49 protein-coding genes (1 of these 49 only partly in view) are annotated in these 57671 nt (G+C 68.8%); 19 read left to right on the top strand and 30 right to left on the bottom strand.

Annotation, left to right across the window (positions count from 1 at the left end; translation table 11 throughout):
• Positions 1-20 precede the first annotated feature (20 nt).
• On the bottom strand, positions 21-617 hold the full coding sequence (gene ruvA, locus AB0J95_RS07920) for a Holliday junction branch migration protein RuvA (RefSeq protein WP_364753994.1): 597 nt from the start codon (positions 615-617) through the stop codon (positions 21-23).
• Complete coding sequence (gene ruvC, locus AB0J95_RS07915) at positions 614-1186, bottom strand: crossover junction endodeoxyribonuclease RuvC (RefSeq protein WP_364753992.1); 573 nt, start codon at positions 1184-1186, stop codon at positions 614-616. Before ruvC ends, ruvA begins: the two co-directional genes overlap by 4 nt.
• 131 nt (positions 1187-1317) lie before the next feature.
• On the opposite strand from ruvC, the gene AB0J95_RS07910 reads away from it, so the two are divergent.
• Positions 1318-1761, top strand: a complete 444-nt coding sequence (locus tag AB0J95_RS07910; RefSeq protein ID WP_364753990.1) for a cupin domain-containing protein — start codon at positions 1318-1320, stop codon at positions 1759-1761.
• Positions 1762-1920: 159 nt separating this feature from the next.
• Here the strand turns inward: AB0J95_RS07910 and AB0J95_RS07905 are convergent, their stop codons facing one another.
• Genes AB0J95_RS07905 through AB0J95_RS07890 form a run of 4 tightly spaced genes read right to left on the bottom strand, consistent with a single transcriptional unit; the run spans position 1921 to position 7087 of the window.
• A complete protein-coding gene (locus AB0J95_RS07905; RefSeq protein WP_364753988.1) occupies positions 1921-3174 on the bottom strand; it encodes a cation:proton antiporter in 1254 nt (417 codons plus the stop codon).
• A gap of 3 nt (positions 3175-3177) precedes the next feature.
• Positions 3178-4479, bottom strand: coding sequence for a cytochrome P450 (locus AB0J95_RS07900; protein WP_364753986.1), 1302 nt, complete (start codon positions 4477-4479; stop codon positions 3178-3180).
• The gene (locus tag AB0J95_RS07895; protein ID WP_364753984.1) at positions 4473-5519 is read right to left on the bottom strand and encodes an alpha-hydroxy acid oxidase; all 1047 of its coding nucleotides are present in this window, start codon (positions 5517-5519) and stop codon (positions 4473-4475) included. The genes AB0J95_RS07900 and AB0J95_RS07895 overlap by 7 nt, the downstream gene beginning before the upstream one ends.
• A gap of 17 nt (positions 5520-5536) precedes the next feature.
• Entirely contained in the window at positions 5537-7087 is a 1551-nt protein-coding gene (locus tag AB0J95_RS07890) for an NAD(P)-binding domain-containing protein (RefSeq protein ID WP_364753983.1), read from the bottom strand.
• A 265-nt stretch (positions 7088-7352) separates the two neighbouring features.
• Here AB0J95_RS07890 and AB0J95_RS07885 point away from each other — a divergent pair, with 265 nt between their 5' ends.
• Complete coding sequence (locus AB0J95_RS07885; RefSeq protein ID WP_364753982.1) at positions 7353-8708, top strand: phosphatidylinositol-specific phospholipase C domain-containing protein; 1356 nt, start codon at positions 7353-7355, stop codon at positions 8706-8708.
• A gap of 4 nt (positions 8709-8712) precedes the next feature.
• Here AB0J95_RS07885 and AB0J95_RS07880 read toward each other — a convergent pair whose 3' ends face one another.
• From AB0J95_RS07880 to AB0J95_RS07865, 4 genes are all read right to left on the bottom strand, one after another.
• Entirely contained in the window at positions 8713-8847 is a 135-nt protein-coding gene (locus tag AB0J95_RS07880) for a hypothetical protein (RefSeq protein ID WP_364753980.1), read from the bottom strand.
• A 174-nt stretch (positions 8848-9021) separates the two neighbouring features.
• Positions 9022-9162 (bottom strand): hypothetical protein, encoded by a 141-nt coding sequence (locus AB0J95_RS07875; RefSeq protein ID WP_364753978.1) that lies wholly within the window; start codon positions 9160-9162, stop codon positions 9022-9024.
• Positions 9163-9166: 4 nt separating this feature from the next.
• The gene (locus tag AB0J95_RS07870) at positions 9167-9511 is read right to left on the bottom strand and encodes a nuclear transport factor 2 family protein (RefSeq protein WP_364753976.1); all 345 of its coding nucleotides are present in this window, start codon (positions 9509-9511) and stop codon (positions 9167-9169) included.
• 56 nt (positions 9512-9567) lie between these two features.
• Positions 9568-12723 carry a S8 family peptidase gene (locus AB0J95_RS07865; RefSeq protein WP_364753973.1) on the bottom strand — a complete coding sequence of 1052 codons (3156 nt, stop codon included), beginning with the start codon at positions 12721-12723 and terminating at the stop codon, positions 9568-9570.
• Between the two features lie 227 nt (positions 12724-12950).
• Here AB0J95_RS07865 and AB0J95_RS07860 point away from each other — a divergent pair, with 227 nt between their 5' ends.
• Entirely contained in the window at positions 12951-14678 is a 1728-nt protein-coding gene (locus AB0J95_RS07860) for a coagulation factor 5/8 type domain-containing protein (protein ID WP_364753971.1), read from the top strand.
• A 184-nt stretch (positions 14679-14862) separates the two neighbouring features.
• Here AB0J95_RS07860 and AB0J95_RS07855 read toward each other — a convergent pair whose 3' ends face one another.
• The 5 genes from AB0J95_RS07855 to pdxT form a co-directional block, all read right to left on the bottom strand.
• On the bottom strand, positions 14863-15168 hold the full coding sequence (locus AB0J95_RS07855; RefSeq protein WP_364753968.1) for a hypothetical protein: 306 nt from the start codon (positions 15166-15168) through the stop codon (positions 14863-14865).
• A 99-nt stretch (positions 15169-15267) separates the two neighbouring features.
• On the bottom strand, positions 15268-15789 hold the full coding sequence (locus AB0J95_RS07850) for a DUF4262 domain-containing protein (protein ID WP_364753966.1): 522 nt from the start codon (positions 15787-15789) through the stop codon (positions 15268-15270).
• Positions 15786-16340, bottom strand: a complete 555-nt coding sequence (locus AB0J95_RS07845; protein ID WP_364753963.1) for a hypothetical protein — start codon at positions 16338-16340, stop codon at positions 15786-15788. The genes AB0J95_RS07850 and AB0J95_RS07845 overlap by 4 nt, the downstream gene beginning before the upstream one ends.
• Before the next feature lie 50 nt (positions 16341-16390).
• Positions 16391-17140, bottom strand: a complete 750-nt coding sequence (locus tag AB0J95_RS07840; protein ID WP_364753960.1) for a YebC/PmpR family DNA-binding transcriptional regulator — start codon at positions 17138-17140, stop codon at positions 16391-16393.
• A 27-nt stretch (positions 17141-17167) separates the two neighbouring features.
• Positions 17168-17785: a pyridoxal 5'-phosphate synthase glutaminase subunit PdxT gene (gene pdxT / locus AB0J95_RS07835; protein ID WP_364753957.1), complete on the bottom strand. Its 618-nt coding sequence runs from the start codon at positions 17783-17785 to the stop codon at positions 17168-17170.
• A gap of 166 nt (positions 17786-17951) precedes the next feature.
• Here pdxT and AB0J95_RS07830 point away from each other — a divergent pair, with 166 nt between their 5' ends.
• The 3 genes from AB0J95_RS07830 to AB0J95_RS07820 are packed head-to-tail and all read left to right on the top strand — an operon-like array spanning position 17952 to position 20015.
• Complete coding sequence (locus AB0J95_RS07830; protein ID WP_364753954.1) at positions 17952-18506, top strand: dihydrofolate reductase family protein; 555 nt, start codon at positions 17952-17954, stop codon at positions 18504-18506.
• Between the two features lie 16 nt (positions 18507-18522).
• Positions 18523-18861: a YciI family protein gene (locus AB0J95_RS07825; protein ID WP_364753951.1), complete on the top strand. Its 339-nt coding sequence runs from the start codon at positions 18523-18525 to the stop codon at positions 18859-18861.
• On the top strand, positions 18861-20015 hold the full coding sequence (locus AB0J95_RS07820) for a DUF6596 domain-containing protein (protein ID WP_364753949.1): 1155 nt from the start codon (positions 18861-18863) through the stop codon (positions 20013-20015). The genes AB0J95_RS07825 and AB0J95_RS07820 overlap by 1 nt, the downstream gene beginning before the upstream one ends.
• On the opposite strand, the gene AB0J95_RS07815 is transcribed toward AB0J95_RS07820, so the two are convergent.
• Both AB0J95_RS07815 and pdxS read right to left on the bottom strand, forming a co-directional pair.
• Positions 20002-22629, bottom strand: a complete 2628-nt coding sequence (locus tag AB0J95_RS07815) for a BTAD domain-containing putative transcriptional regulator (RefSeq protein ID WP_364753946.1) — start codon at positions 22627-22629, stop codon at positions 20002-20004. The two genes, AB0J95_RS07820 and AB0J95_RS07815, sit on opposite strands and share 14 nt — an antisense overlap.
• Positions 22630-22793: 164 nt before the next feature.
• Positions 22794-23699 carry a pyridoxal 5'-phosphate synthase lyase subunit PdxS gene (gene pdxS, locus AB0J95_RS07810; protein WP_037269761.1) on the bottom strand — a complete coding sequence of 302 codons (906 nt, stop codon included), beginning with the start codon at positions 23697-23699 and terminating at the stop codon, positions 22794-22796.
• A gap of 287 nt (positions 23700-23986) precedes the next feature.
• On the opposite strand from pdxS, the gene AB0J95_RS07805 reads away from it, so the two are divergent.
• A complete protein-coding gene (locus tag AB0J95_RS07805) occupies positions 23987-26107 on the top strand; it encodes an elongation factor G-like protein EF-G2 (protein WP_364753942.1) in 2121 nt (706 codons plus the stop codon).
• Here AB0J95_RS07805 and AB0J95_RS07800 read toward each other — a convergent pair.
• Genes AB0J95_RS07800 through AB0J95_RS07780 form a run of 5 tightly spaced genes read right to left on the bottom strand, consistent with a single transcriptional unit; the run spans position 26104 to position 30284 of the window.
• Positions 26104-27057 carry an NUDIX domain-containing protein gene (locus AB0J95_RS07800; protein ID WP_364753940.1) on the bottom strand — a complete coding sequence of 318 codons (954 nt, stop codon included), beginning with the start codon at positions 27055-27057 and terminating at the stop codon, positions 26104-26106. The two genes, AB0J95_RS07805 and AB0J95_RS07800, sit on opposite strands and share 4 nt — an antisense overlap.
• Positions 27057-28187 carry a glycosyltransferase family 4 protein gene (locus AB0J95_RS07795; protein WP_364753937.1) on the bottom strand — a complete coding sequence of 377 codons (1131 nt, stop codon included), beginning with the start codon at positions 28185-28187 and terminating at the stop codon, positions 27057-27059. Before AB0J95_RS07795 ends, AB0J95_RS07800 begins: the two co-directional genes overlap by 1 nt.
• A gap of 13 nt (positions 28188-28200) precedes the next feature.
• Positions 28201-29109, bottom strand: a complete 909-nt coding sequence (locus tag AB0J95_RS07790) for a phosphatidylinositol mannoside acyltransferase (protein ID WP_364753934.1) — start codon at positions 29107-29109, stop codon at positions 28201-28203.
• Positions 29106-29720: a phosphatidylinositol phosphate synthase gene (gene pgsA, locus AB0J95_RS07785; protein ID WP_364753931.1), complete on the bottom strand. Its 615-nt coding sequence runs from the start codon at positions 29718-29720 to the stop codon at positions 29106-29108. The genes AB0J95_RS07790 and pgsA overlap by 4 nt, the downstream gene beginning before the upstream one ends.
• Positions 29721-29768: 48 nt before the next feature.
• Positions 29769-30284, bottom strand: coding sequence for a MarR family transcriptional regulator (locus tag AB0J95_RS07780; RefSeq protein ID WP_364753929.1), 516 nt, complete (start codon positions 30282-30284; stop codon positions 29769-29771).
• A gap of 98 nt (positions 30285-30382) precedes the next feature.
• Here AB0J95_RS07780 and AB0J95_RS07775 point away from each other — a divergent pair, with 98 nt between their 5' ends.
• A complete protein-coding gene (locus AB0J95_RS07775) occupies positions 30383-30928 on the top strand; it encodes a YceI family protein (RefSeq protein ID WP_364753926.1) in 546 nt (181 codons plus the stop codon).
• A gap of 564 nt (positions 30929-31492) precedes the next feature.
• Here AB0J95_RS07775 and AB0J95_RS07770 read toward each other — a convergent pair.
• Positions 31493-32044, bottom strand: a complete 552-nt coding sequence (locus tag AB0J95_RS07770) for an HIT domain-containing protein (RefSeq protein WP_364753923.1) — start codon at positions 32042-32044, stop codon at positions 31493-31495.
• Positions 32041-34056, bottom strand: coding sequence for a threonine--tRNA ligase (gene thrS / locus AB0J95_RS07765; protein WP_364754998.1), 2016 nt, complete (start codon positions 34054-34056; stop codon positions 32041-32043). Before thrS ends, AB0J95_RS07770 begins: the two co-directional genes overlap by 4 nt.
• Before the next feature lie 213 nt (positions 34057-34269).
• Between thrS and AB0J95_RS07760 the strand changes: the two genes are divergently transcribed.
• A complete protein-coding gene (locus AB0J95_RS07760) occupies positions 34270-35157 on the top strand; it encodes a hypothetical protein (protein WP_364753920.1) in 888 nt (295 codons plus the stop codon).
• A gap of 145 nt (positions 35158-35302) precedes the next feature.
• Here the strand turns inward: AB0J95_RS07760 and AB0J95_RS07755 are convergent, their stop codons facing one another.
• On the bottom strand, positions 35303-35815 hold the full coding sequence (locus AB0J95_RS07755) for a DUF305 domain-containing protein (RefSeq protein ID WP_364753917.1): 513 nt from the start codon (positions 35813-35815) through the stop codon (positions 35303-35305).
• Positions 35816-36026: 211 nt separating this feature from the next.
• On the opposite strand from AB0J95_RS07755, the gene AB0J95_RS07750 reads away from it, so the two are divergent.
• The 8 genes from AB0J95_RS07750 to AB0J95_RS07715 all read left to right on the top strand — a co-directional run bounded on the left by AB0J95_RS07750 (position 36027) and on the right by AB0J95_RS07715 (position 45573).
• The gene (locus AB0J95_RS07750) at positions 36027-37439 is read left to right on the top strand and encodes a hypothetical protein (RefSeq protein ID WP_364753914.1); all 1413 of its coding nucleotides are present in this window, start codon (positions 36027-36029) and stop codon (positions 37437-37439) included.
• A gap of 108 nt (positions 37440-37547) precedes the next feature.
• Positions 37548-38459, top strand: a complete 912-nt coding sequence (locus AB0J95_RS07745; RefSeq protein ID WP_364753911.1) for an ABC transporter ATP-binding protein — start codon at positions 37548-37550, stop codon at positions 38457-38459.
• The gene (locus AB0J95_RS07740; RefSeq protein WP_364753908.1) at positions 38452-39324 is read left to right on the top strand and encodes a hypothetical protein; all 873 of its coding nucleotides are present in this window, start codon (positions 38452-38454) and stop codon (positions 39322-39324) included. The genes AB0J95_RS07745 and AB0J95_RS07740 overlap by 8 nt, the downstream gene beginning before the upstream one ends.
• Complete coding sequence (locus AB0J95_RS07735) at positions 39321-40262, top strand: ABC transporter ATP-binding protein (RefSeq protein ID WP_364753905.1); 942 nt, start codon at positions 39321-39323, stop codon at positions 40260-40262. The genes AB0J95_RS07740 and AB0J95_RS07735 overlap by 4 nt, the downstream gene beginning before the upstream one ends.
• Positions 40259-40972, top strand: a complete 714-nt coding sequence (locus AB0J95_RS07730; RefSeq protein WP_364753903.1) for an ABC transporter permease subunit — start codon at positions 40259-40261, stop codon at positions 40970-40972. Before AB0J95_RS07735 ends, AB0J95_RS07730 begins: the two co-directional genes overlap by 4 nt.
• A gap of 33 nt (positions 40973-41005) precedes the next feature.
• The gene (locus AB0J95_RS07725; RefSeq protein ID WP_364753900.1) at positions 41006-41848 is read left to right on the top strand and encodes an AraC family transcriptional regulator; all 843 of its coding nucleotides are present in this window, start codon (positions 41006-41008) and stop codon (positions 41846-41848) included.
• 69 nt (positions 41849-41917) lie between these two features.
• Positions 41918-43819 carry a maleylacetate reductase and hydroxyquinol 1,2-dioxygenase domain-containing protein gene (locus tag AB0J95_RS07720; RefSeq protein ID WP_364753897.1) on the top strand — a complete coding sequence of 634 codons (1902 nt, stop codon included), beginning with the start codon at positions 41918-41920 and terminating at the stop codon, positions 43817-43819.
• 2 nt (positions 43820-43821) lie between these two features.
• The gene (locus tag AB0J95_RS07715; protein WP_364753894.1) at positions 43822-45573 is read left to right on the top strand and encodes an FAD-dependent monooxygenase; all 1752 of its coding nucleotides are present in this window, start codon (positions 43822-43824) and stop codon (positions 45571-45573) included.
• A 297-nt stretch (positions 45574-45870) separates the two neighbouring features.
• Here AB0J95_RS07715 and AB0J95_RS07710 read toward each other — a convergent pair whose 3' ends face one another.
• Positions 45871-46419: a helix-turn-helix domain-containing protein gene (locus AB0J95_RS07710; RefSeq protein ID WP_364753891.1), complete on the bottom strand. Its 549-nt coding sequence runs from the start codon at positions 46417-46419 to the stop codon at positions 45871-45873.
• Positions 46420-46503: 84 nt separating this feature from the next.
• Between AB0J95_RS07710 and AB0J95_RS07705 the strand changes: the two genes are divergently transcribed.
• Positions 46504-47592 carry a cytochrome P450 gene (locus AB0J95_RS07705; RefSeq protein ID WP_364753889.1) on the top strand — a complete coding sequence of 363 codons (1089 nt, stop codon included), beginning with the start codon at positions 46504-46506 and terminating at the stop codon, positions 47590-47592.
• 128 nt (positions 47593-47720) lie between these two features.
• On the opposite strand, the gene AB0J95_RS07700 is transcribed toward AB0J95_RS07705, so the two are convergent.
• The gene (locus tag AB0J95_RS07700; RefSeq protein WP_364753886.1) at positions 47721-52010 is read right to left on the bottom strand and encodes a GDSL-type esterase/lipase family protein; all 4290 of its coding nucleotides are present in this window, start codon (positions 52008-52010) and stop codon (positions 47721-47723) included.
• 234 nt (positions 52011-52244) lie between these two features.
• Between AB0J95_RS07700 and AB0J95_RS07695 the strand changes: the two genes are divergently transcribed.
• Positions 52245-52868, top strand: coding sequence for a GntR family transcriptional regulator (locus AB0J95_RS07695; RefSeq protein WP_364753884.1), 624 nt, complete (start codon positions 52245-52247; stop codon positions 52866-52868).
• 247 nt (positions 52869-53115) lie between these two features.
• On the opposite strand, the gene AB0J95_RS07690 is transcribed toward AB0J95_RS07695, so the two are convergent.
• The 3 genes from AB0J95_RS07690 to AB0J95_RS07680 form a co-directional block, all read right to left on the bottom strand.
• The gene (locus AB0J95_RS07690) at positions 53116-54351 is read right to left on the bottom strand and encodes a DUF222 domain-containing protein (protein ID WP_364753881.1); all 1236 of its coding nucleotides are present in this window, start codon (positions 54349-54351) and stop codon (positions 53116-53118) included.
• 243 nt (positions 54352-54594) lie between these two features.
• Entirely contained in the window at positions 54595-56277 is a 1683-nt protein-coding gene (locus AB0J95_RS07685; RefSeq protein WP_364753879.1) for an aldehyde ferredoxin oxidoreductase C-terminal domain-containing protein, read from the bottom strand.
• A protein-coding gene (locus AB0J95_RS07680) for a sugar ABC transporter ATP-binding protein (RefSeq protein ID WP_364753876.1) crosses the window boundary here: on the bottom strand, positions 56274-57671 show its 3' portion. 99 nt of this gene lie beyond the right edge of the window; 1398 of the gene's 1497 nt are visible here — the last part of the coding sequence; the start codon falls outside the window, past its right edge; the stop codon is at positions 56274-56276. The genes AB0J95_RS07685 and AB0J95_RS07680 overlap by 4 nt, the downstream gene beginning before the upstream one ends.

Genomic DNA, 57671 nt, shown 5'->3' with positions numbered 1-57671 from the left:
TCCTCGTGCACGCCCGGCCCCTACCGCTTGCGCCCGAGCACGGCCAGCGACTTGCGCAGCACGACCGCGGTGTCACCGGCGGAGTTCTCGGCGAGCACGCCGTCCACGGCCTGTTCGGCGTTGCGCAGCGCGAACCCGAGACCCACCAGGGCTTCGACCACCGACCCGCGGACCGCGCTCGCGGAGGCCGCGACCGGCGCGTCGCCGTTCGAGGGCAGCGAGCCGACCTTGTCGCGCAGCTCGATGATCAGGCGTTCCGCGCCCTTCTTGCCGATGCCCGGGACCTGGGTCAGCATGCTGACGTTGCCCTCGGACAACGCGGCGCGCAGCTTGTCGGGTTCGAGCACGGCGAGCATGGCCAGGCCGAGCCGCGGCCCGATCCCGGACACGGTGAGCAGCAGCCAGAACAAGTCGCGGGCGTCGGTGTCGGCGAACCCGAACAGGGTCAGCGAGTCCTCGCGGACGATCAGCGCGGTGGCCAGCTGGGCCTCCTCGCCGCGGCGGAGGGTGGCCAGCGTGGAGGGCGCGGCCTGCACGGCGAACCCGACGCCGCCCACCTCGATGACGGCGTGGTCGAGCCCGACCGACTGCACCTTCCCGCGTACCGACGAGATCACCGCGAACCTCCTGCTTTCCGTGCCTCGGCGAGCCTCGCCCTGTGCACCCGCGCCAGCTCGGCCGCCCGCTGCTCGGCCTCGGCGAGCCGGGAGCGCATCGGCGCGCGCCAAATGTGACAGATGGCCAACGCGAGCGCGTCGGCGGCATCCGCCGTGCCGGGCTTCTCGGTGAGCTTCAGCAGGCGCATGACCATCGCGGTGACCTGTGCCTTGTCCGCGCGGCCCGATCCGGTGACCGCGGCCTTCACCTCACTGGGCGTGTGGAACTCCACCTTGAGCCCCCGCCGCGCCGCCGCCACCGCGACGACCCCACCGGCCTGCGCCGTGCCCATCGCGGTCTGCACGTTGTACTGGCTGAACACCCGCTCCACGGCGACGACATCCGGCTTGTGCAGGTCGAGCCAGCCCTCGACGAAGTCCGAGACCGCGAGCAGCCGCCGCGCCAGGTCGTGGTCCACCGGGGTCCGCACGGTGTCCACCGCCACGCAGCTGACCTTGCGGCCGGTCCCGCCGTCGACCACGGCGATCCCGCACCTGGTCAAGCCCGGGTCGACACCGAGCACTCGCACCGCCACACATCCTGTTCTGTAAGCCGACCCCCTACGGGGGACGCCCACCCCCAACCGCGGGTGAACACTCGTTCGAGAGCTTATCGGGCCTTGTCGGACCACTCTCGCAGGACACGCGGAAGGATGGGCCCATGGGGCCGGACGAGATCATCGCTTCGCTGGGACTACTGCCACTGCCCACCGAAGGCGGTCTGTACGCGGAGAACCTGAAGGACCCGTACGCCTCCGCCATCTACTACATGTTGGTGGCGCCGCAGTTCTCCGCACTGCACAAGCTCACCCACCTCGAGGTGTTCTCGTATCACGCGGGTTCGCCCGCCAGGATGCTGCTGATCTCACCCGATGGTGCGGTCTCGCGGCCGGTGCTGGGCATGGATCTCGCTGCGGGACAACGGCCTCAGGTCGTCGTCCCGGCCGGAACCTGGCAGGCCACCGAGACCCTGGGGCCGTGGACGTTGCTGGGCACGTTCATGTCCCCGCCCTACACCGACGACTGCGTGACCTTCGCCGACCCCTCACTGGCCGCGGCCCACCCGAATTTCGGCGACGAGATCCACCGGTTGCTGCCACGGTGAATCATGCTCACGGGTGATCGGGTCAGGCTGCGTGCCATCGAGAGCCGGGCCGAGCGGAAGTTCATCGGCGACCCCGCCCACCGCGACGGCGGCTACGGCACCAGGGCGAACTCAGATAGCGGATCGAGCGTGGGGGCCGCGCCCGATCGGCGACGTGAGTCAGTTCGGCTCTGCCAAAGCGGTTTCGGTCCGGCGTTCGAGTCTGCGGTCCAGCCAGGACAGCCAGGGTGCGGTCATCACGGTCGTCACGATGGCCACGAGGACCAGGGCACTGAACAGCGCGGGGGTCGCGATTCCGGCCTGCAGACCCACGTTCAGCGCGATCAGCTGCATCAGCCCGCGCGCGTTCATCAGCACGCCGACCCGCATCGCGACGGTCCGCTCCTCCCCCGCGGCCCGCCCGGCGATGTAGCACGCGCCGAACTTCCCGATGATGGCGACGACGACGCACCCGAGGGTCAGCAGCATCAGCGGAGGCGTGAACAGCAGCCCGAACTGGGTGTTCAGCCCCGAGAAGGCGAAGAACAACGGCAGGAACACCGTCCGGGTCACCGGGCTGATCGCGGCGATGACGCGGTTGGCCACGGTGGTCTGCGGGAACACGAAGCCGACCAGGAACCCGCCGAACACCGAGTACAGGCCGATGGTGTCGGTGAACCAGGCCGCGGCGAACAAGGCGATCGCGGTGAACAGCACGAGCTGCTCGGTCGAGGCGCCTTCCCGGGACATCAGCCACGCCAGGGCGGGCCGGCCTACGGTGAACAGCAGCAGGATGAACAGCGCGGACCCGCCCGCGGTGATCAGGATCTTGGTGGGGTCGTTGGTGGCGATGCCGATGGTGACCGCGAGCAGGATCCAGGCCATGCCGTCGTCGATGGCGCCACACGCGAGCGACAGCGAGCCGTAGCGGGTGCCCGACAGGTTTCGTTCGCTGATGATCCGGGCCAGCATCGGGAACGCGGTGATCGCCAGGGTCACGCCGACGAACAGCGCCGACACGGTGACCGAGACGCCCGGGGCCAGCACGTCGATCCGCCCGTTGATCAACAGGACCAGCGCCACACCCATGACCAGCGGGGTCGTCACACCCGCGAGCGAGATCATCGACGCCGACCGCCCCAGGCCGCGGACCTTCTGCCCGGCGAACTCGTGGCCGACGCCGAACATGAACGCCACCAGCCCGATGTGGCTCACGACGTAGAGCATCGGGCGGACCGCCGCGGGGAACAGCCAGCCCTGCACGCCGGGCAGGACCAGGCCCAGCAGCGACGGGCCGAGCAGCACGCCGGCGATCATCTCGCCGACCACTGGGGGTTGACCGAGTCTGCGGGCGGCCATGACGACCAGCCGGCAGACGACCAGGACAATGACCGCGGCCAGGAAGAACCGCGCAGTGGTGGTTGCGATGTCCAAGACTCAGGCCCCTTCGAAGTAGCGGCTGCAGAGTTGTTGGCGGCGCGCGTCCCAGACCATGTACGTGCCGAGGACGAGCTGGAGAAGGCTGCGTGACACGTCCTCCCAGCGGTCACGCAGCCTCATCAGGGTCAGCCGTGCCCGTACGGGCACCGCTGACCGACGTGGGATGAGCAGGCACGGCCCGCGGTTCGGGATGGACCGGGTGTGCGAGGCGGAGGTGCGCAGCTCGAAACGCTCCAGGACGCGCGTGGCCACGGCCCGCATGGTGATCGGCATCAGGCCGCGCGCCGGGCAGGCCCGGTTCGCGGTCACCCCGTACGGGATCTGGTTGACGTCCTTGGCGTGCAATGACTTCCACCGGGCCGGATCGAACCTTTCCGGCTGCGCGAACCCGGCCTGGTGGAACTGCTGGTAGTTGAACAGCAGCACCGACCCGGCCGGGATCACTTGCCCGTCAACGGGAATGTCCGCCGAGGTGACCCGGTGCGCGATGCCGAACAAGGGGTAGAGCCGGAGCGTCTCCTCCATCACGTCACCGAGGTCGACCGTCCCGTCGGCCAGGCCGGCTTGCACGTCCTGGTGCTGGGCGATGGCCATCAGCAGGTGCGCCATGGCCTCGCTGGACTGGACGACCGCCGTGTTGAAGAACGTGCCCTGCAGGTACCAGGCCTGTTCCTGGACGGTCAGGGTCTCCGGCAGCCGGTGCGGCACCTCGCCGGCCCTGATCCGGTGCAGCAGGTACTCGGTCAGCCGTTCCCGCCGGTCCATGTGCCGCAGACCGGTGCATTTCAACGCCGTGACAACGTCGTTGGCGTTGCCCACGATCAGCGCACGCGCCTCCTCCGGGCACGGCTCCTCGAACACCACCGTGTAGTAGAACTCCGCCCAGATCGGCATCATCAAGTCCCGCAGCCGGACGAACGTCACCGGACCGTCCACTGTGTCCAGTGCGCGGCCGGTGCACGAGGCCGCGAGCTCCTCCGCACCACGGTGGGCCGACGCGAGGATGCGCCGGGTGGTCCGGGCGACGTCCGCGTACCGCTCCCCCGGTTCCAGATGTTCCTGGTGTACCTGGGGTCCGGGCGCGAGCCAGTACCAGAACAGGTCCGACAGGGCGGCCCCGCGGCTGCGCCCGTCGGCGGCCGGGTTCTCGTACAGCGCCCGGAACTGGGACACCGAGACCTGCACGCCCTCGGACCCGTTGACCAGCGCGAAGATCTTGACCCGCAACCGGACCACCACGACGGGCAGCCAGAACGGCAGGCTCACCAGGACGACCAGCACGACCGCGGCGATCACCATGGCGCCTCCCGGACCAGCAGGTCCCGCGTGACCTCCCGGACCGACGAGCACCCGCACAGCCCGAGGGCCCGGTCGATCTCGGTCCGCAGCAGCTCCAGCACTTGCGTGACCCCGTCCTGACCGGCCGCGGCCAGGCCCCACCAGATCGGGCGCCCGACGGCCACAGCCGTCGCACCCAACGCAAGGGCCTTGACCACGTCGGTTCCGCGCCGGATCCCGCCGTCGATGAACACCGGGATCCGCCCGTCCACGGCCTCCACCACACCCGGCAAGGCGTCGATGGTGGCCACGGCGGTGTCCAGCTGCCGGCCGCCGTGGTTGGACACCATGATCCCGCTGACCCCGTGGTCGAGTGCCAGCAACGCGTCCGCGGGATGCAGAAGCCCTTTGACGACAATGGGTAACGCCGTCAGCTCACGCAGCCGGACGATGTGCTCCCACGAGAGGTCCGCGGCCATCCGGATGGACCGGACCTCGCCGTCGCCGGTCAGGTTCCGCATGGTCTCGCAGGCGAAACCCGGTGGCAGGTCGAGGAACCCGTTGCGCAGGTCCCGTTCCCGCGACCCGTACACGGTCGAGTCGACGGTGACCACGAGCGCCTGGCAGCCCGCCCGTTCACCGCGTCGGACGAGTGCCTCGGTGACCGCCCAGTCCGGCTGCACGTACAGCTGGAACCACGGCACGAAGCCACGTCCGCCCGCCGCCGCGACCTCCTCGATCGCGACGGTCGAGCCCATGCTGACGATCATGACCGTGCCCGCCGCCGCGGCCGCCCGCGCGGTGAGCCGTTCGCCCTCCGGGTGCGCGAGCCGGTGGAACGCGGTCGGGGACAGCAGGACCGGCATCGTGATGTCCGTGCCCAGCACCGACACCGCCAGCTCCCGCCGCCCCGCGCCCCGCAGCACCCTGGGTAACAGGCGGAGGCGGGCGAACGCGGCTTCGTTCGCCCGCAAGGTCACCTCGTCCTCCGCGCCGCCCGCGACGAAGTCGTACACGTCCGGGGGCAGCCTGCTGCGCGCGAGCTCCTCGAACTCGCGCACCGAAAGGGGACCGGACATCAGCCCGCGGGCGCGGTGAGGATGGTCTGCAGCAGCCGCTCGGCGAGGAAGTCGTTGAGCGGCCGCCGGTGCGCCTCCTCGCCGGTCCAGTCGTTCTCCAGGTTCTCGGCGATGTGGTGCTCGGCCAGCACGTCCGCGCCGCGGTAGTGCCGGACGACGGGGTGCAGGTAGGCGGCCTCGTGCGCGCGGCCGGGGTCGTTCTGCCCGACCCGCCGGACGGTGATGTCGAACGGGTCGACCTTGTCGTGCTCCGGGCCGTACTCGAGGGTGATGGTGAAGTAGTCGCCGGACAGGGTGTCCCGCGCGTAGTCGACGGGCATCTCCTCGTAGTACTTCGCCTCCCGGCCGTCCGGCACGATCACGTCGCCGAGCATCTGGAACTGTTGCCACAGCGCGGAACTGCGGTTGACGCGGGCGATGATGGCGTCGGTCAGCGCCGGCGCGTCGGAGCGGTGAGTGGTGTGCGGCCACTCGATGTCGTGGTTCTTGTGGTCCAGGATCCGCGACAGCGCCCGGACGGTGTACCGGAAGCCGTGGATGAACCCGCTGGTCGACTTCTTGAAGTCGCGGACCTGCTGCAGGGTGCCGGCGAAGTAGAGGCCGGGGACGTTGGTGGACTCCCATTCACTGGTCTGCGCCGGGAACCGGTCGGAGATCACCCGGTCCGGCCGGGCGCTCGCGGCGAAGATCGAGTCGTCGAGCCGGAACCCGGTGCAGGCGATCACACGGTCGTAGCGGATGTCCTTGACCACCTCGTCGGCCCTGGAGAAGCTCACCGACACCAGGTAGCCCTCGCCGTCCTTGGCGATGTTGAGGATGTTGCCGTCCAGGATCGCGTTCTGCGACTTGAGCTGGTAGGTGTCCAGGAAGTTGTTGTTCACCGCGCGCAGGTGGCCGACGAAGTGCGTGCGCCAGGCCAGTTTCAGCGAGCCCGGGCCGGCCACGTGGATGACCGCCGCGGTCTCGACCAGGTTGTCCGCGGTCTCGAACGCCGAGTTGCCCTTGCCGATGATGAGCACCCGCCGGCCGGTGAAATCATCGGGATCGACGGACACCGTGCCGTACTGATCCACCGTTTCGATTCCGGGGATATCGGGAATGTACGGTGCGGCCGGGCCGGTCGCCACGATCACGTTCTTCGCGGTGTACACCTTGCCGTGCTCGTCGGTGACCTCGAAGTCGGTGTCTTTGGCGACTTCCACGACTCTGGTCGAGTACTTCACGTTCAGGTTCAGGCGTTCGGCGTAGTCCCGCAGATAACGGACCATGTCGTCGGCGGCCGGGAAGTATCGCGGTGTGTAACCGGTGAACAACAGGTCCTCGCGGTCGGACAGCAGCGAGTTCCAGTCCATCCGCAGGTTGAACTCCGGATCGTCGAACCCGGTGTACCGCTTGTTGATTGAGATCAGGGTGCGGTGCCGCGGGAACGTCCCGAAGAACGTGCCGGCCGCGGGACCCGCTTCCAGAATCACGTAGTCGTGGCCGGCTCGCTGCAGAAAGTAACCGAGCTGCAGTCCGGCCGGACCGGCACCGATGACCAGATAGTCCATGCGCACATTTCCTCCGCCGACGCCCGTTGTTCGCAACGGGTCACTACGCATGCGCATTAGGTTCTGTTCAATGCCGGGCCGGAAAAGTTCGGACAACACTGTCAGTTTGTTGCCGCCGCCTGACTATTGCGTTGTTGTCACACTCCTGGTATCGGATCATGTGCAATCCGGGCATTGCTCGCGAGCCGTCCGGCCGCGCATCCGTTCGGCCACTGTTCACGCAAACCCGGGCGAACTGCTTAGTGAGTCACCTAGCCTGCTCGGCATGCGCCTGCTGCCTGTCCTGATCGCCGCGGCTCTGGTCGTTCCCGCCGCGAGCGCCGCCGCCGACACCCCGTTCGCCTCGGCCATCTTCAAGGCCACCCACAACAGCTATTCGGGTGGTGCCAAACAGTCCATCACCTACCAGTTGGACCACGGCGTGCGGTTCATCGAGTACGACGTGCACGACAACGGTTACGCGGGCGACTACCAGATCGGCCACGACAGCCCCGGCAACCAGGTCGACCACAACGGCAACCCCGCGTCGAACAACCTCCGCGACTGGATGTCCGTGGTCAACACGTGGTCGGCCCAGCACTCGACGCACGCGCCGATCGTCGTGATGCTCGACCTGAAGGACGACCTGACCGACAACCCCTCGTTCGCCGCCGGGAACATGACGGCGCTGAACGCGTCCATCTCGAGCGTGTTCGGCTCGCGGCTGGTGCTGGCCAAGGACATTCCCGGGACGCTGCCGTCGGTGGACAGCCTGCGCGGGCGGGTGATCGTGTTGCTGTCCGGTGACTCCGGCAGCCGCGCCGAGTACAAGCGGGATGTCGGTTACAACCCCGCGGTGGCGCTGAACGGGCGCGGCCAGATCGTCGAGGTGCACGACTCCGGCGCCGGCGGCCTTTGGTACTGGACTGGCACATACGGCGCAGATGGCCGGGTGACCTGGTTGCGGCACGGCAAGTACGACAACGGCCAAACCCCCGCAGTGGCGTTGAACGACAACGGAACCCTCGTCGAGGTCCACCAGTCCCAGTCCGCCACAACGCTTTGGTCGCACGTCGGCCAGCTCAACAGCCAGGGCGAGATCACCTGGTCGGCCAGCGCCCAGTTCGACAACGGCGTGCTGCCCACGGTCGCCTTCACCGGCACCAACACCGTGCGCGAGATCCACAAGAGCCAGAACAACAGCCAGAACTGGACCTGGAACGGCACGGTCGGCAGCTCCGCGGTGTCCTGGACCGGCAACGCCAAGACCTCCGACGCCCGCTACAACAAGTCCGTCTCCGGCGCCCTGTCCGTCTGGACCGGCGCCGACGGGCCCACGCCCAGCAACACCCTCCGCTACACCACCCCCGCGACCAACGGCGGGCGGATCCGCTACCAGCAGATCGCCTTCGACGAGTTCCAGGCAGGCGAAAACGCCGACCTGCAGCAGGGCGCGCAGTTCTACGCCAGCACTGCCACGAACTCCAGCTTCATCGTGAACTCCCGCAACGCCGGGAAGATCGTCCGCGGCTGGGACTTCGACTCGGCGTCCGACGCCACCACACCGTTGGCCAACTACCCGGCCACCAACGACCCTTGGAGCTCCTGGTACGCGAGCCTGACCGCGAACGCCGTCCAGTAGTAGTTCACTCGCGGACGAGCCGGGCCCAGGACCCTTCCAGTCCCTCGATGGGCCCGGACTCGGGCGCCTCGGTGAACCCGGGCGGCCAGATCCGCGGCGGCAAGGGCTCGGCATCCGTGCGGACCAGCGCACCTTCCATGCTGACCCTGGTGGTGTTGAACCTCGTCGCTTCGAACCGCGCATCCCCCAGAAAGACGGCGTCCGCGAATGTCGCCGTCAGCGGCTCGGTACATCCCAGGTCGAAGTCCAGCAGCGTGGCACCCGCCAGGTCCAGCGTGATGGTCCGCCAGAACGTCCGCTTCCGATGCGGCGGCTACACGTTCCTGGTGGTCTTGATCGCTTCCAGTTGGTTGCGGTCGGACTCGGTTCCTTGGCCGTACGCCAACAACAGCCACGCGGCCGCGATGATCCCCACCACGACCAGGCCTATGCCGCCGAGAACGATACAGGACACCGGGTTACAGGTCGGCGCTGCCTTCGCGGTAGATCTTGGCCGCGGCGATCCGGCCGTGGCGGACGCGGTAGAAGCCCGCGATGAAGAACACCTGGCCGCTCACCGCCTCGCGCAGCTGGCAGGCCACGCGGTCGCCGTCGGCCAGCAGGTCCATGATGGTCAGCTGGGGTTTGAGGCTGGTGATGGCGCCGCCGAAGAAGTCGGTGAGGCCTTGGTAGCCCAGGATGACCGTCTCACCGGTGACCCAGCGGGCGTCCTCGGTGAAGCCCGCCATCAATGCGTTGATGTCGCCGCGGTTGAAGGCGTCCACATGGGTGCGTATGACGGCGGCGGAGTCCAGTCCATCCATTGAGACAGTCTGGCAGAGCGTGCGGGGCGCCTGAACCTGGCGCCCCGCACTTCGAATCACCGCAGCGAGTACGCGTCGATGATGGTCTGGTCGACGGAGTTGCCCGCGCGGTCGGCGGCGGTGGCCCGCAACGAGACCGACTTGGCGTTGGCGGGGTGGCACAGCAGCGCATAGCCGCCGATCACCGGTGCGGTCAGCCAAGTCGCGCCTTGGTCGTAGGAGACCTGAACAGACCGCAGACGCTGTTTCGAGGTCGTGCCCGGCTGGTTCTCCACCGACACCGGCAGGGCGAACAGGCCCTTTCGAACAGATCCATTGTCGTCCAACGCAGGCGTGAACCGGACGGCGGAAACCGGGTGCTGCCTCACGCCGGTGCTCCGGTCGCCGGTGAACGTCCAGGTGCCCGACACCTTGGTCGCCTGGGTGTGCCCGGTGCGGGTCGCCTCGGTGGTGATGCGGTACTTCGCCGGACCCGCGGGCAGAACGAACCGGCCCACTCCGGCGTCCGAGGTCTGGCCGAGCAGTTCGTCGTCGCGGTACAGCTTGGTCGACGCCGAGGTGGTCGCCGAGAAGCCCGCGTTGCCCGCGCCATCGCTGAACAGCGGCAACGCGACCACCATCAGGTCATCCCGTTGCTGCACCCACAAGTCGTCCCGCGTGTCCGGGAACGCGGGACCGAAAACGCCGCGATACAACGACTCCGAGTACGTCCGGCCGGGTGCGTACGACTTCACCGCGCCCATGAACGACTCGTAGTTCTCCCCCGGCACGCTCAGCCGGCGCGACCAGTCGGCGTTCTCACCACCGTAGAACTCCGTGTACACACCGGTTTTCACGGGTGTCAACGCGCCCCAGCCCCAGTCGGCACGGGCGTTGTGCGGCGACGAGGTCAGCCCGACGTACGACTCGTCGCCCACCGCGCCGAGGTGCACCTGCACCCTGGCCAGGTCCGACGGCTTGATCACCTTCGACAGCCCGGTGTGCAGGCCGCCCTTGCGGTACCACGCCAGCCCGTACAGCCCGGCGTCCGAGGTCCAGTTGGTGGCGAGCTGGCCGGTGGCCTCGTTCGGCGGGGCGTCCGGGCCGAGCTGCGCGAAGCCGAGCGTGCTCACGTCACCGCCGCGGGAAATGCTGCCGATCGTGTAGCGGTGCGGCCCGGCGATCCGCTGGAACCCGATCTGCAGCAACGACAGCTGCGCCTTGTCGTCGGGGAGCTTGAGGTTCAGCGGCTTGGCCGTACGGGCATCCAGGTCGATCGTGACCGGCCCGGAGATCCGCAGGTTGGGGGCGTTCAACACATCCGACGCGAACGGCTCGCCGGTCATCACCGAGCCGGACAGCAGGTACCGCCCGGCCGCCAGCCGCTGCACCAGCTTGCCGTCCACGAAGTCCGGCAGGAACACCAGCTCACCGGTGTCCAGATTGGTCATGAACGCGTGCGCGAAGCCCGGCGCGGCGCCGGTCCGGTCGTGCGCGGTGATCGTGACGTCGTAGCTCTCCACCTCCAGGCCGACCTCGACCGCGGTGCGCACCGACATCCCGCCGCCGGAGGCGACCACGGCGCCGCCGAACTGGCCGCCGTCCGGCGCCTTGCTCACCTCGGCTTTGACTGTGGCGGAAGCCTTTCCGCCTGCGGGAACAACGATTTGCTCCGGTGACACGCTGAACACGCCGCCGTTGGTGTCCACCTTGAGGTCCAGCGTCACCGGGGTGGCGCTGCTGTTGGCGTACGTGATCTCCTTGGTGACAGCGGGTTTCCCGGCGTGCGGCCACTGGTCGGTGCCGAAGCTCAGGCTGACCGGCTGGCTGGTCACGGTCTGCTTGAGCACCTTCGCCGAGTCCACCCGGCCCGCGCCCTGCTCGAACGGCGTCAACCCTGGAGTCGGGGTGCTCGCGCCGGCCAGCAACGCCTTCAGCTGCTCACCGGTGAGTTCAGGGTGTTGCTGCGCAAGCAAAGCAGCCGCGCCAGCCACGTGCGGTGTGGCCATCGAGGTACCGGACAGCCTGGTGTAGCCCTCGCCGACCGGCTCGCCGATCCGGCCGTCCGCGTGCCGCGCGGCCACGATGCCGACGCCGGGCGCGGTGAGGTCCGGCTTGATCATCCCGCCGCCCTCGCGGGGGCCGCGTGCGGAGAACTCGGCGATCTGGTTGTCCCGGTCGACCGCGCCGACGGTCAGCGCCGCGTCCGCGCTGCCCGGCGAACCGATCGTGCCCGCGCCGGGCCCGGAGTTGCCCGCGGCGATCACGAACAGCGTGCCGTACTTGGCGGACAACGTGTTCACCGCCTCCTCGACCGGGTCGACCTCCGGGCTGTCGAAGGTGCCGAGGCTCATGTTGACCACGTCCGCGCCCTGCTCGGCGGCCCACTGCATGCCCTCGATGATCCCCGAGTCCGCACCGGAACCGTTGTCCCCCAGGACCTTCACATCGAGGATGCGTGCACCCGGCGCAACACCGCGGTACTTGCCGCCGGACTTCGCGCCGGTTCCCGCGACGATCGACGCCACGTGCGTGCCGTGCCCGTAGTGGTCCAGCGTGTCCTTGGAGCCGGAGAAGTTCCTCTCGCCGACGACCTGGGTGGCCAGGTCGGGGTGCGAGCTGTCCACGCCGGTGTCGAGCACCGCGACGGTCACACCGGTGCCGGTGTACCCGGCGGCCCAGGCGGTAGGCGCCCCGATCTGCGGAACGCTGTGGTCCAGCAACGCCTGCCGCTGCCCGTCCAGCCAGACCTTCGCGATGCCACTGGATGTGAGCGACCGGCCGGACAAACTGGGCCAGAACGAGGCGGGGTCGGCCTTGATCGCGGCGGCGTTGATGCTCGGCAGGTCGACCGCGCCCGCGGTCTGCGTGAGCGGCCGCTGCGCCGAGGCGTACTTGACGATCAGCGGCAGCGTCCCGTGGTACGCGCGCAGCTCGGTGATGTCGAACAGCCGTCTGTCGATGGTCTTGGTGGCCAGCAGCGGCATCGCGTCCGCCGGGATGATGTATGTGTGGCCCGCTGACTGGAAACTGGTAAATGTCTGGCGTTCCCGGCCGGGCGCGGGCAACAGGTACCCGGCGCCGCCGTTTGCACCTGGGACGACCTTGTCACCGGTGATCAGGGTGACCGCGTCCGAAGGATCGAAGGTTCGCGACGCGGCCTGGGCAGGCGCTGAAAGCCCCGCCAGGGCCAGGAAAGCCGCGAGAAAGATGCCACCACGCCGACGGCGCACGGGTACCTCCAGGTATGCAGGGTTCGCTGGAACGTAGCTGCTGGCGGCGCTGGTGATCACCATAGTGTCCCGCTCAGCGTGCACAAACCTTGCGCGCGTCCGTGAGAGCGCTACCATCACGACTTAATCCACGCCGCGCAGAAAGCGCGCCGCCGCCAGGTGGAGCCGGTGCCGCATGTGCCCGCTCCCCGCAGCCGCGGGCCCACGGCCGACGTGAAGGAGAAGTTGTGCTCTCACGGCCATTCCGGCTAGTCGTGCTGGCCGGCCTCGCCGGGGCGTTGCTCACCCCCGCGGCCCAAGCCGACGTCGCCATCGCCGCCGCCCCCGACCTCGGTCCGAACGTCCGGATCTTCACCCCGCAGACCCCGGCGTCGACCATCCAGCAACAGGTGAACAGCACCTTCAGCCAGCAGGAACGCAACCAGTTCGGCCAGCAGCGGATGGCGTTCCTGTTCACGCCGGGCTCCTACAACGTCAACGTGAACGTCGGCTACTACACGCAGGTCCTGGGCCTGGGGCTGTCGCCGGACAACACCAACATCACCGGCTCGGTGCACGCCGAGGCGGACTGGATGGGCGGCAACGCGACGCTGAACTTCTGGCGCGGCGCGGAGAACCTCGCCGTGGCCCCGAACGGCGGCAACGACCGGTGGGCGGTCTCGCAGGCCGCGCCGTACCGGCGGATGCACCTGAAGGGCAACCTGGCGCTGGACGACGGCGGCTGGTCCAGCGGCGGGTTCATCTCGGACAGCAGGATCGACGGCCAGATACGGTCCGGCTCGCAGCAGCAGTGGTACACGCGCGACTCGCAGATCGGCAGCTGGGCCGGGTCGAACTGGAACATGGTGTTCACCGGGGTCGCCGGATCGCCGGGCAACACGTTCCCGAACCCGCCGTACACCGTCGTGGCGAACACGCCTGTGGTGCGGGACAAGCCTTTCCTGTACGTCGACGGCGCCGGTAACTGGAACGTCTTCGTGCCCGCCCTGCGCACCAACGCCCGCGGCACGACCTGGCAGAACGGCGCGCCCGCCGGGCAGTCGCTGCCGATCTCGCAGTTCTTCATCGTCAAGCCCGGCACGACCGCCGCGGCGATCAACTCGGCCCTGGCCGCCGGGCAGAACCTGCTCGTGACGCCGGGCGTGTACCACCTCAACCAGACCATCAACATCACCCGCGCCAACACCGTCGTGCTGGGCCTGGGTCTCGCGACCTTTGTGCCGGACAACGGGATCACCGCGCTGTCGGTGTCCGATGTGGACGGTGTGAAGATCGCCGGTGTGCTGGTCGACGCGGGCCCGGCGAACTCGCAGACGCTGGTTCAGGTGGGCCCCAACGGGTCCAGCGCCAACCACAGTGCCAACCCGACCTCGCTGAGCGACCTGTTCGTCCGGGTCGGCGGCGCGGGCGTCGGCAAGGCCACCAACAGCGTCGTGATCAACAGCGGCAACGTGATCCTCGACCACGCCTGGATCTGGCGCGCCGACCACGGTTCCGGCGTCGGCTGGACCACCAACACCGCTGACGTCGGCCTGCAGGTCAACGGCAACAACGTGACCGCGTACGGCCTGTTCGTCGAGCATTACCAGCGCTACCAGACGCTTTGGAACGGCAACGGCGGCCGGACCTACTTCTACCAGAACGAAATGCCCTACGACCCGCCGAACCAGGGCGCGTGGATGAACGGCTCGACGCGCGGCTACGCGGCCTACAAGGTCGGCGCCAACGTGACCTCACACGAGGCCTGGGGCCTGGGCAGCTACTGCAACTTCAGCACGAACCGCAGCGTGGTCGCCGACCGCGCCTTCGAGGTGCCGGCCAACGCGGGCGTCCGCTTCCACAGCCTGGTCACGGTCTCCCTGGGCGGCGCGGGCACGATCGCCCGCGTCATCAACAACACCGGCGACACCGCCAACGGCTCCCACACCGTCTCCAAGGTCACCACCTTCCCCTAACCCCACGCATGTCCCCCTTTCCTCCCAGCCGTGTCCCCCTTTCCTCCGGGGTGTGTCCCCCGTTCGTCGCGGGTGTGTCCCACATTCGTCGCGGGTGTGTCCCACATTCGTCGCGGGTGAGTTCCACATTCGTCGGGGGTGAGTTCGACGTTCGTCCGGGCCGGTGTCGCGCCGGCCCGGGCGTTCACCCCGGGACGGCCGCGGCCGGGTAGATCACCAACGTCTTCCACTCCCGGCTGTAGGTCAGCCAGCCGGTCATGTCATCGGCGGGCATCAGCGCGGCCCAGTCGATGTCGTCCTTGGACCGCAGGCCGCGCGGAAGGATCAGCGTGAACTCGTACGGGTCCTGCTTGCTGGGCCCGTAGCCGATCCACGCCCGGCCACGGACACAAGGCAGCGGGGAGTCCAGGTCGTACACCTCGGGCACGAACCCGTCACACCACATCCCATGCCGACGGGCATCTTCGCTCTTGAACAGCTCCTCGCCCACCCGGTACTCAAGCCTGCCCCAGAAGTCCGCTTCGTTGAAGGCGCTCTCCTCACTCTCGCGGCGTGAGGTTAGGGCCGGATGCCGTCCGGAGCGAGCGGATTACGGGCCGTTGTGGCCGGGCAGCCAGCTTTCCGGGAGGCCGCTTTCGGTGAGCACGTGCTGCCAGTCCTGGAAGCCGGGCGGGGCGTCCGGGGACCACGGCCAGTGGCCCTGCGGGGTCGGCACGATCAGCTGCAGGGCGGGGAAGTCGCCCTTGCGGTACAGCACGAAGGCGCTGCCGAAGTACTCCATGTAGTGGCCCTTGGCCACGCGTTCGACCGTGATCGGGACGCCTTCGAAGAAGTTCTCGTAGATGTGCCCCGGCAGGAAGCGTTCGCCGGCTTTGGCGCGGTCCAGGTACAGGTTGATCAGGATGTTGCCCATGCCCTCGGGCAGGCCGAGGACCACCGCCTCGGCGACGCCGAACCGCCGCCAGGCGCCCACCGAGAACGTGTAGCCGGCGCCCTCTTCGTCCGGCGGGACGTCGATCACCACGGCGCCGGTGGTCTCGACCTCACGCAGGATCCAGTCGCGGTAACGCTGCTCATCGGGGTTCAGTGGGGCGGCTGTCACGGACGTCATTGTGCAGGGTCACTCGTCCGGGGAGTAACCCGCCTGAGTGTGCCGTAGCCGTGCAGCAGGTAGCCCAGCGCGAGCAAAGCGGCCATGAACCCGGTGATCACCAAGGGAAAACTGCTCCGGCCGGGGTTCAGGAACTTCCCGTACAGGGTCAGATCGGCGGCCACGTAGTAGACGAGGTACACCAACGGGAGCCCCAACCAGGTGATGGGATACCACCACTTGGTGACCACCCGGCCCACCACCAGGAAGTCTGCCAGCACCAGCAGCGGCGTGATCAGGTGCTCCAGCAGCGAGTCCAGCCGGCCCAGGGTGCCCTGCAGGATGGTGATGAACGTGACGCAGACCAGCATCAGCATGATCACCAGCGTCCCGCGCCACCACCACGCCCGCGGCTCACGGCCGGTGACCAGCCCGTGCACGAGCAGCACCGCGTAGACGACGCCGGTGAGCAGGCTCGCCTGCTGGCTCAACGCCGTCAGCGGGTCATGCAACCGCGACACCGCCAGGCCGAAGCCAGTCAACGCGCTGGCCAGAATGACCAGCCGCCACAATGCGAGAGGAACCCCGGGCCGCGCCCGGGGTTCCTCGAGAACGACCTCGCTCAGCCCACGGCCTCCATGACTTCATCCGACACGTCGAAGTTGGCGTAGACGTTCTGCACGTCGTCGCAGTCTTCGAGCGCGTCGATCAGCTTGAACACCTTGCGCGCACCGTCGGCCTCCAGCGGCACCGACACCGACGGCAGGAAGCTCGACTCGGCCGACTCGTAGTCGTAGCCCGCGTCCTGCACGGCCTTGCGCACCGCGACCAGGTCGGTGGCCTCGGAGACGATCTCGAAGCTCTCGCCGAGGTTGTTGACCTCCTCGGCGCCCGCGTCGATCACCGCCATCAGCACGTCGTCCTCGGTCAGCCCGGCCGACGGGATGATCACCACGCCCTTGCGGTTGAACAGGTACGACACCGACCCCGGGTCGGCCATCGAGCCGCCGTTGCGGGTCATCGCCGTGCGCACCTCACCGGCCGCGCGGTTGCGGTTGTCGGTCAGGCACTCGACCAGCACCGCCACGCCGTTGGGGCCGTAGCCCTCGTACATGATGGTCTGCCACTCGGCGCCGCCCGCCTCCTCACCGCCGCCCCGCTTGCGCGCGCGCTCGATGTTGTCCGCCGGGACCGAGTTCTTGCGCGCCTTCTGCATGGCGTCGTACAGCGTCGGGTTGCCGTCCGGGTCGCCCCCGCCGGTCCGCGCGGCGACCTCGATGTTCTTGATCAGCTTCGCGAACAGCTTGCCACGCTTGGCGTCGAGGGCGGCCTTCTTGTGTTTGGTCGTCGCCCACTTGGAGTGGCCGCTCATTTCTCCTCCGTTGCCTCGTAGCGCCAGTCAGGACGCCCGTACCATCTTCGTGAACAGCCGGTGCACCCGCCCATCACCGGTGAGCTCCGGGTGGAACGCGGTGGCGAGCACGGACTGTTGCCGAACCGCGACGATCCTACCGGCGGCCGCTCCGGCGTTCGGGGTGTCCGGGACGGTGGCGAGTACTTCGACCTCCGGGGACACCGACTCGACCCATGGCGCCCGGATGAACACGGCGTGCAGCGAGCCGCCGTCGATCCCGGTGAAGTCCAGGTCCTCCTCGAAGCTGTCGACCTGCCGGCCGAACGCGTTGCGCCGCACGATCATGTCGATCCCGCCCAGCTGGTGCTGGTCGGGGCGGCCGTCGAGGACCTTCGAGGCGAGCATGATCATGCCCGCGCAGGAACCGTAGGCGGGCAGGCCGGCCGCGATCCGCTCGCGCAGCGGGTCCAGCAGCTCGAACGTCTCCAGCAGCCGCGACATGGTGGTGGACTCGCCGCCGGGCAGCACGATGCCGTGCAGGTCGTCGAGCTCTTCCACGCGCCGCACCGCCCGCACGCGCACATCACACTCGGTCAGCGCGGCCACGTGCTCACGCACGTCGCCCTGCAACGCGAGCACGCCGACCAGTGGCTGTGTGGTCAAGGTTCCCCTCCCAAAACGCCTCCCACCAGCTTAGACGGCACCGCGTGAACCACCCCCGAGCGGTCAGCCACACCGTCGCCATTAATGTGACCGGCGTCACATCAAATGGCTGTCCCCGCGTGGGGTCCCCGTTCGTCACCTGGGCGAACCGAGCAAGGAGGCAGTCATGGGACAGGTCATCGTGATGCAGTTCAGCACTCTCGACGGCGTGATCGAGGACCCGAGCGGAGCCGAGGGCACCGCGAACGGCGGGTGGGCGTTCCGGTACGGGCCGGAGGCGGTCGCGGGCGACAAGTTCGTGCTCGGCCCGATCCTGGACACCGGCCTGATGCTGCTCGGCCGGACGACCTGGGAGATGTTCGCCCGGATCTGGCCGTCGCGGACCGACGAGTTCTCGCGGAAGATGAACGCCATCCCCAAGCTCGTCGCGTCCCGGTCGCTGACCGACGTGTCGGCGTGGGCGAACTCGTCGCTGCTGCAGGAGGAACTCGTCGATGTGGTCGCCAAGCGCAAGGAGCACCAGGACATCGTGATCACCGGCAGCGCGAGCGTCGTGGCCGGGCTGCGTGCCCACGACCTGGTGGACCAGTACCGTCTGATGATCTTCCCGATCGTGCTCGGCGAGGGCCGGAAGCTGTTCGAGCGGCCACTGGACCTGCGGCTCGCTTCGGCGGAGCAGGTCGGCCAGGCCGTCCGTGTCGTCTACAACCGTGCTGTCTGAAGGGAACGTCGCACCGATGAGGTACGCGCTGCTGATCAACGAGAACCCCGGGGCCTACATCGGCTTCACCGACGAGGACCGCAAGGCCGTGTCCGCCGAGTACGTCGCGCTGCGGGCGGACAGCCACATCATCGGCGGCGAGCAGCTGCAGCCGCCGACGACGGCGACGACCGTGCGGATGAAGGACGGTGAGCTCCTGCTCACCGACGGGCCGTTCGCCGACACCAAGGAGATCTTCGGCGGTTACTACCTGGTCGAGGCGGACGACCTGGACACCGCGCTGCAGCTCGCGGGCCGGATCCCGGCCGTGCGGCTCGGCGGGTCGGTCGAGGTGCGCCCGTTGGTGGACCTGTAGTGCTCGACGAGGTGTTTCGCGACCAGTGGGCGCGGGTGGTCGCGTCCCTGGTCGGCTCGCTGCGCGATGTCGACCTCGCTGAGGAGGCCGCGCAGGAGGCGTTCGCGCTCGCGGCGGAACGGTGGCCGCGCGACGGGATGCCGGACAACCCGGCCGGGTGGCTGGTGGTGACCGGCCGCAACCGCGCGATCGACCGGATCCGCCGGGAGCGCACCCTGGCCGAGAAGACGAAGTTGCTGCCCATGCCCGACCAAGCCGAGATCGTGCCGACGAGCTTCCCGGACGAACGCCTGGAGCTCGTGTTCATGTGCTGTCACCCGGCGCTGGCGGCCGAGGCGCAGGTCGCGTTGACCCTGCGGTCGCTGGGCGGGCTGGACAGCGCCGAGATCGCGCGGGCCTTCCTGGTCTCCGACGAGACGATGAAACGGCGGCTGACCAGGGCGCGGACCAAGATCAAGGTGGCCGGGATCCCGTTCGCCCTGCCGCCCGACCACGACCTGCCGACCAGGCTGAACACCGTGCTCGCGGTGCTGTACCTGATCTTCAACCAGGGCTACGGCGACGGCCGTGCGGACCTCGCGGCCGAGGCGATCCGGCTGACCAGGATGCTCGTGACGTTGATGCCCGACGAGCCGGAAGTGCTGGCGCTGCTGGCTTTGATGCTGCTGCACGACTCACGCCGGGACGCCCGTACCAGCGACGGCGAGATCGTCCTGCTCGCCGACCAGGACCGGGCACTGTGGAACGCCGGGCAGATCGCCGAGGGGCAGGCGCTCCTGGACCGGGCGACCGCGATGGGTGCGCGCGGCCAGTACGCCGTCCAGGCGGCGATCGCCTCGCTGCAGACCGATCCGGAGATCGACTGGGCCGGTGTTTCCGCTCTGTACCAAAGGTTGCGCGAGCTGACCGGGTCGCCGGTTGTCGATTTGAACCGCGCGGTCGCGGTCGCCGAGACCGATGGGCCGGCCGCCGCTTTGTCCCTTGTGGACAGTCTGGATCTGGCCGGGTACCGGTACTTCCACTCCACCCGCGCCGAACTGCTGCGACGTCTCGGCGACACGGTCGAAGCGCGCAAGGCTTACGAACGTGCGCTGGAGTTGTCCACGACCGAGTCCGAGCGCCGCTTCCTCACCCGCAGGCTCAGCGAGCTGTGAGCGTGCCCAGCAAACGCGCGCACTTGGCCTCACCGGCGCCGTTTCCGGTGTGGACGTACTGGATGGACGCGTTGATCAGCGTGTTGCGGGCGGCCTCGTGGTCGCCCAGCGACGCGTAAGCCTGTCCCAGCAACAACCTCGCGTTCGCGGTGCACCGCTCGTCGCGGATCGTGCTGAGCATCTCCATCGCCTTCGTCAGGCATCGCAACGCCGACGGCACGTCGTCCCGCTTGAGGTGCAGCTGAGCCTGCGCCTGCAGGACGCTGGCCATGCGGTGGCCGTCGCCGAGGGTGCCGCAGTCGCGCAGAGCGGCGTCCAGCCAGGACTCCGCCTCGCCGGGCCGGTCGAGGTTCAGGCAGCAGATCGCCAGGCCGCAGCGGGCCTGGATGGCGCCTTGCCGGTCACCGGCCCGGGTCAGCAGGTCCAGGGCCTGACGGCCCACCACCAGGCCCTGCTCGTACTGGTTGCGTTCCCGGTGGACCGCGGCGGTGGCCGCGATCGCCCGGGCCACGCCAGGCAGGTCGCCGATTCGTTCGCTGATCGAGCGGGACTCGGTCAACACGGCCATTGCCCGGTCGAGGTCGTCCCAGTAGATCCACAGCTGGCCGATCCCGCGCAGCAGGGCCGCCACACCGCGGTCCTCCCCCGCCGCCCGGGCAGCCGGCAAAGCCCTTTGGTAGCAACGGAACCAGTCACCGCGCAGGCCCCGGTGGTCGAAATACCCAGCGGTCACCACCGCGATCTCCCACGCCATGGCCCCCATGCCCAACTCGGCGGCGAGGTCCACGGCCGCGCTCAGGCCCACGTGTTCCCGCTCGAACCACGCGTACGGGTCACCGATCTCAACCGGGACCGGGTATCTCGGCGCGTCACCGGGAGCAGGGCGCAGCAGGCTGCCGGGCAGCTTCGCGGCGGCCTGCTCGGCCAGCCACAGCCAGGCGCCGAGGAGCCTGGTCGCGCCCGGATCGCGTTCCGAGGGAAGCGCCTTCTCCTGGGCGAACGACCGCAGCAGGTCGTGCAGCCGGTAGCGGCCGGGCGCGACCCGCTGAACCATGTGACACCGGGCCAGGTCGTCCAGCAGGCCGTCGGCCGGGCCGTCGAGCAGCACCTCGGCCACCCACGAGCCGAAGTCCACCCCGGCCAGCAAGCCGAGCCGCCGGAACAGCGTCTCGTGCCGTGGACCCAGAAGTCCGTGCGCGAACAAGAAAGCCGCGCGAACGGCACCGTCCTCCGTGTACTCCTGCGCCAAGGACCGGGCCGGGTCGGCGTCCGGCCGGTCGGCGAGCCGGCCCGCGACGATCACCGCCGCTAGCGGAATCCCCTGACAGAGTTCGAGAACGTCGTTGCTGGCGGCACACCCCTTGCGGGCGAACAGTTCCTGGATGTCCTCAGTGGACATCGGGCCGAGCGGGTAGTTCGGCAGGCCGTCGATCGGCCGCCGGGCGGTGATGATCACCGCGCTGCGGGACTGCCTGGGCAGCAGGCGCGAGACCTGCCGGCGGTCAACGGCATCGTCCAGCACCAACAGCACGCGTCGGCTGGACATCATGTCCTGGAACAGTTCCGCGCATTCCCCGACCCCCGCCGGAAGCATGTCGGCGGGCACGTCCAGGGCCTGCAGGCAGTGCGAGAGCGCGGCGAGGGTGGTCATCGGCTCGGTTCCGGTGGCCCGCAACCGGACGAGGATGGTGCCGTCCGGGTAGTCGCCCTTGACCCGGTGCGCGACCCGGATGGCCAGCAGCGACTTGCCGACACCGCCGCTCGCGGTCACCACCTGCACCGGGAACGACGCCAGCCGCCGGGTCAGCTCGGTCTGTTCCGCCTGCCGCCCAACGAAATCCGCCGGCACCGGCGGCAACTGCGCCGGGACCCCGGGACGGCGCCAGGTCGAGTAGCTCGACGGTCGCAGACCCGGTTCGGCGCGCAGGATCCCGCAGTGCAGCGCCCGCATCTCCGGTGACGGCGGCACACCCAGCTCGTCGCGCAGCACCTCGTACCAGTCCCGGTACGCCCGCAGCGCCTCGGGAATCCGGCCGCACCGGGCCAGCGCGGTCATCAGGTGCGAGCGGAGCTGCTCGCGGAACGGGTTGGCGGCGATCAGGTCCGGCAGCTCGGCGGCGACCGCGTCGCACCGGCGCAGCTCCAGATCGGCGGCCATCCGGTCGCCGATCGCGGCCAGCCGTTGCTCTTCCCACTGGCCAGCGGCCTGGCGCGCGGCGGGTACGGGCACATCGGCGAGCGCGGGCCCACGCCAGAGCGCCAGCGCATCGGCCAGCTTTCCGGCACCCGCCTCGGCCCAGCCCTCGTCGACCAGCCGCCGCGCCTCGGCGACCTGACCGGCGAACACATCGACGTCCAGCACCGCGCCGGGCGCGCGGAGGACATAACCGCTGCCCTCGGTCCGGATCAGCGGTTCCGGCAACGCCCGGCGCAGCTGGGACACCAGTCCCTGGATCTTGACCTTCGCCGTGGCGGGCGGCGTGTCCGCCCAGAGCTCGCTCGCGATCCGGTCCCGCGTCACCGGCTCACCCCGGGCCAGCAGCAACACCGCGAACACCGACTTCGCCTGCGGAGTCCCCAGCGGAACCTCCGCACCCCGCCAGCTCACCCGCACGGGCCCGAGCACCTCAAATGCCCACTCCGAGCCGCCCACTCGCGTCCCCTGCCCCACCCCCCACAGTCGGACGGTCACAGGGTGGCACAAGGGAATTGCAGTTTTCTTGCAGACGAGAGCGGGGGCGACGGCCGCAACCGTCGCCCCCGCCGCGGGAAAGTGCCTTACCAGCCGCGCTCGGCGAGGCGGTGCGGCTGCGGGATCTCGTCGACGTTGATGCCGACCATGGCCTCGCCCAGACCGCGGGAGACCTTGGCGATCACGTCGGGGTCGTCGTGGAACGTGGTGGCCTTGACGATGGCCTCGGCCCGCTGCGCGGGGTTGCCGGACTTGAAGATGCCCGAGCCGACGAACACGCCCTCGGCGCCCAGCTGCATCATCATCGCGGCGTCCGCGGGGGTGGCGATGCCACCGGCGGTGAACAGCACGACCGGCAGTTTGCCGAGCTCGGCGACCTCCTTGACCAGCTCGTACGGGGCCTGCAGCTCCTTGGCGGCCACGAACAGCTCGTCCTCCGGCAGGTTCTGCAGCCGGCGGATCTCCTGGCGGATCTTGCGCATGTGGGTGGTCGCGTTGGACACGTCACCGGTGCCGGCCTCGCCCTTGGAGCGGATCATCGCCGCGCCCTCGGTGATCCGGCGCAGCGCCTCGCCGAGGTTGGTCGCGCCGCAGACGAAGGGCACGGTGAACTGCCACTTGTCGATGTGGTTGGCGTAGTCGGCCGGGGTGAGCACCTCGGACTCGTCGATGTAGTCCACGCCCAGCGACTGCAGCACCTGAGCCTCGACGAAGTGGCCGATCCGGGCCTTGGCCATCACCGGGATGGACACCGCGGCGATGATGCCGTCGATCATGTCCGGGTCGCTCATCCGGGAGACGCCGCCCTGCGCGCGGATGTCGGCGGGCACGCGCTCGAGGGCCATCACGGCGACCGCACCGGCGTCCTCGGCGATCTTGGCCTGCTCAGGGGTGACCACGTCCATGATCACGCCGCCCTTGAGCATCTCGGCCATACCGCGTTTCACGCGGGCGGTCCCGGTCTGCGGGACGGATTCCGGGCTGGTGGTCACGGCTGTCGTCTCCTTACACGTCACAACGGGTTCACCTCCGATGTTACGGCGGACGTGGCCGCCCAGGACGGTCCACTCTCGGGTGATAACAGGAGGCCACTTCCGATAAAACCCCTGCGTATGACCCCTATCACGACAACCGGCCACGACCGGCCACTCGGAGTGACGGGGTTACTACCACCGGATGCGAACCGGCCCGCGGGGTTGTCCCCGACCTGCGAACGGGTGTGAGATCGAGCACATTGTGTCCTGCGTCTGAACACAGACTGTGCGGGAGGTTGATGGCCATGGCGCAAAAGACCGCCGAAAACCCAGAAGCCGGAGCCGCGGTCGCTGTAGACGACCCCGCCAAAGTGCGGAACGTCGTCCTGGTGGGCCCGTCCGGCTCCGGCAAGACAACCCTGACAGAAGCCCTGCTCACCGTGTCCGGAGTGCTCACCCGCGCCGGTTCGGTGACCGAGGGGACAACAGTGTGCGACCACGACCCTGCGGCGGTGCGCCAGCAGCGGTCAGTCGGTCTGTCGGTCGCGCCGCTGATGCACGACGGAGTGAAGATCAACTTGATCGACACCCCCGGGTACGCCGACTTCGTGGGCGAGCTGCGCGCGGGCCTGCGTGCCGCGGACGCCGCTCTCTTCGTGGTCTGCGCGGCCGAGGGCGTGGACGCCGCGACCATCGCGGTGTGGGAGGAATGCGCCGCCGTCGGCATGCCGCGCGCGGTGGTCGTCGCACGCCTTGACCACCAGCGGGCCGACGCGATGGCCGAGATCGCCGCCTGCCAGCAGGCTTTCGGGGCCGGTGTGCTGCCGCTGTACCTGCCGACCGAGAACGGCCTGGTCGGGCTGATCACCCAGCGGTTCTACGACTACTCCGGCGGCTACCCGCCCGTCATGGGCGAGCCGGCCCAGGCCGACCTGGACCGGATGAACGACGCCCGCAACGAGCTGATCGAGGGGATCATCGCCGAGAGCGAGGACGAGACCCTGATGGACCGCTACCTCGCCGGGGAGGACCTGGACGCCGACGAGCTGATCGCCGACCTGGAGAAGGCGGTCGCCCGCGGGTCGTTCCACCCGGTGATCCCGGTCTGCTCGACCTCCGGCATCGGCCTGGCCGAGGTCCTCGACGGCATCAAGCGCGCGTTCCCGTCCCCGCTGGAGCACCCGCTGCCCGCCGTCACCGACCCGCACGGCAAGGCGCTGCCCGCGATCACCGCCGACCCCGACGGCCCGCTGGCCGCCGAGGTGGTCCGCACCGCGGTCGACTCCTACGTCGGGCGCGTGTCGCTCGTCCGGGTGTTCTCCGGCACGTTGCGGCCGGAACGACCGGTGCACGTGTCCGGGCACGGCATGGCCGAACGCGGGCACGAGGACCACGACGTCGACGAGCGGGTCGCGCACATCTACTCGCCGCTGGGCGCGAACCTGCGCGAGGTGCCGTACTGCGTGGCGGGCGATCTGTGCGCGTTGACCAAGGTGGGCTCGGCCGAGACCGGCGACACCATCTCGGCGCCGGAGAACCCGGTGCTGATGGCGCCGTGGCGGATGCCCGAACCGTTGCTGCCGGTGGCGGTGGTCGCCAAGACCCGCAGCGACGAGGACACCATGGCGCGCAACCTGGCCCGCCTGGTCGCCGGTGACCCGACGCTGCGGCTGGAACGCAACGCCGAGACGCACCAGCTGGTGTTGTGGTGCATGGGCGAGGCGCACGCGGACGTCGTGCTGGCGCGGCTGCGCTCCGGCGGTGCCGAGGTGGACACCGAACCGGTGAAGGTGGCGTTGCGGGAGACCTTCGCGGGCGCGGCCAAGGGCCACGGCCGGCACGTGAAGCAGTCCGGCGGGCATGGCCAGTACGCGGTGTGCGACATCGAGGTGGAACCGTTGCCGCGCGGCTCCGGGTTCCAGTTCGTGGACAAGATCGTCGGCGGCGCGATCCCGAACCAGTTCATCCCGAGCGTGGAGAAGGGCGTGCGGGCGCAGCTGGAACGCGGGCTGCAGGCCGGTTACCCGGTGGTGGACATCAAGGTCACGCTGGTGGACGGCAAGGCGCACAGCGTCGACTCGTCCGACGCGGCCTTCCAGACCGCCGGCTCGATCGCGCTCAAGGAGGCCGCCGCGAACGGGCGGATCAGCCTGCTCGAACCGGTCGACTCGGTGATCGTGCGGCTGCCCGACGACCACCTGGGCACCGTGCTGGGCGACCTGTCCAGCCGCCGCGGCCGGGTGCTGGGCACCGAGGCGGACAGCTCACCGGGCTACAGCGTGATCAAGGCGGAGGTCCCGTCCACACAGCTGATCCGGTACGCGATCGACCTGCGGTCGCTGTCCTCCGGCTCGGCCACGTTCACCCGCGAGTTCAGCCGGTTCGACCCGCTCCCGTCGAACCTCGTCGACCAGGTCGCGCACTAGCGCACGGTCCGGACCTCGCCGTCCCACCCGGCCAACAGGGTGGGCAGCAGTTCCGGCAGCTGGACCGGGTAGACGACATCACTGGTGGCGCGGAGGTCCTCCGCGCTCCACCAGCGGTGCCCGTCGATGGTGTCCAGCTCGATCTGGGTGAAGCCGGTCGTGTCGATGTCCGTGCGGGTGGTCCGGGCCAGGAAGAACCACTCCTCGGCGTCGTAGCTGCGGCCGTCGAAGCTGAAGGCCGCCCGGCGCCGCCACACCGGGCCGGTCAGCTGATCGTCGGGCAGGTCCAGGCCGGTTTCTTCGAGGAGTTCGCGCCTCGCCGCGGCGCGGAGCTCCTCGTCGCGCTCGACACCGCCGCCCGCGGTGAACCAGTACGACTTGCCGTCGTCGTGACCGTGGAACAGCAGCAGCCGGTGGGCCTCGTCCAGCAACAGGATCCGGGCCGCGGTCCGCCAGACCGGGGCGACCTCACCGGTCAGCTCGGGTTCGGCGATCTCGAAGTACTCCGGCAGCGGTGCGGTGCCCGCGAGCCTCAGCCAGCGGACCATCCGCCTTCGCCGTTGCGCCAATGCGTCCCGGATGGCGTCGTTGTGCACGCGCCGGGCGATCACCACGCGCTGCTCCGCGTCGATCAGCTCGGCCAGCAGGGCCAGCGGCAGCTTGGCTCGTTCCACCGCGGCCAGTTCGCGGCTCAGCTCGTTCTCGGCGGCCTCGCGGTCCACGCGCGGGGTTCGTTCGGCGTGGTCGGCGACCTCGCGCAGCGAGGCGGGCGCATCTCCTGTCGCCGCAACGGCTCTGGCCACGACAGCGCGCCGGGCGAGGGCCGCGTCGAGGGCTGCCCAAGCGGCGTCCTTGCGGACGTGCAAGCGGTCCAGGCGGTTGGCGGTCGCGATCATCCAGGCCACGAGCAGCAGCAGGACGACCGCTCCGACGATGACGAGCGCGGTCATCACAACGCCTCGCTGACGTGCCTGGGATCGGCCGCGATCGCGGCCTCATAGACCCGGACCACCTGACCGGCCACCACGGACCAGTCGAACATGGCGACCCGGCGGCTGCCTTCGGCGGCGAGCGTGGCTCGTTTCGCCGGGTCGGTCAGCACCCGGAACAGCGCCTCGGCCAGCGCGGTCGGGTCGCCCACAGGGGTGAGGGCGCCCGCTGTGGCGTCGTCCAGTACCCGCCGGAACGCGTCCAGATCGCTTGCCACGACCGGGGTTCCGGCCGCCATGGCCTCGAGCAGGATCACACCGAAGCTCTCGCCGCCGGTGTTCGGTGCGCAGTAGACGTCCACACTGGACAGTGCGCGCGCCTTGGTCTCGTCGTCGACCTGGCCGAGCAGGTCGATCCGGTCGGCCAGCGCCGGACCGGCCTCCCGCCTGAGGTCGTCGGCGTCGCCGCGGCCGACCACCAGCAGCCGCAGGTCCGGCAGCCGGGTGATCAGCTGGCGCAACGCGGCGAGCAGGACCGGCATGCCCTTGCGGGGTTCGGTGAACCGGCCGACGAACCCGATCGTCGGGGCCTGCCGCGGGTACCCGTCCAGCGGCTTGGCCTCGGCGAAGAACCGCACGTCCACGCCGTTGGGCACCTGCACCGCGTCCCCGCCGAGGTGCTCCACCTGCACGCGGCGGGCCAGCGCGGACACCGCGATCCGGGCGGTGATCTTCTCCATGAACGGCTGCAGCACGATCTGGAACGCGTTGAGCGCCCGGGACTTCGTGGTCGACGTGTGATATGTCGCCACGATCGGGCCGTCGGCGATCATCAGCGCCAGCAGCGACAGGCTGGGCGCGGCCGGCTCGTGCAGGTGGATCACGTCGAAGTCGTGGTCCCGGATCCAGCGCCGGACCCGGGCGTAGGACACCGGTCCGAACGAAAGCCGGGCCACCGAGCCGTTGTACGGGATGCTGACCGCGCGGCCGGCGGGCTGGACGAAGTCGGGCAGCGGGGTGTCCTCGTCGGCCGGGGCGAGCACGTCCACCTCGTGCCCCAGCGCGCGCAGCGCCCGTGCGAGATCGACGACGTGCGCCTGCACTCCTCCGGGGACCTCGAAGGAGTACGGGCACACAATCCCGATTCTCATCTGGCCGCGATCCTCACCCGGTCCTCAGCGCTTCCCGCCTGGCCTCCGGAAGGTCGGCGAGCCACAGTTTCTGCAGCATGTGCCAGTCCTGCGGGTGGGCCGCGATGTCCGCCGCGTAGGTGTCCGCGAGCTTCTGGGTGGCCGCGTTGGTGTCCGAGCGGTTCTCCACCAGCTGCGGCGAGTGGAACCGCACACCCCAGCCGTTCTCGGTGAAGAGGTTGTCCACCACGCACAAAGTGGCGCCGGTGCTGGCCGCGAGGCGCGCGGGACCGGCGGGCATCCGGGTCTCCTCGCCGAAGAACGTGACCGGCACCCCCATCCGGGTCAGGTCCCGGTCGGCGACCAGGCAGATGACCCGGTTCTGCCGCAGCCGCTCGACCATCACCCGATACGGTGAGGTCACACCGCCGGTCAGCGGCAGCACCTCGAAGCCGAGCGACTCCCGGTAGGCCAGGAACCGTTTGTAGAGCGACTCCGGCTTGAGGCGTTCGGCGACAGTGGTGAAGCCGCCGTAGTTCTGGCTGACCCAGATGCCGGAGACGTCGAAGTTCCCGGTGTGCGGCAGCGCGACGACCACGCCGTTGCCGCGCTCCAGGCCCGCGTCGATGACGTCCTTGCCGACGGCGGTCTCGTCGACCTGGGCGGCGATGGACTTGGCGTTCATCGACGGCAGCCGGAAGGTCTCCTTCCAGTACCGCGAGTACGACCGCAGCCCGTCGCGGACCAGATGGTCGAGCTGCTCCTCGGACGCGTCCGGCACGACCCGCCGCAGGTTGCGGCGCAGCTGCTGGACCCCGCCGCCGTTGCGCCGGGTGGCCAGGTCGGCGCCGAACCGGAAGGCGTTCGTCGCGAGGCCCTCGGGCAGCCCGCGCACCAGCCCCCAGCCCGCCGCGTAGGCCGAGTCCACCAGCCGTTCTTTCATGCCGTCTCCTGTTGTGCCGACTGCCACACCGCGTACAGCCGCTGGCCGACCGTGATCACCGAGAGCACCGCGAGCAGCCACAATGCCACGTGCAGGGCATAGGGCACGCCGAAACCCACCAGTCCGGTCCCCACCAGGGTGATGATCAGCCGTTCCGCACGTTCGACGATACCGACGTCGGCGTGCAGGCCGGACGCCTCCGCGCGGGCCTTGATGTACGAGATGACCTGGCCGCTGACCAGGCAGATCAGCGCGGCGGCGGTCAGCGTGTCGTTCTGCGCGACCACCGCGCACCACCAGGCCACGCTGGCGCCGAGCACGCCGTCGGCGATCCGGTCGCAGCTGGAGTCCAGCACGCCGCCGAACTTGGTGCCGTTGCCGCCCTTGGCCCGGGCCATGGCGCCGTCGAGCAGGTCGAGCATGGCGAAACCCCAGACCACGAACGTGCCGGTGAGCAGCTCGTTGTGCGGGAAGAACCAGACCGAGCCGGCCACCGCACCGAGCGTGCCGATGACCGTCATCGCGTTGGGCGTCAGTCCGATGCGCACCAGCCAGGCGCCGATCGGGTCGGTCACGCGCGAGACCGAGGCACGGGCGAAGATGTTCAGCATGAGGTCTCGGCGGGCACCTGATCACTAGGAGTGGGGGCGCCGAGAAGCCTAACCGCTGGCCCGCGCGCTCCTGAACTCCGCCTCGAGCTCGGTCTTGGCGCTGTCACACTCCGGGGTCAGGCCCTTGATGATCGCGGCGCTGATCTGCTCCAGCTGGTCCTGCTGTTCGGGGGTGAGCACGTCGAACAGGTGGCGGCGGACGGTGTTCACGTGGTCGGGCGCGGCCTTCTCCAGCACGGCGAACCCGGCGTCGGTCAGCTCGGCGAACTGGCCGCGTTTGTCGCTCTCACATGCGCGGCGCTTGACCCACCCGGCCTCCTCGAGCCGGGACACAGCGTGGCTGAGGCGGCTGCGTGACGATCGGCACATCGCGGCCAGCTCGGACATCCGCAGCGAGCGGCCGGGCATCTCGGAGAGCACGGCGAGGATCTCGAAGTAGGCCAGCGGCATGCCGGAGTCGCGCTGCATCTGGCGGTCGAGGTTTTCCATGAAGGACCCGGTGGCGGTGAGGAACCCACGCCACACGGCCTGTTCGCGGGAGTCGAGCCACCTGGCCTGTGTCATGAGATCTATCGTACCCCATAGTTGAACTCTCAACTTCACCGCGCTATGGTCTGCATCAGAAGTTGAAGATTCAACGAGACCTACGGAGAAGGATAGTCATGAGCGCCCCCACGATCAACATCCCCGGCTACGCCACCGGCACCTGGACCATCGACCCGATCCACTCGGACGTCTCGTTCATCGTCCGCCACCTCGGTGTCTCCAAGGTCCGCGGCCAGTTCAACACCTTCACCGGCGAGATCGTGACCCACGAGGACGTGTTGAGCTCGTCCGTGACGGCGACCATCGACGCGGCCTCCTTCCACACCCGCCAGGAGCAGCGCGACAGCCACGTCCGCGGCGAGGACTTCCTGCACGTCGAGGAGTACCCCGAGCTGACCTTCACCTCCACGGGCGTGCGCCACGACGGTGAGCAGTTCCTGCTGGACGGCAACCTGACGATCCGCGGCGTCACCAAGCCCGTGACCCTCAACCTGGAGATCAACGGCTTCGGCGACATCAACGGCGACAAGGTCCTGGGCATCTCCGCCTCGACCGAGATCAGCCGCAAGGACTTCGGCGTCTCCGGCGGCGCCGCCGGCGCCATGGTCAGCGACAAGATCCAGATCCTGCTGGAGATCGAAGCCAAGCGCCAGAACGCCTGACCCCTTCCGCGCCACACCTCTTCCGCGCCGCCCTCTTTCGCGGCGCTGAAGCCCCCGGGGGCCGCCTCAGGTGGCCCCCGGCTTTCACCCCGCCCCACCCCTCTCCCCTCCCGCGTGTCCCCCTTTCCTCCGCCGTGTGTCCCCCTTTCCTCCCGGGCGTGTCCCCCCTTCCTCCGGGGTGTGTCCCTCGTTGCTCCGGGGGCGCCGTTCGGCTCTGGCCACGGGTGGCTATGTGGGCTGGGGCGCGGTTCGGTTTGACATGGGTCCCGTCGGCGGCCCTACGGCAGGGAAAGCGGCAGGTCCACACTGGGGCGTGGCTTCAAGGCCGGGCTCGATCGCGGCTGGCCCTCAACCTGCCGCGCGGCGAGCTTAGGGCCGCCGCCACCCATGTAAAACCGAACCGCGCTCAGCGCTCACCACGGCCGCCATTGCCCTGCGTGTCCCACATTCGTCGCCGGTGTGTCCCACGTTGGTGGGTGTGCCGGACGAACGGAGAACTCACCCCGGAGGAAGGGGGGACACGCGGGGGAGGAAAGGGGGACACGCCGAGGGGGTGGGGGTGGGTCAGGCTTTGGGCCAGGCGTCGGCCAACAGCTGGCGGGTTTCGCCCAGCAGTTGGGGCAGGACCTTGGTGTGGCCGATGACGGGCATGAAGTTGTTGTCGCCGCCCCATCGGGGGACGACGTGTTGGTGGAGGTGGGCTGCGATGCCCGCGCCGGCGATCACGCCTTGGTTCATGCCGATGTTGAAGCCGTGGGGCGCTGAGACTTCGCGGGCGACGATCATGGCGCGTTGGGTGAACTCCGCGAGTTCCAGGGTCTCGGGCACGGTGAGGTCGGGGTACAGCGCGACGTGGCGGTACGGCACGACCATGAGGTGCCCGGGGTTGTAGGGGTAGAGGTTCAGAACCGCGTAGACGGTCTCGCCTCTGGCCACGATCAGGCCCGTGACGTCGTCCAGCTCGGGGATCCTGCAGAACGGGCAGCCTTCGACCTCGTCGTCGTCCGGCTTGTTCTCCCCCTTGATGTACGCCATCCGGTGGGGCGTCCACAGGCGCTGGAGGGCGTCGGGGATGCCGACGCCCTGCTGCTCGACCAGCTCGGCAGGCTCGCTCACAAGCTCGCCTGGACGGTCTCCGCGGTCGGCGAGGTGTTCTCGTGCCGGGCGATCCAGCCGGTGATGGTCTCCACCGCGCGGTCGACCGGCACGCCGTTGATCTGGGTACCGTCGCGGAACCGGAACGACACCGCGCCCGCCTCCACGTCCTTGGCACCCGCCAGCAGCATGAACGGCACCTTCTGGAGCGTGTGGTTGCGGATCTTCTTCTGCATCCGGTCGTCCGACAGGTCCAGTTCGACCCGCACGGCGTGGGACTTCAGCGCCTTTGCGATCTGCTGCAGGTGCGGGACCTGCTCGTCGGTGATGGCGATGCCGACCACCTGCACCGGCGCCAGCCACGCCGGGAACGCGCCCGCGTAGTGCTCGGTCAGCACGGCGAAGAACCGCTCGACCGACCCGAACAGCGCGCGGTGGATCATCACGGGCCGCTGCCGCGAACCGTCGGCCGCCGTGTACTCCAGCTCGAACCGCTCCGGCAGGTTGAAGTCCAGCTGGATGGTGGACATCTGCCAGGTCCGGCCGAGCGCGTCCCGCGCCTGCACGGAGATCTTCGGGCCGTAGAACGCCGCACCGCCCGGGTCGGGAACCAGCTGCAGCCCCGACTCCTCGGCGACCGAGCGCAGCGTTTCCGTTGCCTGCTCCCAGATCTCGTCGGAGCCGACGTACTTGTCCTCGTTCTTGGTGGACAGTTCGAGGTAGAAGTCGTCGAGACCGTAGTCGCGCAACAGGTCCAGCACGAACGTCAGCAGCGACTTGAGCTCGTCGCGGACCTGCTCGGGCGTGCAGAAGATGTGCGCGTCGTCCTGCGTCATGCCGCGCACGCGGGTCAGGCCGTGCACCACACCGGACTTCTCGTACCGGTAGACCGAGCCGAACTCGAACATCCGCAGCGGCAGCTCGCGGTAGGAGCGCCCGCGCGACTTGAAGATCAGGTCGTGGAACGGGCAGTTCATCGGCTTGAGGTAGTAGTCCTGGCCGGGCTTGCGGACCGTGCCGTCCTCGTTGAGCTCCGCGTCCAGGTGCATCGCCGGGTACATGCCGTCGCGGTACCAGTCCAGGTGACCCGAGACCTCGAACAGCGTGCCCTTGGTGATGTGCGGCGAGTAGACGAACTCGTAGTCCTCCTCCTCGTGCCGCCGCCGCGAGTAGTCCTCCATCGCCTTGCGGATGATGCCGCCCTTGGGGTGGAACACCGCCAGGCCGGAGCCGATCTCGTCGGGGAAGCTGAACAGGTCCAGCTCGTTGCCCAGCTTGCGGTGGTCGCGCTTCTCGGCCTCGGCCAGCAGGCGCAGGTACTCGTCCTGGGCCTCCTGCGACTCCCACGCGGTGCCGTAGATCCGCTGCAGCTGCGGGTTCTTCTCGCTGCCGCGCCAGTACGCGGCGGCCGACCGGGTCAGCTTGAACGCCGGGATGTACTTGGTGGTCGGCACGTGCGGGCCACGGCAGAGGTCACCCCAGACGCGGTCGCCCGAACGCGGGTCGAGGTTGTCGTAGATCGTCAGCTCGCCGCCGCCGACCTCCATCACCTCGGAAGTGTCCACATCGGACTTGATGTCGACGAGTTCCAGCTTGTAGGGCTCTTGTGACAGCTCGTGCTTGGCGGCGCCGACCGACTCGACCACGCGGCGGGAGAACCGCTGCGCGCCCTTGACGATCTGCTTCATCCGCTTCTCGAGCGCCTCGAGGTCCTCGGGCGTGAACGGCTTGGGCACGTCGAAGTCGTAGTAGAAGCCGTCCTTGATGGGCGGGCCGATGCCGAGCTTGGCCTCCGGGAACAGCTGCTGGACGGCCTGCGCCAGCACGTGCGCGGTGGAGTGGCGGATGACGCTGCGGCCCGCCTCGGTGTTCGCCGCGACGGCGTCCACCTCGGCGTCGGCGTCCGGCGTCCACGCCAGGTCGCGCAGGGTGCCCTGGTCGTCGCGGACGACGACGATCGCGTCCGGGCCCTTGGTCGGCAACCCCGCCTCCCGCACGGCGGCGCTCGCCGTCGTGCCCGCCGGAACCACCACGCGCTTGGCGGGCTCGGCCAGGACGGCGGGAGATACGGACACGGTCGGGCTCCTCTGCTCAGGGATTCAAGCTGCGGAAAACCATCGTATCGACACCCAGGCCAGCGACTTCACCGCGCCCGTTACCCAACCGACAGGAAGCGCACAGCCGGCACTCAGGCAACCGGGTGAACCTGGAAAGGTCATGAGAACTGCCCAACCGGGGAGCCCCACGTGTCCGACGAAGACAACAAGCCCCAGCAGCCGCAGGAGCCGGCGGCGCAGCCCGCTCCCCCTGCGCCCGACCAGCACACCACCCCGCTGACTGAACCCTCCCAGCAGGGCGCCGCGGGCTACCAAGCCACCACTCCCCTGCCCGCCGAAGGCCAGTCCGCCACCTACCCGGCCTCCGCCGGGCCCGCGGCGGGAGGCGCCGCGCCAGGCGAGGCCGGTGCCGAAGGCCAGCCCGCCGCGGCGGGCGCCGCGCAGCCCGGCCACGCGTCGCAGGGTGTGGCGGGCCATCAAGCCACCGCTCCGCTACCCGAAGGCCAGCCCGCAGCAGCGCAGGGCGCCGCGGCACAGCACGCGCCGGGCGAGGCCGGTGCCGGTGCCGCGCAGCCAGCAGCCGGGGACCAGGCCACCACTGCTCTGGGCGCCGAAGGCCACCCGGCCGCCGGTGCCCGGTCCGCGGCGGACCCGAACGCACAGGCGGGTCCGGCCGCCGAGTCCGGGGCGGCGGCGCCCCCTCCGCCGCCGCCACCGGCTCAGCCCGTCTACCAGGCGCCACGCCAGCCGGGTGGGTTCGGGCGGTTCGCCCGGCACCGCGCCACGCAGATCGTCGCGGCGGGCATCGCGGGTCTGTTGATCGGCGGCGGGGCGGTGGCATTGATCAACCACGGCGATGGTCACGCCCGCCCGGGTTACGGCTACTACCGGGGCGACGGCCCGGGCCGCGCCTTCCCCGGCCCCGGACCGTTCAACCAGCGCCCGGGTCAGCGCGACGGCCGAGGGCCGCGCTTGCAGCCCCCGAACCAGCAACGCCCGCAGCAACCACCCAGCTCCACCCAGCCGGCCCCACCCAGCGGCTCGTCGACCCCGAGCACGCCGCCCACCACGAGCTAGGAAAACGGACGCCCGGGCTCACCCCGGGCGTCCCCACGAATGTGGAACACGCCCCCCGCGAACGTGGGACACGGCCCCCGCGAATGTGGGACACGGCCACCGTCAACGTGGGACACGGCCAAAGGGGTGGGGGTGGGCGGGGGGATTAACTGAGCATTGCCTTCATCTGGGCGATTTCCTTCTGCTGGGTGACCATCACGTCCTGGGCCATCTCCTCGACGAACACGTCCGACCCGGTCTGCAGCAGGTCGGACGCCATCACCAGCGCGCCCTCGTGGTGAGCGATCATCAGCTGCAGGAACATCGTGTCGAAGGCGGGCCCGGCGGCCGCGCGCAGGGCGGAAAGCTGCTCGGCGGACGCCATGCCGGGCATCGCCTCGGTCATCTGGTGCTCCGGCGCCTTGTTCTTGCTGATCCAGGCTTCCATCGCCTTGATGTCCGGCCCTTGGGTGTCGGCGATCCGGGACGCGATGGCCTTCACGTCGTCGCGGGCGGCACGCCCGGGCGCCAGGCCGGCCATCTCGATGGCCTGCTGGTGGTGGGTGATCATCATCCGCACGTACTTGACGTCCGCGTCGTTGAAACCCGCGCGGGGCTGGGCTTTCGCGGCCTCGGAGGGCGACAGGGTCTTGGCCGACTCCCCTGGGCGACCAGGCATGATGACGCTCGGCTCATCCGAGGGCGGCGTGCTCGTACACCCGGTTACCACAACCAGCAGTAAAGCCAGAGTTACCCCGATCGACCTCACTCGGCAAAAGTTACCCTAGTCCCGACCTGCCGGTTCCCTACTTTCGGATGCTGACCCTAAGTAAAGATCTCTTCATACTGTTATTCACCAACTTTGGTGCTAGGTGTGAAGGAGCCTGCCCGTGAAGAGGTTCGGCAGATCTGTCGCACTACTGGGGACCGCATCCGTCGCCCTCACCGTCGCGCTGGGCATCCCCGCCTCGGCCGCGGACGACGGAATCCCCGGTGTGGACGAGATCCGGCACAGCTGGAACGTGCGCAACATCGCCAACGTGCCCAAGCACGCCCCATTCGACACCTTGGACGCGCTGGACAGTGACCTCGCGTTCACCGGCGACAAGGTGATCGCCGGGAACTACAACGGTTTCACCATCTACGACATCCGCAACCCGCGCAAACCCAAGATCGTCAGCCAGGTGGTCTGCCCCGGCTCGCAGAACGACGTGTCCGTCTACGGCGACCTGTTGTTCCTGTCGACCGACTCGTCGCGCAGCGACTCCTCCTGCAACAGCACCTCCCTGCCCGCGTCGGAGAAGAACGCCTGGGAGGGCATGAAGATCTTCGACATCAGCAACCCCAAGGCGCCCAAGTACGTGGCCGCCGTGGAGACCGACTGCGGGTCGCACACCCACACGCTGGTGCCGGACAAGCGCGGCAAGGACGTCTACCTCTACGTCTCGTCCTACAGCCCGAACGAGACGTTCCCGGACTGCCTGCCGCCGCACGACTTCATCTCGATCATCAAGGTGCCGCTGAAGGACCCGTCGAGCGCGGCCGTGGTGGCCAAGCCCGTGCTGTTCCCGGACGGCGGCAACCCCGGTGCGCCGGCGCCGTGGCCGAACCCGACCGTCTCGGCGACGAGCGGCTGCCACGACATCACCGTGTACCCGTCGAAGGACCTGGCCGCCGGTGCCTGCATGGGTGACGGGATCCTGTTCGACATCTCCAACCGGGAGAAGCCGCGGGTGATCAACCGCGTCGAGGACAACGCGCACTTCGCGTTCTGGCACTCGGCGACGTTCAACAACGACGGCACCAAGGTCGTGTTCACCGACGAGCTCGGCGGCGGCGGCCGCGCGACCTGCAACACCATGATCGGCCAGGAACGCGGCGCGGACGGCATCTACGACATCACCGGCCGCGGCGAGAACCGCAAGCTGGAGTTCCGCAGCTACTTCAAGATCCCGCGGCCGAACGCGGACACGGAGAACTGCGTGGCGCACAACGGGTCGCTGATCCCGGTGCTCGGCCGCGACATCATGGTCCAGGCCTGGTACCAGGGCGGCATCTCGGTGTGGGACTTCACCGACTCGGCCCGGCCCAAGGAGATCGGTTTCTGGGAGCGCGGCCCGCTCTCGGCGACCGAGGCGATCGTCGGCGGTTCGTGGTCGGCGTACTACTACAACGGCTACGTGTACTCCAACGACATCCAGAAGGGCCTGGACGTCCTGGAGATCATCGACCCGCGGGTGATCAGCGCCAAGTTCGTGCACCTCAACCAGCTGAACGTGCAGACCCAGAGCCACAACTGGTAACGTCTTGGCTGAGAACGCACTCAGGCCGTCCCCTAGGGGGCGGCCTGGTTGCTTTTCCGGGGAGTCCGCCGGATGCCGGGACAGGACCGACCCCGTAGCTTCTTGCGCGTGAACCTCATCGAGACCGAGTCACTGGAGAAGCGGTACGGGGGACGGGTGACCGCCCTGGCCGATCTCACGGTGACCATCGAACCCGGCATCGTCGGCCTGGTCGGTGCGAACGGCGCGGGCAAGAGCACGCTGATCAAGCTGGCGCTCGGCCTCCTGGAGCCGACCGGGGGCCGGATCCGCGTCCTCGGGCTCGACCCGCTGGCCGAGGGGGACGCCGTGCGGGCGCGCGTCGGGTACATGCCCGAGCACGACTGCCTGCCGCCGGACCTGTCCGCCGCGGAGTTCGTCACCCACATGGCGCGGGTCAGCGGCCTGCCGCCCGCCCCGGCCCGTGAACGCGCGTCCGAGACGCTGCGGCACGTCGGCCTGTACGAGGAGCGCTACCGGCCGATCGGCGGCTACTCGACCGGCATGAAGCAGCGGGTCAAGCTGGCGCAGGCGCTGGTGCACGACCCGGAGCTGCTGCTGCTGGACGAGCCGACCAACGGCCTTGATCCCGAGGGCCGCCGGCAGATGTTGTCGCTGGTGCACCGGATCGGCACCGAGTTCGGCATCTCGGTGATCGTCTGCTCGCACCTGCTGGGCGAGATCGAGCGGATCTGCACCGCGCTGGTCGCCATCGACGCGGGCCGGCTGCTGCGCTCGGCGTCGCTGTCCTCGATGACCCAGCACAGCGACCTGCTGATGGTCGAGGTCGACGACCGCGAGGACGTCCTGAAGGAGCGCCTGTCCGGCCTGGGGTTGTCGGTGCGCCAGAAGGACCGTGTGCTCATGGTGACCCTCAACGGGGACGACACGTTCGACACCATCCGCGACGCCGTGGCCGAGCTGGACCTGTCGCTGCACCGGCTCGAACAGCACCGCCACCAGGTCGCCGACCTGTTCCGCGAGGAGGTCAGCCATGCCTGAGGCAGGCGTCATTCATGACATCGGCTACCAGCACTACGACGGGCCCCGGCTGGGCCGCCGGTACGCGACCTGGTCGATCTATGTCCACAGTGTCCGGACGGCGTTCGGCATCGGCCGCACCGCGAAGGCGAAGTTCCTGCCGGTGGGCCTGTTCGCGCTGGCCTGCCTGGTCTCGTTGATCCTGGTGATCGTGAGCAGCCAGCTGCCGTTCCCGGTGGTCACCTACGTCGGGCTGGTCGCGTCGTTCACGTTCGCCATCAGCGGGTTCGCCGCGATCGTCGCGCCCGAGCTGGTCTCGCGGGACCTGCGCAACACCGCGCTGCCGCTGTACTTCTCGCGCCCGCCGCACCGCACCGACTACGCGCTGGCCAAGCTGCTCGCGATGGTCACCGCGATCTTCGTGATGTACGGCGGGCCGCTGCTGGTGATGGTCATCGGCATGTCGTTCAACACCAACGACGGCGTCAGCGGCATCCTGAGCGAGTTCGGTGACCTGTTGCCGGGCATCGGCGCCGCGCTGATCCACTCGATCGTGATCGCCGCCATCGCGGTCCCGCTGGCCTCGCTGACCGGCCGCCGGGTGTTCGCCACCGGCCTGATCATCGCCGTGTTCCTGCTCAGCGCTCCGATCGCCGGTGCGCTGACCAACTTCGGCCGGGGCGCGATGGAGTACCTCGCCGGGATCATCAACCCGGTGGTCCTGCTCGACGGCGTCGACTCGTGGGTGTTCGGCTCGGACACCGTGGGCGCCGCCGGCCTCGCCCAGATCGGCCCGTACGGCGGGGTCTACGGGCTGGTCGCCTTCCTCATCGCCTTCCTCGGCACCGGCCTGGTGATGTTCCGATACAAGAAGGTGAAGGCATGACCACCGTGACCACCACCCCAGTGAAAACGTCCACTGTGGACTTGACCGGGGTCTCGCACTGGTACGGCAACGTGGTCGCGGTCAACGACATCACGCTGTCGGTCGGCCCGGGCGTGACCGGTCTGCTCGGCCCGAACGGCGCGGGCAAGACCACGGTGCTGCACATGATGGCCGGGTTCCTGCCGCCGTCACAGGGCACGGTGACCCTGGACGGTCGGCCGACCTGGCGCAACCCGGAGGTCTACCGCGCGCTGGGCCTGGTGACCGAGCGGGAGAGCGTGCCGGGTTACCTGACCGCACAGGAGTTCGTGGTCGCCAGCGCGAAGCTGCACGGTTTGAACAACCCCGCGCAGGCGGCCGCGCAGGCGATCGGCATCGTCGAGCTGGACGAGGCCAAGGACCGCCGGATCTCCGAGTACTCCAAGGGAATGCGCCAGCGGGCCCGGGTGGCCGCGGCCCTGGTGCACGATCCTTCGGTGCTGCTGCTGGACGAACCGTTCAACGGCATGGACCCCCGCCAGCGCCTGCACATGATGGACCTGTTGCACCGCATGGCTTCCGAGGGCCGCACGATCCTGTTCAGCTCGCACATCCTGGAAGAGGTCGAGCAGCTGTCCGGGACCGTGCAGGTGATCGTGGCCGGGCGGCTGGCGGCCTCGGGCGACTACCGGCACATCCGGCGCCTGATGACCAACCGGCCGCACGTGTTCCTGATCCAGTCCTCGGACAACCGGACGCTCGCGACCATCCTGATGGGACTGGAGTCGGTGTCCGGGGTGGAGCTGGAACCGGCCGGGCTGCAGGTGCGCGCGAACGACTACGGCAGCTTCACCCGTGCGCTGACGAAGGTCGCGCGGGACAAGGGCATCCGGCTGACCGGGGTGCTGCCGTCCGACGAGTCCCTTGAAGACGTCTTCGCATACCTGGTGGAGAAATGAACCTGACTGTCGCGGGCCTGACCGCCCGGGCGCTGCTCGGCCGGCGCCGGCTGCTGTTGCTGCTGCCCATGCCGTTGCTGCTGGTCGGGCTCACCCTGATCGGCGTGGCCACCAGCGACGACGCCCGGGCCTGGGCGCCGGGTGTGCTGGGCAGCCTCGGCCTCGGCGTGATCCTGCCGCTGACCGCGCTCATCGTCGGCAGCAGCGTGCTCGGGCTGGAGATCGAGGACGGCACGATCACCCACATCCTCGCGAAGCCGTTGCCGCGCAGCGAGATCATCGTCGCCAAGCTGGTGGTGGCCTGGCTGGTGACCACGGCGGCGACGGCGGTCCCGCTGGCGATCGCGGGGGCGATCACCGAGGGCGGCTCGCTGGCCATCGGCCTGTTCCTGGGCGCACTGGTCGGCGGGCTGGCGTACACGGCGTTCTTCCTGGCGCTGAGCCTGATGTCCCGCCGTCCGGTGGCGATCGGGCTGGTCTACATCATGCTGTGGGAGAACCTGCTGGTGACGTTCGTCAGCGGGGCGCGGGCGCTGAGCATCCAGCAGTACGCCCTCACCTTCGCCGACCGGTTGTCCGGCAGCGACCTGCTGACGTCCAACCTGGCCCCGCTGACCGCGGCGATCCTGGCGGCGGCGTTCATCGCCCTGGGCACGGTGCTGGCGACCGCTCGCCTGCGCTCGTTCGCGCTGACCGGGGAGACCAGCTAGCGGGGGTATCCTGGCAGGCCAGGAGGTTGTTCCATGGCGGAGCTGGGCGTTGCCGACACCAACGGCATCCTGGCGCTGCCATGGATCACTCCCGAGCGCACCAGCGCGGGCCTGGGCTGGGAGCACGTGTACGTGTCCAAGCAGCACGAGATCCCGTTCCAGTCGTCGTTCCGGGCCGCGCCCACCCACCAGCTGATCCTGCACCTGGCCGGCCCGGTCGCGGTCCGGCGTGGGTCCGCCGCCCCGCGACGGGTCCAGGCGGGCGGGCTGTTCCTGCAACCCGCGCACGGCGAGCTGAACGTCGAGCTGTGCGGTGAACTGGACACGCTTCACGTTTACCTGTCGGACAAAGCGCTGGACGACGACGTCCGATTGGCCGAGGAACTGGGTTCCAACGACCCGCTGCTCGAACAACTGGCGCTGGCACTGGATTCCACGGCCCGCGACTGGCAGCCCAGCGCACGGACCTATGTGGACCAGCTCACCAACTTGATGGCCACCCAGTTGGCCAGGCACCACAGTGCGGGACGGAAGGCGGCGGATTCGCGCCAGACCGGGTTGTCCGAGCAGCAGTTCGCGCGGGTGCGGGAGCTGCTCTGCGACCGGATCGCCGAACCGATCCCGCTGGCGGACATGGCCAGGGTCGCGGGCCTGTCGGTGAGCCAGTTCGCCCGGCAGTTCAAGGTCACCGCGGGCGCCGCCCCGCACCGGTTCCTGCTGCGGATGCGGGTGAAACACGCCGAGCGGCTGCTGCGCACCAGCACCCTGCCGATCGCCGAGGTGGCCGTGCGCTGCGGGTTCTCCCACCAGGAACACCTGACCAGGGTCATGCGCGCCCAGCTCGGTACCACGCCGGGAGCGGTCCGCAACTCCTGAGTCGTTTCGTGCAGCCGAGTCAGCGGTTTCGTGCAGGCGCGGGCGGCCCGGCTCTCGGATACTCGGGCCATGACGTCATTCACCTACTCGGCGGGCCCGGCCCGGGTGGTGTTCGGGCCGGGGACCCTGCGCCTGCTGGGCCCGGAGGTCCGCCGCCTCGGCGGGACCCGGGTACTGCTGGTCAGCAGCCCGCATCCGGCCAAGCCCGCCGCCCTGGTCGCCGAGGCGCTCGGGTCGCTGCTGGCCGCCCAGTTCGATGGTGCGGTCATGCACACCCCGGTCGAGGTCACCGCGCAGGCGATGGAGCTGGCCAAGGGCGTGGACTGCATCGTCGCCGTCGGCGGCGGGTCGGCGATCGGCCTGGGCAAGGCGATCGCGTTGCGCACGGACCTGCCCCAGGTGGTCGTGCCCACCACGTACGCCGGGTCCGAGGCCACTCCCGTGCTCGGCGAGACCGCGGACGGGCAGAAGACCACCCAGACCTCCCCGGCGATCCTGCCCGAGACCATCGTCTACGACGTCGACCTGACCATGACGCTGCCCGTCGAGATGTCGGTGACCAGCGGGATCAACTCGCTGGCGCACGCGGTCGAGGCGCTCTACTCCCCCGACGCCAACCCGGTCACCGACCAGCTCGCCCTCGACGCCATCCGGCGGCTGGGCCGCGCGCTGCCCCGGATCGCGGCCAACCCCGCCGACGAGGAGGCGCGAGCCGACGCACTGCAGGCCGCGTGGCTGGCCGGGACCTGCCTCGGCACGGTCGGGATGAGCCTGCACCACAAGCTCTGCCACACCCTCGGCGGCTCGTTCGGCCTGCCGCACTCGGAAACCCACACGGTCGTGCTGCCGCATGCCATGGCGTACAACGCACCCGCGGTCCCCGCGATCATGGCGCGGATCGCCGAGGCGCTGGGTGTGCCGGACGCGCCGAGCGGTGTCCACGACCTGATCAAGGAGCTGGGCGGGCCGACCTCGCTGCGGGATCTCGGGATGGCCGCGACCGACTTGACCGCGGCCGCCGAGCTGGCCACCGCCAAGCCGTACCCGAACCCCCGTGAGCTGACCCGTGAAGGCGTCCTGGGCCTGCTGGAGAACGCCTGGGCCGGAACCAGGCCGCCGGGTCTGACCCAGGACATCCCGAAGCTCACCGCCCAGGTCGTGGCCAGCTTCGACAACGCGCCCGACCGGCTGCGGTCGCTGCTGACCGACCTGGTCAAGACGCTGCACTCGTACGTGCTGCGCAACGACCTGACCGAGGCGGAGTGGCTGTACGCGATCGACTTCCTGACCCGGACCGGGCACATCACCACCGAGACCCGCCAGGAGTTCATCCTGCTGTCCGACACGCTCGGCGTGTCCAGCGTGGTCGACCTGCTGACCAACTCGCGCACCCCGGACACCACGCCGTCGGCCGTGCTCGGACCGTTCTATGTGGACGGACCGCCGGAGGAGCCGCAGGGTTTCGACATCTCCGCCGGGCTGCCCGGGACGCCACTGTGGACGGACGTGCAGGTGCTCGACACGCACGAAAACCCTGTGGCAGATGCCGTCGTGGACGTCTGGCAGTCCAATGAGGACGGTTTCTACGACGTGCAGCTGCCGGACCTGGACGGCCCGGTGCTGCGCGCCCGGTTCCGCACCGACGCCGAGGGGCGGCTGCGGTTCTGGTCGATCGTGCCCGCCGCGTACCCGATCCCGGCCGACGGCCCGGTCGGCCAGATGCTGGAGGGCTCGGGACGGCACCCGTACCGGGCCCCGCACCTGCACTTCATGATCGCCAAGCCGGGCTTCCACACCCTGGTCACCCAGCTGTTCGTCAAGGGCGGCGACTACCTCGGCTCGGACACGGTGTTCGGCGTGAAGGACGGCCTGATCGTCGACTTCGCCGAGCAGGACGGCCCCACCCCCGACGGCCGCGAGCTGGACACCTGGCACCGCGTCGGCTTCACGTTCCACATTTCCGGAGAATGACCATGAGCTATGACACCGATGTCCTCGTGGTGGGCACCGGCCCGGCCGGTGGCGCGGCGGCGTTACTGCTGGCCACCTATGGGATCCGGACCCTCGCGGTGAACAAGTACGGCTGGGTGGCCAACACGCCCCGCTCGCACATCACCAACCAGCGCACCATGGAGGTGCTGCGGGACCTGGGCATCGAGCAGGAGGCCCTGGCGCTGGGCACGCCACAGGAGCTGATGGGCGACACCGTGCTGTGCACGTCCATCGCGGGCGCCGAGATCGGCCGGATCACCAGCTGGGGCACGGGCGCGCGGTCGGCGACCGAGTACCTGGCGGCCAGCCCGAGCCCGATGATCGACCTGCCGCAGACCTACCTGGAGCCGATCCTGGTCAGCAACGCGGCCGCGCGCGGCGCCAAAGTGCGGATGGACACCGAGTTCCGGTCGTTCGAACAGGACGCCGACGGGGTCACGGCGACGCTTTTCGACCGGGTGCGGAATGACGAGTACACGATCCGCGCGAAGTATCTGATCGGCGCCGACGGCGGCCGCAGCAAGGTGGCCGAACTGGCCGGGCTGCCCATTTCCGGGCAGACCGGGAAAGCCGGCAGTATGAACATCACGTTCACCGCGGATCTGAGCCGATATGTGGCCCACCGGCCGAGCGTGCTCTATTGGGTCATGCGGCCGGGCGCGGGCACCGGCGGCATCGGAATGGGCCTCGTGCGGATGGTCCGGCCGTGGAACGAGTGGCTGCTGGTGTGGGGGTACGACATCGAGCAGGAGCCGCCGGAGGTGACCACCGAGGAGGCCACGGCGATTGTCCGCGACCTTGTCGGTGATCCGGATCTGCCAGTGGAGATCACGTCGACCTCGTTGTGGACGGTGAATCACAACTACGCCACCGAATACGCGAATGGTCGCGTTTTCTGCGCGGGCGACGCGGTTCACCGCCACCCGCCGTCAAACGGGCTCGGCTCGAATACGTCCATTCAGGACTCGTACAACCTGGCGTGGAAACTGGCCATGGTCATCCGAGGTCAGGCGGGCCCCGCACTGTTGGACACTTATTCGCGGGAACGCGCGCCGATCGGCAAGCAGGTGGTCGACCGGGCCAACCTCAGCCGCGAGGAGTTCGGCCCGATCTTCGCAGCTCTGGGCATCTCCGACGACACCGACGCGGCCGGGATCGAGGCGGGCATGGCCGCGGTTCTGGCCGAGGACGCGGAGGGCGCGAAACGGCGCCGGGAACTGGAAGCCGCGGTCGAGTTGAAGAACTACGAGTTCAACGCGCATGGCGTCGAACTCGACCAGAGATATGTCTCCTCGGCGGTGCTGGACCCGGTCGTGGAAATGCACCCGGATGACCATGAACTGTTCCACCGGCCGAGCGCACGGCCGGGCGCCAAACTGCCGCACGTGTGGCTGGTCGGCCGGGACGGCCGCCGGGTGTCCACCCTGGATCTGGTCGGCCACGGGCGGTTCACGCTGGTCACTGGGCTGGCTGGGACCGCGTGGGTGACCGCGGCGAAGATCGTGAGCCAAGAGTTGCGAGTGGACCTCGCCGTCGCACGAATAGGTGACATTGGCGCACGGGACGCGTACGGCGACTGGAGCCGGGTCGCGGGGCTGCCGGAAGTGGGAACGCTGCTGGTCCGCCCGGACGGCTACATAGCGTGGCGCCGTGATGACGATGAGAATGCGCAGCCGGAACTTCGGGCCGCGATGCAGCGGATCCTGGCCACCGAACCCGCGTTGACCAGGTGAGATAACGGGCCGGTCGAAATGGTGACCGGCCTGTTGCCTGGTTGGCCGCCAATCGAGTGAGGTTTAGCGATCACCCAGCGGGGCATGCTATTTTTCAGTTGCCGCAGGCACTCCGGGGACCGCCGCCGCCGAGAATTGGGTTTGACATGTTCGCGCTGAAGACCCTCGCCCGCTGGGTCAACATGCTCACTCATCCCCGCTCAATCCCGCGCACGTCCTCGGAGAACTGCTCGGAGTGCGCACGCCGGTGGCAGGCGTCAGGCTACGATCCGGCCGTCCGCTGCCCGGCCCACCGGCTCAACTACCGAGAGCAGCCCGAATAACGCCCTGCACGGCGGCGTTGACGCGTTCGGCGCCACCCGGCGGCTCGCCCGCGTCCAGCCACGCGATAACGGCCTCCAGGGTCACCACCGGCAGCAACGCGGCCACCCATTCCCGCCACTGCGGATCCGCGATTTCGGTCATGTAGGAAAAGGCGACCTCCCGCGAACGGGTGGTCATCGAATCGACCAGCTCACCGAACTCGGGTTCCCGGGCAGCGTGCCGGAACACCAGCCGGAAACCATTCGGGTCCGCCGAAGCCGCACGCAGCAATGACGGAATGGTGTGCTCATCGTAAGTGCCCGGCCCCATGGTTTCCGACAACCGCAGCATTGCCCGGCCGAGGACCGCCAGATAAAGGTCCTTTTTGGAATCGAAATGCCGGTACAGCAGCACCCGGGTGATTCCGGCCTCGGCGGCGACGTCGTCCAGCCCGGTGCCGGCGTAGCCCGACCGCGCGAACGCCCGTGTGGCCGCGTCCAGGATCTGCTCCCGCCGCTCGACCCGACCCAGCCGCTGGACCACACCACCTCCTTGTTGACTCCGGAGTATACGAGTACGGTTGTTTACATCGACGTATACAAGTTCGAGTAAACATGGGGGTCGGTCATGATCCGCACGCACACGGCCACCGGCGACCCGGCATGGATGGCCACCGAATACGCGGAGGTCAGGCGCCTGCTGTCGGACGAACGCCTCGGCCGCTCGCACCCGGAGCCGGAGAAGGCCGGCCGGACCGGCGACTCGGCACTGTTCGGCGGGCCCATGGGCAACTTCGAGACCGAGCAGGCCGACCACGCCCGGATGCGGGCGCTGCTGCAGCCGCACTTCTCCGCGAAGCACATGCGCGCACTGCGCCCGCGCATCCAGTCCATGGCGGCCGAGCTGATCGACGACCTGCGCTCCCCCGCCGACCTGCAGGCCGCCGTGGCCACGCCGTTGCCGATCATGGTGATCTGCGAACTGCTCGGCGTGCCCTACGAGGACCGCGACCAGTTCCGCGCCTGGAGCGAGGCCGCGGGCACGTTCACCGACCGCGACGCCTCCGCGCAGGGGCTGGCGGCGCTGTACGGCTACGGGCTTTCCCTGGTGGCCAAGAAACGGGTGACCCCGGGCGACGACGTGATCTCCCGGCTCTGTGAGACCGAGACCGACGAAGCCGCGGCCCAGCTGTCGATGGCCCTGCTGTTCGCCGGGCACGAGACCACGGTGGTGCGCATCGGGATGGCGCTCATGATGCTGCTCGCCGAGCCCGGCGAGTGGCAACGGCTGGCGGCGGACCCCTCGCTGATCCCGGCCGCGATCGAGGAGACGCTGCGGTGGCCGACCGAGCTCCAGTACGTCAGCCACGGCGGTCTGCCCAGGTACGCGCGCACCGACTTCACCGTCGGCGACGCGCAGGTGCGCACCGGCGACCTGGTGCTGCTGAACCTCAGCGGCGCGAACCAGGACCCGTCGGTCTTCCCCGACCCGAAGCGGTTCGACACCACCCGTGACGCCACCGGGCACCTGACGTTCGGCCACGGCATCCGCTACTGCCTGGGCGCGCCGCTGGCCCGGATCGAGCTGCAGGAGGTGCTGGGCCAGCTGATCCCGAGGCACCCGGGCATGCGGCTGGCCGTGCCGGTCGAGCAGCTGCGGTACCGGACCGAGACGCTGACCGGAGGCCTGATCGAACTCCCGGTGACTTGGGAGTAACCCCCCCGCGTCCGTCGCCGTTCCTTTCGATAAGGGGTCTTTCCTGGCCCTGCTCGGCCGCCCGATCGGCCGCGGCGACATGGCATAGGAGGTTGGGCCCAGGCAGATGTGCCTGGGCCCAACCGGCTTCACAGCTTGGCCAGGTCGACTGCTGCGGCCATCGCGGCGTTGCCCGCGTCGGAGGGGTGGAGGTGGTCACCGGCGTCGTACTCCGGGCGGATCTTCAACGGGTCGCTGGGATCGGCGAGCGCCGAGGCGAAGTCCACGACGCCGTCGAACGTTCCACTGTGGAGCACGAAGTCGTTGATCCCCTGACGGGTCCGCTCCAGTCCTTCGTCGTAGCCCTCCCAGCCCTTGAACGGGGTGATCGGCGAGGCCAGCACCCGTACGCTCTTCGCGTGCATGCGGGCCACGAACTCCTGGTAGGCCGCCGCATACTCGTCCGGGCGGTCGTTGCGCGGGTCGTGGATCATGTCGTTGATGCCCTGCAACAGGATCACCGTCCTGACGTTGGTCCGGTTGATGGTGTCGTCATCAAGCCTCGCCAGGCCACTGCGGCCCCAGTCCAGGTTGCTGCCGTCGAGCATCAGCCTGCCCGCGCTGATCCCGGAGTTGACGATGCCGAAGTCCTTGGTGCGGTCGGCAAGGTAGTCCGGCCAGCGGTGGTTGGAGTTCGTCGTGGTGTAGCCGCCGTCGGTGATCGAGTCGCCGAACGTGACCACGGTCCCCTTCGCCCCCGAGCCGCGCACGTCGATCTCCTCGACGTAGACCCAGGACCCGATCTTCTGGTCGAAGCCCACGCCCGACTCGTCGAGCGCGTGGTCCCCGGTCGTGGTCAGGTAGTTGATCTGGTTGGCCGCCGGGTGGTACGTCGCCGGGCCGGATCCCTGCGAGGTGTACAGGCTCACCACCAGGTCCGTGTCGGCCGGGAACATCATGTTCACGGGGTCGCTCTGGACTTCCGCACCGGCCGGGATGGTGACCGCCGGCTGCCCGGAGAACGTCAACTGCCGCATGGTGCCCGGCCTGACGTCCGGCACCTCGGAGCTGACCCCCAGGGCGATCGACGACTTGTCCACCACCAATGGGCTGGTGCCAAAGCGGTTCGAGAACCTGACCCTCGCTGAAGTGCCGCCGACGCTGGAGTGCAGGACGTTGCGGACCGAGCGGTTGGCGAACCCGTTGGGCGCCCACCAGGCCGGTGCCGCCTGCGCCGCACCCCACGTGCCGACCCAGTCCTCAGTGGACGGTTTGCCGCCGAACACCTCGACCTCGGCCAGCGACAGGTAGTTCCGGCCGTTGAGCTGGACCATCACATACCTGCCAGACACATTGGGCTGCACCGTGGTCACAACCGGTGCGGCACCGGTCATGTGCGCCGACCACACGCCGTTCTTCTTGGCCTGGCCGGCCGGAGCGAGGCTCGTGTCGAACGGCGTGGCCGAGACGAACACCCAGAAGTCGTTCAACCTATCGGCGCAGCAGTCCGTACGGTTCCAGACGTTGATCGTCTGCAGCTGGCTCGACGCGCCCAGATCGACCTGCCACCACGGGTGATCCTGGATGTCGCTGTGGCTGACGGAGTTGTTGTACCAAGAGCCGTTCGAGTCGCCGTCGTTCACGCGGCTCGCAAGGCCGCCGAAGACCTCCGTTGAAGCACGCGCGATCTTGCCTTGCGCGAGGTCCGGGCCGCCGCCGAGGGCCACCGCGAAAATGTGCATGGCCGGGGTGTTCGCGTCGATCTCAGAGGAAATATTAGGCAGGCGAACGCTTTTCACGGTCTTGTGCGGGTCGATCGCCACCCCCGAGTAGAAGATCCACACCGGCCGCGTGTCCTGCCCGCCCGGACCATTGCGGTACGGCGCCGTGATCGCGGGGACCACGCCCGGCTGGAGACCGTCGGCCCAGTTGGTGCTGCCGATCGTGTACTCCTGGATGGAGCCGTCGGTGTAGTAGACCGTGCCCTTGCCCTCTGTCGCATGTGTACTGGTCATCAGGAAGCCGAGGGTGTCGGACTGACCGTAGACACCCACGAACTGCCCTGCTGCCAACGTGTTGTTCGGTGAGCCCGCCGACGCGGCCGGCCAGGTGAACGTCACGCCGTGCGTCCGGACCGGCGAGCCAGGCATGATCCCGCGCTGCGCCAATGCCTGCGCCGAGTAGCTGTAGCCGTAACCGTCCACATTGCCCGGTCCACGGTTCCAGTCGTCTGTGATGCCAACGTTGTTGAAGGTCGTGCTTAGACTGCGACAGGGCGACAGCAACGAACCTGCGCTCGCCGAGCTGGTCCCGGCCTTGGTGGTCACCGAGATGGCGCCGCCGTTGACTCCTTGCGGCAGCTTGACGCTGAGCTGGCTCGGGCCGATGTACGTGACCGGCTGGACCGGGCGGCCGCCGATGGTCACCCTGGCCTTGCCGGTGAACCCGGAGCCGGAGATCAGCAGGTCGTCCGTGCAGGTCGGGCTGACCAAGACCACCTCGGGCGCGGATCTCGTGACCAGGTCCTGGAATTCGGGGCGCAGCCCGGCCGCGGCGAGCACCGCATTGGGCACCTCGCCTGCCTGCGGGTTCTGCGAGATCTGCTTGTTGCCGTCGAGGACCTCGATGCCGACCGGCGCGGGCGGGCAGCCGAACCAGTTCAGCGCACCGGTCCGGTAGTTGTCCTTGATCCGGATGTGGCCGGTGGTCGAGCAGCCGCCGTTGAACCCACCCGGGTCGGCGTACTGGACGTTGCCCGTGATGGTGACGTAGTCGCCGCCTTCGTCGTTGTAGACGTTGAAGGAGGTGAACACCCCGGCGAAGCTCACGTTGCCCTGCACGGTCAGGCCGTGTTCGAAGCTCGTGCCCTGCGGGCCGTTGGTGTAGATCGCGCCGCCGTCGTGCCGCACGCCCATGTGGCCGTAGATCACGTTGTTGGCGATCGTGTTGTCCGCGTTGATGTTCGGGTTGTCGTGCGGTGTCACGGAGTTGGTGTGCCAGCCGGCCCAGCCGGACGAGATGCCGCTGTAGGACACATTGGACACTTGGTTGTGCGTGATCTTGGTCTGCCGCGAGTAGCCGTTGACGATCGCGGGCGCCCCGGGGAACTCGACACCCGTGTGGTGCACGTAGTTGCTGTCGATGGTGTTGCCGGTGGCGATCTCGTTCTCGTCGCCGTTCAGCGGCTGCGGATCGTCGATCGCACCCAGCAGGATGCCGATCCCGGACACGTCGGTGACGGTGTTTCCTTGCACCAGATCGTTCTGGACGCCGTGCTGTAAGCCGAGTCCGGCGCCGCCGAGGTGCTGGAAGGTGTTGCGCAGGAAGGTGACGTTCCTGGTGCCGGTGAGGTCGACCGCCGCGGCTGGTCTGGTCCACGCGCCGTACGGGCAGGTGCCCTTGGGTTCGGAGTACTGGCACAGACCTTGGCTCTTGCTCGCGCCCGGCCCGGTGAGGGTCATGTTCGCCTGCATCTCGACGAAACCTTCGGGCGTGCTGGGCTGCAGCCAGGTCGCGTAGGCGAACTCCAGGCCTTCGAAGGAGACGTCGTGCAGCGGGGCGGTCCAGCTGGTGGTCGTCCGGACGAGACTGTCCAGTTTGGCCGCGACGAAGTTCTTTTTCCGGACGTCCTCGCCGGGGCGGCCCTGGTAGTAGATGGTGTCGCGGGCCTCGTCGAGGTACCACTCACCGTCGCTGAGCAGCTCGAACGCGTTCTCCACACGGGACGGCACGGCGTTGCCGGGCAGGCTCGGGAAGCCGCCGGAGGGGTTGTCGCCGAACGGGCCGCGCGGGTCGTCGGGCAGTTTCATGTTGTCCCAGCAGGGCTGGTCCATGGTGATGGTGACGCCGTTGATCTTGTCGACCCCGCAGCGGGGCTCGGTCCAGGCGCCGTGGCCTTCGGTGAACGCGAACTCGATCTTGTCCGGGTCGCGCCAGCCGGACATCGTGGTGTTCGCGGCGGTGAACCCGGTGGCGGTCTGGGTGAGGCCGACCGGCAGGTCGCCTTGGGCGCGAGGCAGGCGGACGCCGTCCGCATACAGCTGGCGCGTGGTCAGGTCGCTGGGAACCCTTGCGCTCCAGACGTTCCCGGTGAACCGCTGCCAGCCGCCGATCGGCAGGCCGCCGCTGATCACCGGGGTCTGGCCGGGCGCGGCCTGCCAGCGGATCGGGTGACCGGGGGCGCCGGAGTCGGCTTCGGTGAAGGTCAGCGGCTGGCTGAGCTGGTAGGTGCCGCCGGCGAGGCTGACCGTGAGGTCGCGCTGGCCGCGGGCCTTGAGCTGGGCCTGGGTGATCGAACAGGGAGCCTGGCGGGTGCAGGCGGCGCCGTTGCCGTTCGGCGCGGCGTAGACAATGGTGGCGGGGCCGGCCGACGCGGGCAGCGCCACGACGGTGAACGCCAGCGCACCCCCGATCGCCGCGGCGATCCATCTCGACGTCATCGTCGATTCCTCCCTGTGACCAGGCGGGAAATGAGCTAGGATCAGATATCAGATACGAAACCTGAATCTTCTTACCCTGCGGGGCGGACCGCGTCAACGGCTGATTGTCGCCACGCGGCCCTAAGATTCACGAGGTAGCGACCGGCTGAAGGGGGATGATCCGAAGTGGGGCAGAACTCCTCGGTGCCCGTGCCGCGGATGACTCCGCCGCCGCGAACCATGCTGCGTGACACGGTGTACGAGGCCATCAAGGGCATGTTGATGGACCACGACCTCGCCCCCGGCGCGCGGCTGTCGATCGACGGCATTGCCCGCGAGCTCCAGGTGTCCCCCACCCCCGTACGGGAGGCGATGACCAAACTGGAGTCCGACGGCCTGGTGGCAAAGCGACCCCACGCGGGCTACATCGTCGCGCCGCTGATGGACCAGGTCAGCCTCGACAACCTCTACGAGATGCGCCTGCTCCTGGAACCGGCCGCAGCCGAACTAGCCGCCAAGCACAGCACCACGGCCCAACAGACCGAACTGACAACCCTCATCAAAGACATGTCCGCCCACCCCGCCGGCGACAAGTACCAGGCCTACCGCGACTTCGCCACCCAAGACGCCCTCCTCCACAGGTTGATAGCCGAAGCCTCCCGCAACCCCCTCATCTCCGACGCCCTCACCCGCCTCCACGCCCACACCCACAGCTACCGCCTGTACTTCAAAGTAGGCATAGCGGAGGAAACGATGCGCGAACACGAGGACATCGTGAACGCGATCCTCCAAGGCAAGGCTGATGAGGCTCGCGCGGCGATGCGGCGGCACCTGGAGTCGTCCCGGGACCGCCTGGTGAAGGTCTACGGCCAGGAGTAAGTCCCTGCCAGACGAGTGAGCGCGGGGACGGGGTCGGTTCAGGTCGGGCCTAGGGTTCGCTCGGGGATGGCGAGGGTTCAGCGCGGGCTCTTTGGGCTTCTGCTTAAGGTCCACGCTCGATCACCTGCTGGCTCTGGACCTGCCGCACTGGCAAGTTCAAGGCCGCCGCCACCCATGTAAAACCGAACCGCGCTCCGTGCCTACTACGGGCACCCCTTGAGCCCCAGGAATGGCGAGGTCCCTGGGGTCAGGCGGCGGTAGGTATGGATCTTCGGGCAGAGTTGGTTCGCGGACGGCGGTGCGGGTCGATGTACGCAGGCGGAATGAACCGCGGGATGCGATCGACCATCTGGATGGTCCAGTCACTGCGATGCACCAACCGATGATGGTGGGGGCAGAGAAGTACGAGATTGTCCACTTTGGTTGGGCCGTGGTTGCGCCAGTGGATGATGTGGTGGGCGTCGCAGGCGCTGGCCGGTGCGCCGCAGCTCGGGAAGGCGCAGCCACCATCCCGGAGGATCAGTGCCCGGCGGATGTGAGCGGGAACGGTGTAGGAGCTGACGCCGATGTCGAGGGGTTCGGACTTGCTGCCGAGGACTGCAGGGAACAGGTGGCTGTCGCACGCGATCCGCCGGGCCTCCCTCGCGGTCAGGTAAGTGTCCGGACCGACAAGGATGCGGTCGTCGAGATCTTTGAGCAGATCGTCATAGGAGATCGTGATGGCGACCGGCGTGCGCAGGCCATTCTTCGTCGGCTGAGACGGGCACTGGGCGGCCATGCGCAGGGTTTCCACGAAGGCATCGGCCGTGCGCTCGGCCTGGCAGCGGTCGTCGGCACGGTCGGTGGGACGCTGCTCACCCTTCTTGATCACCGGGTGCAGCAGATGGGCGTCCTCGGCGGGCAGATGGCCGCGGAAGTCAAGGCCGCCATCCCGACGGGCGCGGATGTGCAGTATCCGGTCGGGCTGCTTGGGTTCCGGATCGGGCGGAGGCGGACCGTCCGGGTCCACGATGTTGCGCACCCTAGTACCGAACCGGGCCAACGCATTCGGATCATCCTCGGCGGCCTGAGCGACCATCGTGGACTCCGCCAGCGCCAGCTTCTCGGGCTCCAGATCCGGCAAGTCCTTGAGGGTCTTGCGGATGACGTCCACAGCTTCGGAGCCAATGTCTCCGGCGGCCAAGGCAGAGGCAGTCGCGGGTAGGGCAGGCTCGATCACCGACCCGGTAGGGGTGATGCTCGGGAACAGCTCTTCCGCCTGTGCCAGGCGGCGTTTGGCTTCCTTGGGCGAGATCCGCAACGCGTGCACGAGCAGCGCGGCGGGGTTGGAGTAGCCGAGTTCGGTGGCGAGGCCCTGGTTGTTCAGGTGGGCCACCAACTCCAGCCCGGTGTACTCGATCCGCCGACCCTGCGCCTCGACATCCTGCAGGGCAGCAACCATCTCTTCTTTTGTTTTACCCCAATGGTTTCCACTGCCTTGCATAGCATCAACACTACCCGCACCAAGGCGGAAGATCCCGGGATTTGATGGGGCTTCACCGGAATTGGTGACCCCCTTGTCCCACGGGCAAAGCGCGCAAGCACACCAGACCCCGCCTTCGTGCCCTGAACCCCCTCTGGGTGGCGCTGCCGCGCGGCGAGCGCTCTTTCACCCAGCTGGATGTCAGCCGCCCGACGAGGACAGACCCCACCTAGAAGCACAACCGTCAAGAAGCAGCGGCAAGACCTAGTGAGCCCACCCCAAAAGCTCCCGTAGCCGAACAACAGCCCCCTCAAAAGAAGGCCGGTCCAAAATGGCCCCAGCCAACCGCCCACCATCAACAGGCAGCGTGAAAAACCGATCCGGAAGGGTGTCATCAGCCGACGACAGACCCTCCCGGAGGTTGTACCGGCGCATCGCCTGCAAGCGAGCCCGCCCAGCGGCCCGAACCGAAGCGGGAGTGGCGGCAACCCCGGTCACCGCCCCGACAAGCTCCGCGGCGGAAGCCTCGGTCAAATTCCGCGTCGGAGGAGCCGCGAAAATACAGACGCCCATAGCATCGTACCCACTCCACAACTCCATCAGCGAAGCAACAAGCTCCACTTTGGACGGAGTCAGCTCCGCCATCGGGATCCCAGCGGGCAGCCCGGCGTTGGCGATGAACAACTCCTCCCCCCACACGGGATCGAAGTCGATGTCATGCTCCACCCCGTCATACCGCGGCCCCAGTGGATGCACAGCGTAGGAAAGCGCCAGCCCCTGGTTCCCCCGGGGATCGAACATGCACATCTCGATCCCCTTGCAGTGCATGGCGTAGGGAACCGTGTGCCGCCCAAGGGTCTTGGCCGCTCGAGCCACCCCGTCCGAGAGCACGACCCCATTCCCCGACCGCCAGACGACATCCTCAGCCAGCCGGGTCAACGCCCCGACGTCCCCGAACCGAGGCCCCCGAGGCATCTCGCACACAAACGCGAGCACTCCCGACAACGAGACCGGATCAACACCCCACCGCAGACACCGGGTGTTCAAGTCCAGCACCGTCGGAAGGTCGTCGATCCCGAGGTTGGAAGCGAAAGCCGCCACCGCCTGTTGATGCAAAGGGCTGCCGTCAAAGGACTTCATACAGTCCTGCGGACATCCCGGACACCCGTCCGCCAGTTGGGTCAGGTGGGTATTGAAGTCCGAAGGCCCGAAGCTGAACCGCACCTGCGCCGTACTGTAGTTACGCACACCCAGATACCCCTCAAGCCCGGCAGCCGGCCACGCTCCGAACCCGGGCGGCTCGTACTCGGTGCGGGTCAAGGGGTTCAGCGGGATCCGGGCGGTGTAGTCCTTCGTCACCCGCGCGAGCGCGACGGGGTCGGCGATGTCGGGCGCCGTGCCGCCGATGACGACGACCGCCTTGCACCGCTTGGCGCCGAACACCGCGCCCATTCTCGCGGCGGCGTAGCCTCGGTCGGTGATGAGGCTGGCGAACCGGACCATGTTCTCGCCCGCCGGCCCGATGGTGGCCACGTGGATGTCATCGCCGTGCCGGTCCACCAGGCGGTCGGTCGTCTCGTAGGTGTCCAGGCCCCAGAGGTCGCTCGCGTCGAGGATCCGGGGCTCACCGTCCTGGATCACCACGTAGCACGGGGCGGCCGAGCGGCCGGTCAGCACGATGCCGCCGTAACCGGTGTCGCCCAGTGCCGGACCGAACGGACCTTCCACTCTGGACTCCGCCACCCCGCCCGAGAGCGGCGACTTGGCGGTCAGCGTGAACCGGGTCATGGCCAGCGCACGGCGGCCGGTGCCGAACACGATCGGCTGATCGACGTGGTAGACCGGCGTTCTGGGGCGGGTCTCCAGCAGTACATCCAGCGGCGACGCCATCGGGGTGGTGCGGGACTCCCCGGTGGTCAGGTCGATCCGGAGCAGGCCATTTCTCATGCGTCTGCGTGAATGAGTCCCATAACCTCTCGGCTCATCGGTTCGTAGGAGTGGGTGTTGACCACCTCACCACAAACTCCGAAGGCGCGCATCACAATGATCCGGTCGGCCAAGGTCACCATCTCCACAAGGTCGCTGGTGATCAGCAGCACCGCGTGCCCGTCCGCGGCCAGCTGCCAGATCAGTTCGTGAAAGGCCGCCTTGGTCCGCACGTCGATCCCCACCGTCGGCTCGTCGATGATGAGGATCTCGGTGTCGGCGGCGAGCCATTTCGCGAGACTAACCTTCTGCTGGTTTCCGCCGGAGAGCTGCCCGGCAAGCTGGCCAGTACTGGACAACCGGATCCCGAGTCGTTGCACGTGATCGGCCGCGAGAGCGCGTTCACGCTTCGCGGGCACTCCGCCGATCTTGCGCTGGATCCGGTTCCACACCGTCACCGCGATGTTTCTCGCCACCGGCTGGTCGAGGAAAAGACCTTCCTCCTTGCGGTCCTCCGGGACGTAACCGATCCGGTGGCGCTGCAATGCTTCGCGCACAGTCGGAATCCGGACGGACTCAGCACGCACGCGAAGATCACCCGCAGTGATCTTGGAAAAGCCGAGCAGCGCCTTGGCCAGTTCGCTGCGACCCGCGCCGACCAGCCCATACAGGCCGAGCACCTCGCCGCGGTGCAGGGACAGCGAGATGTCCTTGTGCCCCATGGCGGTGCTCACACCGTCGAGCTGGAGAACCGGTTCCGGCTCAGCCGCCGGGCGGTCCGGCAGCGAGACCGCCTCGTGCGCGCGGCCGACCATCGCGCTGATCAGGTCCGTCCGGTCCAGCTCCGCCAACGGCACCGACTCGAGCACGGACACACCGTCACGCAATACCGTCACGGTGTCGCACAAGGCGTAGACCTCCTCGAGTTTGTGGCTGACGAACAGGATCGCGGTGCCGCTGTCACGCAGCCGCCGGATCACGTCGAACAACCGCTCGACCTCACTCGGCGTGCTCGCTGTTGTCGGCTCGTCCAACAGCAGCACCCCGCTGTCCATCGACAGCGCCTTCGCCACTTCGATCAACTGGAGCTGGGAAACGGGCAGGCCACGGACTTTCCGGTCCGGGTCGAGGTCAAGTTCCAGCAGGTCAAGGCATCGGCGCGCCTCGGCCCGGACGGCCGCGCGGTCGAGCAGCCCGCCTTTGGCCGGCAGCTGCCGCAACACGATGTTCTCACCCACTGAGAACTCGGGCACCAGGTTGCGTTCCTGGTGCACCACGCCGACTCCGGCCCGCACCGCCGCGTGCGGCGAGTCCAACGTCACCGGCCGGCCGTCGATGCTGAGCGTGCCACTGTCCGGTTTGTGCACTCCGGTGAGGACCTTGATGAGGGTGGACTTCCCCGCACCGTTCTCCCC

This window comes from Actinocrispum sp. NPDC049592 (assembly GCF_040675465.1).
Taxonomy (GTDB): Bacteria; Actinomycetota; Actinomycetes; order Mycobacteriales; family Pseudonocardiaceae; genus Kibdelosporangium.
This window is presented reverse-complemented; position numbering and strand designations above follow the sequence as displayed.

Excerpts from the sequence above, each read along its gene's own strand:
- AB0J95_RS07850 (WP_364753966.1), bottom strand. The coding sequence starts at position 15,789 with ATGACGTCCGTGACAGCCGCCCCACTGAACCCCGATGAGCAGCGTTAC.
- AB0J95_RS07880 (WP_364753980.1), bottom strand. The coding sequence starts at position 8,847 with ATGGAAGGTGCGCTGGTCCGCACGGATGCCGAGCCCTTGCCGCCGCGG.
- pgsA (WP_364753931.1), bottom strand. The coding sequence starts at position 29,720 with ATGCTGAACATCTTCGCCCGTGCCTCGGTCTCGCGCGTGACCGACCCG.
- AB0J95_RS07795 (WP_364753937.1), bottom strand. The coding sequence starts at position 28,187 with ATGAGAATCGGGATTGTGTGCCCGTACTCCTTCGAGGTCCCCGGAGGA.
- AB0J95_RS07910 (WP_364753990.1), top strand. The coding sequence starts at position 1,318 with ATGGGGCCGGACGAGATCATCGCTTCGCTGGGACTACTGCCACTGCCC.
- AB0J95_RS07735 (WP_364753905.1), top strand. The coding sequence starts at position 39,321 with ATGACCACCGTGACCACCACCCCAGTGAAAACGTCCACTGTGGACTTG.
- AB0J95_RS07720 (WP_364753897.1), top strand. The coding sequence starts at position 41,918 with ATGACGTCATTCACCTACTCGGCGGGCCCGGCCCGGGTGGTGTTCGGG.
- AB0J95_RS07825 (WP_364753951.1), top strand. The coding sequence starts at position 18,523 with ATGAGGTACGCGCTGCTGATCAACGAGAACCCCGGGGCCTACATCGGC.
- AB0J95_RS07885 (WP_364753982.1), top strand. The coding sequence starts at position 7,353 with ATGCGCCTGCTGCCTGTCCTGATCGCCGCGGCTCTGGTCGTTCCCGCC.
- AB0J95_RS07755 (WP_364753917.1), bottom strand. The coding sequence starts at position 35,815 with ATGCCTGGTCGCCCAGGGGAGTCGGCCAAGACCCTGTCGCCCTCCGAG.
- AB0J95_RS07780 (WP_364753929.1), bottom strand. The coding sequence starts at position 30,284 with ATGACACAGGCCAGGTGGCTCGACTCCCGCGAACAGGCCGTGTGGCGT.
- AB0J95_RS07870 (WP_364753976.1), bottom strand. The coding sequence starts at position 9,511 with ATGGATGGACTGGACTCCGCCGCCGTCATACGCACCCATGTGGACGCC.
- AB0J95_RS07840 (WP_364753960.1), bottom strand. The coding sequence starts at position 17,140 with ATGAGCGGCCACTCCAAGTGGGCGACGACCAAACACAAGAAGGCCGCC.
- AB0J95_RS07730 (WP_364753903.1), top strand. The coding sequence starts at position 40,259 with ATGAACCTGACTGTCGCGGGCCTGACCGCCCGGGCGCTGCTCGGCCGG.
- AB0J95_RS07890 (WP_364753983.1), bottom strand. The coding sequence starts at position 7,087 with ATGGACTATCTGGTCATCGGTGCCGGTCCGGCCGGACTGCAGCTCGGT.
- AB0J95_RS07775 (WP_364753926.1), top strand. The coding sequence starts at position 30,383 with ATGAGCGCCCCCACGATCAACATCCCCGGCTACGCCACCGGCACCTGG.
- AB0J95_RS07725 (WP_364753900.1), top strand. The coding sequence starts at position 41,006 with ATGGCGGAGCTGGGCGTTGCCGACACCAACGGCATCCTGGCGCTGCCA.
- AB0J95_RS07700 (WP_364753886.1), bottom strand. The coding sequence starts at position 52,010 with ATGACGTCGAGATGGATCGCCGCGGCGATCGGGGGTGCGCTGGCGTTC.
- AB0J95_RS07690 (WP_364753881.1), bottom strand. The coding sequence starts at position 54,351 with ATGCAAGGCAGTGGAAACCATTGGGGTAAAACAAAAGAAGAGATGGTT.
- AB0J95_RS07715 (WP_364753894.1), top strand. The coding sequence starts at position 43,822 with ATGAGCTATGACACCGATGTCCTCGTGGTGGGCACCGGCCCGGCCGGT.
- AB0J95_RS07790 (WP_364753934.1), bottom strand. The coding sequence starts at position 29,109 with ATGAAAGAACGGCTGGTGGACTCGGCCTACGCGGCGGGCTGGGGGCTG.
- AB0J95_RS07685 (WP_364753879.1), bottom strand. The coding sequence starts at position 56,277 with ATGAGAAATGGCCTGCTCCGGATCGACCTGACCACCGGGGAGTCCCGC.
- AB0J95_RS07900 (WP_364753986.1), bottom strand. The coding sequence starts at position 4,479 with ATGGTGATCGCCGCGGTCGTGCTGGTCGTCCTGGTGAGCCTGCCGTTC.
- AB0J95_RS07740 (WP_364753908.1), top strand. The coding sequence starts at position 38,452 with ATGCCTGAGGCAGGCGTCATTCATGACATCGGCTACCAGCACTACGAC.
- AB0J95_RS07830 (WP_364753954.1), top strand. The coding sequence starts at position 17,952 with ATGGGACAGGTCATCGTGATGCAGTTCAGCACTCTCGACGGCGTGATC.
- AB0J95_RS07805 (WP_364753942.1), top strand. The coding sequence starts at position 23,987 with ATGGCGCAAAAGACCGCCGAAAACCCAGAAGCCGGAGCCGCGGTCGCT.
- AB0J95_RS07800 (WP_364753940.1), bottom strand. The coding sequence starts at position 27,057 with ATGACCGCGCTCGTCATCGTCGGAGCGGTCGTCCTGCTGCTGCTCGTG.
- AB0J95_RS07705 (WP_364753889.1), top strand. The coding sequence starts at position 46,504 with ATGATCCGCACGCACACGGCCACCGGCGACCCGGCATGGATGGCCACC.